Here is a 55401-nt window from a genome sequence, read left to right on the forward strand (position 1 = left end):
GCGGCTGCCGTAGCCGCTGACCCTAAAGACCTTGAAAGCTTCAAGACGGCCTTCAGTCAGGTAAGCCAGAACTGCGGCACTTGCCATCAGGCTTTCCGCGTCAAGAAGAACTGATCATCCGGTGGTGCGCCGGCTTCTCAAGCTTATCTTCAGCCTGCTGATTATCGGCGGTGCAGGGTTTTGGCTGATATCAGCACCGACCCGGCTTGATGAGGCAAAAATTGCGGCAACTACACCGGGCGATGTTACGCGCGGGCAGGCTGTATTCTGGCAGGGCGGCTGTGCCTCCTGCCATGCCGCTCCGGGCGCAACGGGCGATGCACGACTGGTGCTGAGCGGCGGCGAGGAATTGGTAACGCCGTTCGGCACATTCGTCACGCCGAATATCTCTCCGTCAAAACAGGGGATTGCCGACTGGTCGCTCTCTGATTTTGCCAATGCGATGACTCACGGGGTTTCGCCTGATGGCAGGCATTATTACCCTGCGTTTCCCTATACGTCCTATGCGCGCATGCAAATGCAGGACATTGCCGATCTTCATGCCTTCATGAACACGCTGCCGCCTTCGGATAACGTCGCCGGGCCGCACAAGTTGAGCTTTCCTTTCACGGTTCGTCGCGGTATCGGCCTGTGGAAGAGGCTTTACCTTTCGGATCAACCTGTTCTCGAAATTGCCAATGCCAGTGAGGCGGTCAAGCGCGGCCAATATCTGGTTGAGGGGCCGGGACATTGCGGGGAATGCCACACCCCACGCAATGCGATTGGCGGGCTCGATAAAACGCTATGGCTGGCAGGTGCGAAGGCGCCGGAAGGCAAGGGCGTTGTGCCGAATATTACCGGCGGTGAAGGCGGCATCGACTCCTGGTCCGCGCAGGATATTGCCTACGCGCTGGAAAGCGGTTTCACACCGGATTTCGACTCTCTTGGCGGTTCCATGGCCGATGTGGTGCAGAATATGTCTCATCTGCAAGCGTCAGACCGCGATGCCATCGCCGCCTATCTGAAGGCAATCCCGGCACATCCGAACGGATATCCTGCCGCGCAGTGATCTGCCATAGATTTTCTTATGAGAAACCTTGGAATTAGTTGCTTGCGGTACGGGCTGCTTATGTCGTCCACTGGCGGTACTCGATCACGACACAGGTATCCGCCGCTGCAATGGTTTCCGCAAAACTCCAGATTTTCTGTACTATATTCTTATCGCTCAGTGGCTTGAAGTATCCGGCACTGGCGCAGGGCAACGCTCTTTCCGACCGGCCGGGATTGGCTGGGCCGGAGGAAATGCCCAAACAAAATGTATCCTGTGAAGGACTTGCTGCAACAATTGCCGGGCTTGAAGTTCCTTCAGGTGACCGGATTGACCTATGGGCTACCGGGCCGCTTACTTACATTCACAGTGATGAAGCGCTTTGGTATCTTGCCATATGTTCTGAACCCGGTGTGCAGGTCATGTGCATCACATATTCGGGCAACGGGATGAAGATAGGCGAACGTATTCTCATTCGCGGTGGTATGAGAATGCTGGATAAAACTCACATAGTCCTCGACCCTTGCCTCGCCTCACGTGCAGAGTAAGGGTACAAACAGGATTTCGTTCTACGTGCTAGTGAAGAATCGTTGATGCTGCCTGTGGACGATAGCTGATAATCTCACCCTGATGCTCAGGCTTCATGAGGTGCGTGATGGGAAAATGGATCATTGCCAGCGTTTTTTTACTGGCTGCCGTATCACCTGCATGGTCTTCGCCGCTGTTGCGTTGGGATTCCAACGACAAGGGATTCTGGATTATTGCGGACAATCCGGAAGATCGCTCCTACAACTGTTCCACACGATACACGCTGACCATTGCCGGACAAAGCGAGACACGCAATGACAGCTTCACTGTTGAGCCGAGGTTCATCGGGCGGATTGCATTTGTAAGATCGGTAATTTTGCCGCCGAATACGCCCTGGACCGTGGTGCAGGAAGACCCGCCTAGCTGTTATTAAGGCTCATCGTTACCGCGCTGGTCACGGCGTTATATTTCGCCGTTTGGCTGAAAATTGTGAATTTTTTCCCGCTATGGCGCGATATTCGCATGTTCTGAACTCGCCGGGTTACAACCTTTACGCGATGCTTTCCATGAAGCGCCCAAATTCTGCGGCGTCATTGCCACTGGAAAGGAATGCCGCAAATGTTCAATCGCAGACAAACGCTTGCCCTGTTGGGCGCTGCCGCCGGAAGTGCAATCCTGCCGTTTTCGGCCAACGCAGAATCCCAACCGCTGAAGACTTTGCGCATTGGCTGGCAGAAAAATGGTGTTCTGGCGCTGGCAAAGGGAAAAGGCGCGCTGGAAGCGCGGCTTAAATCCCGTGGCATCGACATAAAATGGGCTGAATTTTCCTCCGGGCCGCCACTGCTTGAAGCGCTTGGCGCTGGTGCAATCGATTTCGGACCAACCGGCGATGTGCCTCCACTTTTTGCGCAGGCTGCGGGCGGCAATCTCGTCTATGCCGGAACCTATCGCGGTTCGCCTTCGGGTTCTGGCATATTGGTAGCAAAGGATGCCCCATTCCGATCAATTGCGGACCTCAAGGGGAAACGCGTCGCCTTCAAGCGTGGATCTAGCGTGCATAACTTTACTGTAAAGGCGCTGCGCACGGCAGGACTGAAAGTGAGTGATGTCGAGGCGATTGATCTTTCGCCATCCGATGCAGCTGCCGCATTTGCCGCTGGCAAGATCGATGCCTGGGCAATCTGGGACCCTTATTTTGCCATCGCCGAGAAACGTCCTGATGCGCGGGTATTGACCACGGCAGACGGGATTGTGGAATCCTGGTCTTTCTTCCTGAGCAATGGTGAGTTCGCAACGCAACATGGTGACGTGTTGAACGAAATTATTGATGAGCTTGCCAGCGTTGGCCGCGCAGCGCAGGACAATCTTGATGAGACCGTGGCAACTCTATCCAAGATCACAGGTGTTCCAGAAGATATTCAGCGCATCATTTTGACGCGTAAGGACGCTGATCTTGGCGATGTGACGACGATATCGGAAGAGGCCATAAAATATCAGCAGGCGCTTGCCGATGAGTTCTATGACCTCAACATCGTTCCGAAAAAGCTCAATGTCAGCGAGATCGTCTGGAAAGGGTTACCCAAGGCGGGTTGATTAACGCCGCTTGCAGCCGATCAGTACCGAGTTTCCATCGGTATATTTGCTACGCATTGTATAGAGCCAGCCCTGACACTCATCCATCGATCCGAAGCAACGCTGGAATGAAACTGTCGTTTGATCATCGCCAAAGGAAATCATGGGATTGTCGGTGGTACCGCTATACCGGCCAAAGACAATTCCAGACCCGACGGGCGGCGCGTTGCATCGCTCGCCTGCATATTCGCTGACATTCTTGCGAACGGCAGCCTGCGCCTGCGAAATATCTGCAGATAGGAGTGAAGGTTGCAGTAAGACTGCCAGACCAAACACCAAAATCGGAGTAATGCGCTTCATTCTATTTCTCCTATGCGGGACCAATCAGCCTGTTATGGCTTCAAACGATCACGCGGCGGTCATGTTGCAAAAGTAATAACCATTCGCGGCAAGACTGGGGCCAATTCTCATGACCGTAGCCTCATTTATTATACGTGCAAAATGTCGGTTTAGTTTCGACTACCCAGAGCGAGGCGACAGGCAAGTCCTGCAAATACGGTGGCCAGCAAATATTGCGGCAGCTTTTTAAATCTACCAAGGCCGGTCATGCGGGTTCGTATATGGCTGCTTAACAGGATCACAGCACCATTGACGATAAACCCGACGCCATTGAGCACTGTCGCGAGAATCAGCATCTGCGCGATCAGCGAGCCTGCATTTGGCTGGATGAATTGCGGAAACAGGGCCAGGACGAATAATGCCATTTTTGGATTAAGCAGATTGGTCGCGAGCCCTTCGCCAAAAATGCGTCTGGATGAAAGCTTCCTGAGGCTTGTCGCAGTTGAAAAGCTCGTGCTTTCCGAACGAATTGTTTTCCATGCGAGATAAAGCAGATAGGCGCAACCGGCCCAGCGGATGATCTCGTAGGCGATGGGCACGGCAAGAAAAAGCTGGGAGAGGCCAAGCGCTGCAGCCAGCGCGTGGCAATAGGTTCCGGCTGCGATTCCCGCATAGGTAAGGAACCCCGCAGCGCGGCCCTGACTGACGCTACGGGACGCGATGAGCAACATATCTGGACCCGGTGTTGCCGTTAGCACGATGGCAGCAAAGGCGAAAATCATGATTGTTGAGAGATCCGGCATATCGTTTTCCTTCGATTGAACCGGAATTTCTGATTATCAGGATTCGCCCGAATGGCAAGATTGATATCAGAGTTCGTTATAATACTGACTTACCGGGGCTGCCGCGAGATGTGTCTGGATATGGTTCCAGTCGCCGGAGGCGACAATCGCTTCGAAATGGGAGTGGTGCAAAGCTCTGGACGCCCATTCCTCCACCAGCGTGATTGCGTGAGGATCGTCGGCGCCTTGCAGCACGCGCATTGCCTTGCAGCCGCCTTTTCCGGGAAGTTCATTCTTTACCGTGGCAAGGATAGCCGAAAATTCTGCGAGCTTTTCCGGTTTAACCTGAAACTGAATAATGAGGGTGATTGTCATGCTCTGCTCCATTTGAGGCATTGTGCCTGGAGGCAAGCAAATAGTCTGACTTAACCCGGACAGCCCATACCGGAAACTGCGGGAAACATGCCTGATCCTGCGATCTTGTGATCAGGCGTCAAGCGCGAGGCTGGAAGCGCCATCAAATGCCTTCGCATATCTGTTCGGGCTGATGCCGAACTGCTTGCGAAAGTCCCGGGAGAAGTGCGATGCACTGGCATAGCCGGAATGTTCTGCCGCAATGTTGACCGCCACATTGTCATCGATGAGAAGCAGGCGGGCCTTTTCCAGCCGGATAAGCTTGGCATATTGCATGGGCGTCACGCTCGCAAATTCGCTGAAGCGATGGGCAAAATGCGAGGGACTCATAGCCACGGACCGGGCTATTTCAGAGACGTTCAATGGCTGCGTGATGTTTTCCTCAATGAAGCGCATGGCCTTGAGTATCTGCAAATGCTCGCGGGTGATCGATGACCGTAGAACGCTGGCAGCGTCTGAACGCAGCAGGCGGAATGCGAGTTCACGCAGGCAGAGCGGAGCGATGAGACGGCGCTCCGCAGGATCATCCAGACTGGTCAGCAATCGCAGCAGGGGATCAGCCAGCGCGGTGTCGAGCTTTCCGACAAAGGCAGCGGGAGCGGGCAGGGCCTTGCTCTGCCTTGTAGTGTCAAACTCGGCCAATTCCATAAGCGTACGCCCGAGCAGATCAGGTGGCAGCTGGAATTTGAGGGCAATATAAGGTTTGATCGGGCTGGCTTCGACATCTGCCTCATAATGTCTGTTACCAAGCATGACCAGAAAATGCTCCCGATCATTGATTTGCGTGTAATTGCCGGTGCGCACTGTTTTGCGTCCCGAGATGGCCACCGCAACATTCAACATCGAAGAATAACCACGCGCATAGGCAAGCGGTGCATCGGCCCGAAACAGCCAGACATCAGGCAATGCCGTCGCGATCCGCCCGGGAGCGGTCGCGAGGGTCTTTATATGCTGTGCCAAATGGGTAATGGCGTCGGTCAAAGCGATTCCTGAGGCAGGTTTCAGTGCGACTTATGTTGCCTGAAGTCTGTCCTCATACAAGCCTGAATTACGGTCAGGCGTACCGGTCCCGAAACCATCATCGTCGATCGGGCCAATCGTTTCGAACAACCCGGCATCTTCGCCTATGCCCGCATTGGGTGTCGTCAACAATGTATCGCCGTAGAAAAGCGAGTTAGCGCCCGCCACAAGGCACAATATTTGCGCTTCCCGATTTAGATTGGAGCGGCCAGCCGAAAGCCGCACAGTCGAGGCAGGCATGACAAGGCGGGCAGTTGCCACCATGCGCACCAGTTCAAACGGGTCAATCAATGGCCGATTTGCCAGAGGGGTTCCTGCGACGGGGACAAGCGCGTTGATCGGCACGCTTTCAGGATGTGGATCAATTGCCGCCAGAACCTGCAGCATTGAGGCCCGGTCACGAATGGTTTCTCCCATACCGATGATGCCCCCGCTGCAAACATCAATGCCGAAAGACCGCACCGTTGCCAGCGTGTCCAATCTTTCCTCATAGGTACGGGTGGTGATGATGTGGTTATAGAATTCCGGGCTGGTATCGAGATTGTGATTATAGGCCGTGAGACCAGCGACTGCCAGGCGCTCGGCCTGATGTGGCTTCAGCATTCCAAGTGTTACGCAGGCCTCCATGCCCAGTGCTCGGACGCCTTTGACCATTTCGATAACCGCATCAAATTCCTTTCCATCCCGGACCTGCCGCCACGCCGCACCCATGCAAAAGCGTTCGGCACCTGCTGCCCTTGCAGTTGCAGCCATTGCAACCACGCTATCAGGCTGCATGAGTCTGTCACGCGTCAGATCAACTTCGCGATGATGCGCCGACTGCGGGCAATAGGCACAGTTTTCCGGACAGCCGCCGGTCTTGATGGAGAGAAGGCTGGCCTTCTGGACCTTGTTCGGATCGTGATACTGCCGATGCACTGCGTTGGCTCGTCCCACCAATTCCAGAAGTGGCAGATTATGCAGGTCAACGATTTCGGCGATGGTCCAGTCGGAGCGAATAATTCCATCTGCGAACGTCATTGGCGTTTATCCCGAAACCGCTTGAGCGATGCGCCAGCCAAGGAGCTTCCAACTGCAACGATACCGATTTTCGCCAGATCGCCGGGCACGAACGGCAATACGCCCATGGCAAGCAGTTTTCCGGCAGGCACGTAAACAGCCAGCCAGGCAATGCCAAGTGCGTAGATCAGGGTCAGACCTGTAAGCATCGCGCCTATGCGTCCGGGAGCACCTTTGCCATATGCCATTACACCGACCAGCCATGAGGCGATAAGATAGCCCAGCAGATAGCCGCCTGTTGGACCAACCATATAGGCAAGTCCAACGCCGCGCTCTGGTGATCCGGAAAACACCGGAAGACCTGTTGCCCCTGCCGCGAGGTAAGCCGCAAATATCGAAACGGCGATGCGCGGTCCGAAAGCAATCGCAAATGCCATGACGGCAAGTGTGTGAAGCGTCATCGGCACGGGCCAGAACGGTATTTGCGTCTTCGCTGCCAGTGTCATGACTGCTGCACCCGCGATGACGAGAAGAACTGTTCGCCTTGACGGAATAATGCTGCTTTCGAGAATTGAACCTTCGGGGATGTGCGCCATCATCTTCCTCATGTAAATTATAGATAATTTATAGAATCTATCGCTAAAACTTTCACATAAATGCGAGCAAGGCAAGAACTTGTGAATTTGAAATCAAATCACCGTGGGATTTTTTGTGATAGTGGAGAGGGGGTACCTGAATAATATCAACAAAAACAAATGTATGGGTAGGCGCTCAGTGCCAGCTCCAACCAGCTGCACGCCAAACTTAAAAATATCTATTATTTTGTTTTCTGTGATTTATGGCCGCTAAACCGGACGTGCCGAGCAAGTACAGAGGATGCCAATTCTATTTGTCCGTCACGCAAAGCCGCCAATATTGCCCGGTGATCCCGATCAGTCGGGGCTTCCCACTCCGCTCTCCAGCCGAGAAACAAAAAGCGTGCGCTTGTCGTGTGCAAATCGTCAATGGCTTTCAATAGCCGGGGCATCCCGCACGGGGTGAGGATGATGCGATGAAAAGCTCTATTTGCATCCTCCCAGGCCTGCACGTCGCCAGCCTTGTCACCTGCTCGGGTGGCGTTTTCAGCTTGCTCCAATATGGCTTTGGTCAAATGGGGCGCGGCATGTTGTAAAGCCAGCACTTCGAGACTCGCCCGCATTTCCGCAACTTCCTTGACCTCATCAAGGCTGATACCTGCCACTCTGACGCCGCGGCGTGGTTCGCTTACCACAAGGCCCTGTGTTTCCAGACGCCGGAAGGCTTCGCGTACTGGGACGTGGCTGGCGCCAAACTCCTCGGCAATATGATCCTGCCCCAATCTGGCACCAGGTTGGAGCGTTCCAGCGATAATGCGATCGGCAAGTGCCCTGCTGATACGCACGGAGAGTGTGTCGTCTTTAGCGGTCGTCATATTTTATAGATAATTCGCAGGAGACCTGCCGTCCATCGGCAATCAGGCGAACGTCACAATAAGTTTGTTCCAGTGGAAAGAACTCCACTGGAAACATAAGTCTTGACCCTAAACTTCGGCCTTGCCCACCAGTTTCAGCGCATAGGCCTGTGTATAGGCAACTTCTTCCAGCCGCGAAAAACGCCCTGAAGCACCCGCATGCCCCGCATCCATGTTGATGCGGAAAAGTATCGGATTATCATCCGTCTTCACTTCGCGAAGCTTGGCAACCCATTTGGCGGGCTCCCAATAGGTCACGCGCGGGTCCGTAAGACCCGCTACGGCGAGGATTGGTGGATAGGCCTGCGCAGTCACATTATCGTAGGGTGAATAGGACGCCATGTAGGAATAATCGGTGGCTGACGTAATCGGATTGCCCCATTCCGTCCATTCTGGCGGTGTGAGCGGCAGTGTATCATCAAGCATGGTATTGATGACATCGACGAAAGGTACTTCCGCAATGATACCGCCGAAATTTTCCGGCGCCATGTTCACAATTGCGCCCATCAGCATTCCACCCGCAGAGCCGCCTTGAGCAATGATCCGGTCGTGACTGGTAAAGCCTTCGGCAACCAGATGTTCGGAAGCCGAAATGAAGTCCTTGAAAGTGTTCAGCTTGTTGAGTCGCTTGCCGTTTTCGTACCAGTCATAGCCCTTGTCCTTGCCGCCGCGAATGTGGGCGATAGCATAGATGAAGCCACGATCTGCCAGTGACAGGCAGTTTGTATTGAAGCTTGCCGGGATACTATGACCGTATGAGCCGTAGCCATAAAGCAGGGCAGGCGCAGACCCATCCAGTTTGGTATCCTTGTGATAGACAATCGACACCGGAACAGTTTCGCCATCATGCGCCGGCGCAAGCAGGCGGCGGGTAACATAGTCATCCGGATTGTGGCCGGACGGCACTTCCTGAGTTTTGAGCAATGTGCGTTCTCGCGTCCGCATATTGTAATCATAAAGCTGCGTTGGCGTGGTCATCGATGAATAGGAAAAGCGGATAATATCCGTGTCATATTCGGGGCTGCCTGAAAGGCCGAGAGAAAAGGCTTCTTCATCGAAGGCTATGGCATGTTCTTCGCCGGTCTGGCGATCACGAATAACAATGCGGGGCAGGCTGTTTTCACGCTCAAGCCAGACCAGATGGCCCTTATAGGCTGAATGGCCAAGCAAAAGACGCCCTGCCTTATGGGCGACGACTTCTTTCCAATTGGCTTTCTCCGGCGTTGCCACCGGCACACTCATGATCTTGAAGTCCTTGGCACCATCGGCATTGGTGAGAATGAAAAAAACATCGCCGCCCTCAGTGAGGCTATACTCAACCCCTGGTTGCCGCGCCGCCACAAGCTTGGGTTCAACGGAGTCATCATTTGCCGGAACCAGCCAGACCTCGGAGGTCTCATGATCGTGAATATCGATGAAAACGAAGTCATCCAGCGAACTGCCGCCGACGCCGAGAAAGAAACCGGGGTCCTTTTCTTCGTGGATCAGGCGGTCTTCGCTCTCCGGTGTTCCAAGCTTGTGATAGAACAGGCGGGAAGGGCGGTGGTTGGCATCGACGCGCGTATAATAAAAGCCATCGGACCGGGCATTCCAGACGCCGCCGCCGGATGTGTCGCTGACAGTTTCTGCGTTGTCCTTTAACGTCGCGAGGTCACGCACCTTTAGCGTGTAATATTCGGAACCCTTATCATCAAAACCCCAGATCATCTTGGCATGATCCGGGGAGTGATCCGCCGAACCCAGGCTGAAATAGGCTTTGCCATCTCCTTCAAGGTCACCATCGAGCAGCATTGTCTGTTCGCCGCCTTCACGTGGCGTACGAAAAAAACGTGGATGCTGGCCGCCTGTCTTGAATGAAGTGCCATAGGCATAAGGGCCATCCTTGGACGGTACGGATGAATCGTCCTCCTTGATGCGCCCCTTCATTTCCTCGAATAGCTTGGCCTGCAGCTCTTTAGTGTCAGCCATGAGTGCTGACTGGTAGGCATTTTCCGCATCCAGTTGGCCGCGGATGGCCGGGTCAAGGGTTGACGGGTCGCGGAAGACATCCTGCCAGTTTTCTGCGCGCATCCAGGCGTAATTATCGACGCGTGTTATGCCGTGGCGGGTATCGGAAACAGGCTTTTTTTCAGATTTTGGAGCAGGTTGGGCGACGAAACGTGGCAAATTAGTCATGGAAGACTTTCAAATTTGATGGCGGGCCGGAATGGAGAAGGGAAATCCCTTTTGCGCCCGGCAGATTCGTTGCCGGGCTGCAGCAGAGATTTCATACAAGATTCTATCGCGTCAATGCAGCTTTCGTTGTAGCGGAATGAAGGTCAAGCCGCGTCGAAGACCAGAGCGTTTCCATTCATACAGTAACGCAGGCCGGTTGGAGGTGGGCCGTCGGGAAATACATGACCAAGATGGGCGTCGCAATCAGAGCATTTGATCTCAGTGCGGACCATTCCATAGGACCGGTCTTCAACAGCAGTCACTGCATCAGGTTCGATGGGATTTGTAAAACTTGGCCAACCTGTACCGGACTCATACTTTGCTTCTGATTTGTAAAGCGGACGATCACAGCAAACGCACTTGTAAACACCTTTGAGTTTACTGTCGAAGTTGGGGCTTGAGAAAGCACGCTCCGTTCCATGGTTTCGCGTGATTTGATACTGTTCCGGTGTTAATTGCTCCCGCCACTCTGCATCGGTTTTTACCACTTTGAATGTTTTTGTATTCATTTTTTGTTCCTTTCAGTGCAAATGTAGGCATGAACACTGCTCTCGACAACATCCGTTATTATAGAATGCTTTGGGTGAAACGTTATATTCCTCATTTTTGCCATTTTTTGTCTTAGTGGTATGGATCGAATTCTCGGATGCTCGTCTTGGTTGACGAATGCATTCGCTGAGTGGCGTTATTGTGGCTTCTTAGTGCGATTGGCGGTTAATCTCTGAATTTGGCTTCATTTGAAATATTTCTTTTGTAAATGAAGTATTGATTTGACAAATTCAGCAAAATCCGAAAAAGAGAGTCGCCAAAGGCGTCGCGGAACCAAGCGCCTTAAGAGCTTTATATTGGTGTTTTTTAACTCCCTCCCGATATTTCAAATTAGACGAAGGAATTGGACTTTAATGACCACATTCGACAATTCAAACTCCACAGCCAGCGACGTTCTGCTTGAGCTCACGGCTGAATTGGTTGCTGCCTATGTCAGCAACAATTCTGTACCGGCCGGCGATCTGCCGACGCTCATCGCTGACGTACACTCAGCTCTCGGCCGCGTTAATGGCGGTACTGAGACAGTTGTTGCTGTTCAGGAGAAACCGAAACCAGCAATCAACCCGAAGAAGTCTGTCGCGGACGACTATATTGTCTGCCTTGAAGACGGTAAGAAGTTTAAGTCACTCAAGCGTCATCTTATGACGCATTATAGCCTGACGCCGGAACAGTATCGCGAGAAGTGGGATCTGGATCCTTCCTATCCGATGGTTGCACCAAACTATGCAGCAGCCCGTTCGCGCCTTGCCAAGAACATGGGCCTTGGCCGCAAGCGCAAAAAGGCAGCTTAAGGCTGCTATCGGTCGATAGCCGTTTGAATTCAATTCCTGCGGGAGCCAGAGCTGACTGTATGTCTGTATGGTTTGGCAATGAATGAATGCGGGAAGGCCGATCTGCTCTTTCCCTACTGTAACATGACGGCGCCACTGGCGCCGTTTTGTTTATATCACCCGCCTCGGCTTTGCGCGGGCCAGAAGTGCGTCCAATGCCTGTTTCAGGCCGATATGGCGATTAAGGTCATAGCTCCAATGACCATTGGTGCCCTTTAGCCGTTCGCGCTCCATAAGACGCGTCAAGCGACGGCACATATGTATCCGGCTTGCTTCGTCCTGAACAAGCAGTTCATCCAGATCAACATTACAAAATATCTGTAAGGCCAAACGCTGTCTTGCCTCTCCCTCTCGCACGCTCTTTGCTGCCAGAAACGCGCCACGCTCCTTTTTCCATTCATTCATCGACATCCGGCTACTCCCTTTATGGTTGCCGGTATTATCGGTGATAGGCAGATGTGTAGGATAAAAGACCTAGTGTCATGCGGTAGAAAAATTTATTATATAATATATGCAACGGTTTATATTTAATGCGGGCAAAAACTTATCCACGTTCTTGATAGGAGGTTTATAAGAAGATATTCCTACTAGAGAGTGGAGTGGAGTATGGTTCCGAATTTCAACCGCACGATAAAATCAGCAGCAGATGCGCGTGCAATGATCGCCGCGTTGCGTCCGCGCCGGGACAAGGCAAAGCCAGTGCTCGTGGTTGCTCCGGGAACCGAAACTCTCGATGAGCGGCCTTTCCGTACATGCGACCACGTTCTGGATATATTGTCAGCTTTCTTCAATATTTCCGGCAGGGAACTGCGATCGGATTCGCGCTGCGAGCGGTCTATCGCGCGGGTTCGTCAGATTGGCATGTATGTGGTGCACGTGACGCTCGGCATGTCGATGACAGAAGTCGGGCGCGCCTTCGGACGGGATCGAAGCACAGTCGCCCATGCATGTCATCTTATTGAAGACATGCGGGAAGATCAGGATTTTGATCGCATAGTCCAAACGGTTGAAACGATTGTCAGGGCAGCATTCGCGAACAGCGGGAGGGTACGCCGATGAGTATTGCCATGCCCCCGATAGACAATGCCATGCTTGCGCGCCTTTTGCGGTTTCTGGCCAAGGGGCCGGCGCAGCTCGTTGAAACAGCAACGCCCGGCAAAATGGCTCTGGAAAGCGCGGCCCATGGAGTTACATCTGCAAAAGGCATTGTCATTATTCATGCCAAAAGGGTGGGGTTATTGGCCTGCAGCAAAGCGGAATTGAGCATCACGGATGCTGGCAGGGCATGGCTCCGGCGGCAGGAAGCTGGTGTTGACGCTTTCGCTGGCCAGCATCGGCGTGACGGCTTCGTGCTGGTGCATGACGAAAACGGACCAAGTAAAGTGCGCGCAAATGAAGCGGAGTCCCCACTCTCAAACTTGCGCAAGCGCAAGGATGCGGCGGGCCGCCCTTTAATAAGCGAGGTGGCGTTCATGGCGGGCGAGCAGTTGCGCCAAGACTTCACGCTTGGCAATCTGATGCCTTCGACTGGTGTGAACTGGAATGCGACAGGCAGCGGCTCACATGCCAATGGTGTGCTGGAAATTACAGACGCTGCCTTGGCGGCGCGGCAGCGCGTGGAGCGTGCGCTCAATGCGGTTGGGCCGGAGCTTTCGGGAGTTCTTATTGATATTTGCTGCTTCCTTAAAGGTCTGGAGATGGTCGAGCGCGAGCGGCAATGGCCTGTACGCTCGGCGAAACTGATCTTGAAGACTGCGCTGGCAATGCTCGACAGGCATTATAACCCGCCAGCACCGGCGCGCCGTGGATCAAGCATTATCCATTGGGGTACGGCAGATTACAGGCCTACGATGTGACCTCCAACTAATGTCGTATTGGACGAGATATACAAATGAAGCATACAGATATTCAAAAGAGATATCTGTATGCCTCTCTATGTACGGGACGACGAAATCGCGGCCCTCAACAACGAAATACAACAAATCACCAAGGCTAAAGCCAAGACAGAGGTTTTACGCAAGGCATTGCAGCACGAACTGATGCTGGTGCGAAAGTCCATGCCCGCGAGCAACAGGTTTGTTCAAGTCCATGCTTTCGCCGATAAGATTGGCGAAGCCAGTTCCGATTTCGATATGAAAACCTATACTGACGAGATATGGGAGCGTTGATGTTCATTGACGCTGCAGTACTCGTCGCCATTCTTTGCAGAGAGCCGGGATTTGAAGAGCTCGAAAAGTTGATTGGATCGTCGCAAGGCCCGTTCTTCATCTCGCCGCTGGTAAAATTTGAAGCTGTGCTATCCTTTGCTCGCGCCAGATCAGGAGCCAACTCAAAACCGACACCGGATTTGTTACGCCAGGCCAAAGCTGCCGTTGAACTATTGTTGGAAGTTATCGGCGCCGAAGAAATCGCGATATCTTCGGAAATAGGTGACAGTGCTTTGGAAGCCAGCGCACTCTACGGAAAAGCCGTTGGCCACCCCGCAGATCTCAATTTCGGGGATTGCTTCGCCTATGCCTGCGCGAAAGAAAAGCGGTTGGCGCTTTGTTACAAAGGCAGCGATTTCGCGCTTACGGATTTGGCTTAATGCTGCGTTGCATCTGTCTTGCCGAGCGCTTCTTCGGCTTCACGGCGGATACGGCCCACCATGGCGCGAAGGCCATTCGAGCGTTGCGGGGTCAGGTTTTCATTGAGGCCAAGTTTTTTCAGGACAGCTTCCGGATCGACGGCGAGAATTTCAGAAGCTTTCTTGCCCGAATAGAGCGCCATCATGAGGGCGACCAGTCCGCGAACAATATGCGCGTCGCTGTCACCGACAAATTCAATGACGGGGTCCGGCCCTGCTGAAAGCGTGCTTTTCAACCAAACCTGACTGACACAGCCATTGACCTTGTGCGCCGCATCGCGGGCCGACTCCGGGTAGGGTTTCAGGTCACGCCCAAGATCAATGACGTAGCGATAGCGCTCTTCCCAATCATCGATAAAGTCGAAATCGCCAATGATGTCGTCAATAGTCTGTGCCATGCATACCGTCCTGTTCGGGGCACATATAATGCTCCGAGCTGCAAACGTCACCGTTTTTATGGATCACATCTCAGTTCTTTGTAACTGAGCCCGTGTGGGCCTTGGTATCGACCCTGCCTGTTTCCTCACGCTCGCGCGCCACAGCATTTATGATCTCGCGCAAAGCCATTTCACGCAGCTTGGCTTTTATTGCTTCGGTCTCGCCTGTATCTGAGGCATCTGCATGCGCTCTGGCAATTATTGAATCGGGGTCATCAGATTTTTTGCTGAGCTGGGAATCAATATATTCATACCCGACCTTTGCCGCTTCACCAGCGCGTGCCCCGGCATTGGCAAAGGCGGCCTTGCCGGTTTCACAAGCTTGGGGCTTGCGCGTGCAAAAATCCGAGAGGTCGCTGATTGTATCCTGCGCAGCGATCAATGCTTCAATCGGGCTGGGGCCGCCTTTTTCATCGGACAGCGAAGGCATGAAAATGGATACGACTGTCATCCAGAAGCAGAACTTGATCGCAAATCTGATCAAAAAGAACATGGCCCAACCCTTTGGCGCAAAATCAACCGTAGAAACGGTCCACGCGTAGACTGTGACACAGGCCCGGCAAAATAGCGTTGAAGCCCGCATCTCAATTTGAGCCACTATAGAAACCAAGCATTAACAACTGTTGAGGCGCCAATCGCCGATTTGGCGATTCTGCACAGTGAACAGGGTTTGGCCGAAACCCTTCATTTACCATGACTGCCACAATCGCTGGAAACAGTGTTTGAGCAGCAATCAGGCAGGCCGTTTTATCCTTTCCTTAAAGCCTCGTCTGCAAAAGTTAATGCCGACGAGGGTGCTTGAAAGAGCATTCGTGAAATGACCGCTTCATTCGGGCTAAAGCCGGGATTTTGCGGAAAGCAGGAAAAAATTGGTGCCGATTCATTCCGCCACACATTCTGACACTGCCAATACCGGCTCGCGCTGGTGGCCTGAGATTGCCAGCCGCTTCGGCGATCTGTGCAAACGCTGGGTCAATACGTCAGTCGCATGCCCGGTTGCGCGCGATCGTGATGCCCGGATGGCAGGAGCATTTCTTGCAATGCCGTTGCTGCTCGCAATTGCTGCTTTGACCAATCATGTACTGGCCGGCGAGATGGGCGGCATCGTCAGTATGGTCATCGGCGTTCTGGCGCTTCCGATGATTTTCTGCGGTGCGCTTGTCATGTCAAAAGATAGCCGGAAGATTGGGCTTGGCGCTCTCATTGCCTATGGCGCGTCCATCTGCGCTATCGGCATGGCTTCACCAATGCCAAACCTTTTGCTGTGGTTATTGGCCGTCGCCATCCCGCTTGAAGCATGGTTTATCTATCGCACACAGCGCCCACTGCGCTTGGCCGGTGGACTGTCCGTGGCTGTTTTGATTGTTCTGCTTGCTGCAACATTGCAGAAGAATGCCGATGTCGGACTTTCTCCGCTTACGCTGCTTGCCTCGCTTGCCTATTGCGCAACCCTTCTCATCCGTATTGCCATCGGTCTGATCCAGCGGGTTGCTGTTGCGCGCCGCGATGATCGTGTGGCAGACCTTGAAACAGCCATTGATGGCGTGGTTGTAAGTCTTGGTGCCGATGGTTTAGTGAAGTCGCTCTCGTCCAAGGCGCAGGAACAATTCGGCATTGCCCGCAATCTCCTGATCGGCACACCGTTGTTCGAGCGCGTGCATGTGGCAGACCGGGTGCAGTTTCTCGGCTTCCTCAGCGACATGAAGCGCGGCGCTGCCAAAGCCAATGTAGATGTAAAGCTGCGCTGCGTTGCTCCGGCAAAAACATCCGGACAGCCGCATCATGTAAGGTTCGCTACCTATCATTTGAGTGCCGTACCGCACAGCCAGGGTGAGGGGTTCCTCGTTGTTGCAACCGATATCTCGCAGGCTGTTGCAGATCGCAGTGCGCTCGTTGCAGCACGCCGCGAAGTCGAGACGGTGGAAATAACCAAGGGCCGCTTCCTGTCTACAGTCAGCCATGAGTTGCGCACGCCGCTCAATTCGATCATCGGCTTTTCCGACATTCTCTTGCAGGAAATATGCGGAAAGCTTCCTGACGGCCGCCAACGCGAATATGTCGAGCTGGTGCATCGCTCGGGCAATCATCTGCTTTCCGTGGTCAATGCGATCCTTGATGTGTCGAAGATTGAGGCCGGTGCCTATCCGATCCATGCGGAAAGCTTTGCCTTCAAGGACACTGTTGCCATGGTGCACGACATGATGACGCATCAGGCAGCACAGAAGAACGTGACCCTGTGCGATCGCGTCAGTCCGCGCATTGGCAATGTCATTGCGGATAATCGCGCCATCCATCAGGTGCTGATCAATCTTGTATCCAACGCGGTGAAGTTTACCGAGACCGGCGGCGTCGTCACCATCGATGCGCAGATTGAAGACGACATGCTGGTCTTCTCGGTCAGCGATACGGGCATAGGTATTGCTGAGGCAGATCTGAAGACCTTGGGCCAGCCTTTCCGTCAGGTGCAGAATGATTATACGCGTGCGCAGGAAGGTACCGGTCTTGGCCTTGCAACGGTAAAGGGGCTGGTTGGTCTGCATGGCGGCGAACTGACAATCAAGAGCGTCTTGGGGCAGGGTACGATTGTAGATGTGCGTATCCCCCGTTCAGGGCGCATTGCCGCCAATGACGAGCTGGGTGACGAATTCGCAGCCAATATTGTCGATTTCAAAGAGATCAGCGATGTAAAGGGAGGTTCCCATGGGGAAGCCCGCAAGTCGGCCTAGCAGCCGGACAGTTAAGCGCCGCGCACCTAAAAGAAGCCCCGCATTACGGGCTCTTATTGCCACTGGCGGCTTGATTGCCAGCAATCCCGGTATTGCCGGCGGCACAACCGCTTTTCTGGTTACGCTCGGTTTCATCTCCGCCAATGCATTGTGGTATCAGCCGCATGTCCATGAGGGCGTGTTTTTTTCAACGCGTCCGGAACTGGTTTTCAAGCCGATAAAGCAGGAAAAGCCTGCCCTGTCAGGTCAGAAGCAGTCATCGGTTGACGCTCCGATCCGCAAGGTCAATTCTGTTCCTGTCCCCAAAAACGAGGACGCAATTGCCGCCGCCATCAATGGCGATCCTGTTTTGGGACCGGGCGGCGATCCGGAAGTGGCACAGCTTCAGCAGAAATTGCTGGCGCTCGGCTTCTACAATGGAACGGTAGACGGAATTTCGGGCAAGGGCACGCGCGCGGCAATTGAAGCCTATCGCAAGGCCAGTGCTGATCTCGGTGTGGAGGCCGAACCAGCCGTTGGCAGCGAAGACGACACGACGGCAAGCATCGCCGTGCCAGCCAAAAAGCCTGATGCCGCCCCTGAAAAAGCTGCAACTCCCGAAAAAGCTACCGTGCAGAAAATTTCTGCATCTTCGAACGACACCGAAACCAGTGAGACCGCCGCAGGTAGTCTTTCAGCACCCGAGATCGTTCGCGTGCAGGCGGGTCTGCGGGCATTCGGCAATGACAGGGTAGAGATCGACGGCAAGGTCGGGGAATCCACCAAAATTGCCGTGAGCGAATTCCAGAAGCTGTTCCGTCTGCCGGTAACCGGCGAGCCTGACGCGAAGCTTCTCGCCAAGATGCAGGAAATCGGCCTCATCAATTAAATCTCTATCTCCCCCCTTGTGGGGGAGAAAGCAATTTCAGCATCTTAGCTCTTGCTAAGTGCTAGAAATTGCAAGAGAGGGGATTTGTATACATTGGCTTCCCCCTCTCTTGGATTTTTCAAGGATTTGGCAAGAAGCCAAACCCAAAAAAATCCTTTCTCTCCCACAAGGGGAGAGATAATCGGCATCATACGCTTCGCCAGTTTTGCTCCGTCGAAAGTGATAATCAATGCGGCTGACATCTGATTTCTGGGTTTCAGCACTGGTGCGGCGGGTCAATGGCACTGGTGCGTTTGCTGCCTTGAGCAATAGAGGGGCAATGGAAGCAGGGGCGATTTTCATCAAACTGCGTAATCCAGACGGAACCTACAATCTCTTCGGGCCAGCGCCGCAGATGATTTATGACGAAACTAAACCGGACGAGCGGCTGTTTATGCAGCTGAAATCCAATGCTGCCGAAATGGACATCAATGACGATCTGGAAAAGCAGAAGCGCTGGGACAGCGACCTATGGATCGTGGAGATAGAGGATTATCGCGGCGATCGCTCAGAGCTGTTTTCGGTGGTTGAGGTATAGAGAGAGTTCTAAAACCCTTTTTTGCTGCGCGAACTAATAGCCAATTTCTCGACCAGTTCACCAGTGATCGGCTTACTCGCCGAGAAGGTGACGCCGGTTTTGGTTGCCTTGAGTTTCAGTGCAGCGATCTCTTCAGCATGGGCAGCGATTGCACCCGGGTCAACATACAGACCACATTGTTTGCTAAAGGCAGCATAGCCCGCAATGATCGTTTCTTCGATCTGAAATCCCGGCATATCGTACTTAATGACTTCTTCGGCGTCCGGTAATGCCCGCGACAGCTGTGCACGCAGTTGACCCAACATGGCACGAAACTGCTCAGGTGCGGCGGCAATGTAGGCGCTATGGCTATCCTTCTTTGTCATGCTGTCAGTATGCCTTCTCATACGCGCTAAAGGAAGTGCTATGAGCAGGTCGAAAGATGGGTAAGAGGATTTCAGCGTTCAGGAAACCTTGCGCGCGGTATTTTCCACATCCTTGGCCATCTCGCGCAATTTCTCACGCAGTGCCTGCGAGTTTTCCTGAAGCTTCCAGCGCGAAACCGTAATCCGCGCTTTTTCCTGATCGATCTGGCGATAGGATTGCACGAACAGTCGCAGGGAATGCAGGTCTTTGTGCACCAGCCCGAAAAGCCCGGTTAATATGAGATGCGTGGCTTCTGCGGAAAGGCCAAGTGAGGCAAAGGCGATAGTCAGTTCAGCATTGAGGCCATGGCCAATGATGCGCGAGGTATTGTCCGGACCGAGATTGAGCGCCTCGGCAAATTCCTTGTGGAAAGTTGTCGTCTGATCCAACAGCGCGGCGTCGATCAATCGATCGGCAAGCACCTGATCTTCCGATTGTCCGATGTCACTGCTCAGCATCAATTCCCTCAGTGCTTGCCGCGTCTCGCGAAGGTGCTCGGATTCGGGGGCGGCCACGGTTTCAACTTCCAACGGTGGTTGGAATGCCAAGGTGCGTTCAAGCGCCGGATCATTGAAACTGTGTAGCGCGTCAAGCATCAGTGGGTCGGTGGTGGCACGCCGGGCGATGGCTCGGGCATGGCCAAGACCTTTGCGCCGGATGATATCAACCAGATCAGCAGTCTTGAGCACAGGCGAGCGCAGGAGGATGGGCGCTGAAATATCCACATCATCCTCGGCAAGTGCCATCACCAGACGGCGCGGTGCATGGGGCAGTTCGGAAAGGACGGCCGCCGCGTGACGGCGCACGCGTGGAGAAGTGAGCGGGAGGAGGGGAACGGCGAGGTCTTCGAGCTGCTGGGCATCGCTTTTTGCAGGCCGCGCGACACAGCAAAATGCTGTGATAGACGCAGTCAGGAGATCGTCAGCCTTGCTGCCGCCATTGCGGTCTTCAAGCGCCCGAAACTCAGGATACTTCACGAACACACTCCAACACTGCACGCAACGCAATAACAGTTTCTAAAATTAGCCACTAAGCGTTAGCAAGTCGTTAACCATCGACGTGTCTTATTAAATAATAGCGCAAATCACGCGCATACGGCATAAGTACCAATAGGCATCTGCGTAGCATTCGAGTTCAGGAGAGCAACGAACTTTACGGATGGACCAAATGGGATTTGTTATCGCATTTCCGGGCAGCGCCAGAGCCCGCAACAGTCAAAATGCCGGAAAGCGGCAGACGACAGCCGAGATCACAATTTTCCCCGGCGTACGCTATGAGCGTTATGCTGCTGAGCCCCAGAAGCGCGACAAGGCAAAACACCAGCGCCGGTTTTTCGACAAAATGCCTCAGCCGGGCTGATCTACCTGTTCTTGCGAGTTTAGCTATGTGACTATCAGCACTCGCATATCAGGAGTTCCGCATGTTCATCGTTTCCCTTACCTATGTCGCGCCGCTGGCTGATCTTGATGCCGCAATGGCAGATCATATTGCTTTTCTCGAAAAACATTACGCCACAGGAACATTCGTTGCCTCAGGCCGCAAGGTGCCACGCACAGGCGGTATCATTCTCGCCAGAGCGGAAAGTGAAGCCGTGCTCCGCAAAGTGCTGGAGGAAGATCCTTTCCACACGCGCAAGCTCGCCAACTTTGACGTGCAGGAGTTCATCCCGACAAAGGTGCAGCCGGGGCTAGAGGGATTGCTTTGAATCTATCTGACTATGAGGAAAACTTGGCGTTGAGAGACGATGCCGATTATCTCTCCCCTTGTGGGAGAGAAAGGATTTTCTTGGATTTAGCTTGCTAAATCGATAAAAAATCCAAGAGAGGGGATTATTCTACACCAGATTCACACCTTCCCCTCTCTGGTGATTTCTAGCACTTAGCAAGGGCTAAGATGCTGAAATCACATTCTCCCCCACAAAGGGGGAGATAAGGGCCGCTATAATCCGTCACTACTGCTGCACGCCCGGATAGGCCCAGAGGCCAGACACGCGCATCAGATCGCGGTAGATCACCAGGCGTTCATCGGCCGAAACTTTGGCTGCCTCTTCCAGTGAAGGGGCATCCAGAGCCACAACAGGCACGACATTGGCGTCAAGCTCATATTGCTTCAGAGCGTCTTCCAGCAGGGTGCGGGCACGGCGCATATGGCTGGAGCTGGTCACCAGAATAACGCTGTCTGCCGTATGGCGCTTGATGAGATTGGCGACATTCAAAACATTGCCGACAGTGTCCTTGGATTTGTCTTCGATGAGAATGCGGTCGCGATCTACACCGCGTTCGACCAGCCATTTCATCATGACATCGCCTTCGGTAACCCCTGCCTGCGGCTGGCCGCCCGTTACCATGATGCGAGCTGTCGGATTTGCCTGCGCTGCTTTCAACGCCACGTCCAATCGATCAAGCAATGGCTTTTCCGCTGTACCATCCTTTGCCAGTGCATAGCCAAGCGTCACGATCATGACCTTGCCGGACAGGGCAGGCACATCCGCGTTGGGCTTTTCAGCTATGATCTGCTCGGCCCGGACGAAGCGTTGGCGATAGGCTTCCGCGCGCGTACGATCAAGACCTGCAAGCGCCTGATGCGCCAGGCTGGCTTCGGTTTCATCACTGCGGATGCGGCCAAGCGCTTCCAGCCATGCCTGCGCATCGAAGGATGTAGGGTCCTTGGTGAGAATTTCCTCATAGGTTGCGCGCGCGCCATCGAGGTTCTTCTGAAGAATTTGGGATGAGGCTACCGCAAAGCGGAAATCCAGCCGCTCCGGCGCAAGCTTTGAAGCTTCCGCAAAGGATTGCTCAACCACATCATAACGGCCATGCAGGGTTATGCCTTTGAAAATCTCGGCTTCGGCCTTTTTCACATCGCCGCCAGACCAGTAATATTGCATGCCGGTATCGATCAACGTCTTGATGCGTTCGGCATTCTGCTGGTCATAGGCAAAAGCCAATGAAGTGCTCAGTGTCAGCAAGGCAATGGTTGCGGCAGCGATCTTTTTCATGGGTCACTCTCTCTATCGGGTCCGGTTGGCGTACACTTGTTTTGTAACGGCGAAACTACAAGAGGGGTGAGCAGTTGGCGTTTTTCAGGAACGCAGCAACCTGTTCGCTCCATGATTCATCCGGCACAAAACTGCGGATGACGACGAATCCCTCATCCATATCGGCTTCGATCAGCACGGAATTTTCAGCCGAAAGCGGCTTGGATTTGTTCAGCTCGATCATTTGCAGCGGGGTTGCAACAACAAGATCAAGCTGGTCAGCAATCGCGGTGCGGTCATTGATCGAATAGATATTTTCGCCCTGACGATTATAAACAGAGATCGACCAATAAGGCAGTGTGCCAATACCAGTGATGTGAGCGGGCAGATCAGTAATATCGAAACGGCATGCGGCGGCCTGAAACAGGGGATCAAATGCAAGGCGGGCCGTGCCCGGTTTAATTTCGCCAGTAACCGTATGGAATTGCCAATCACCGCCATAGGCGGAAATGCGCGACCAGGCATTGCGATCCGAGTAATAGGGCACAAGCAGCACAACGGCGATATGGATGATACCCGCACCAATCAGCCCGAAAAGAAGAGTGCGCAATAGCTTACCCATCACAGCTGATCCTCGTTATCGCCGGGAAGGTCATGTCAACAAGCCCAGAATTGCTGCCGACTGGCGTATCGTACAGTGTCATCACAAGCGTCATACGCCCGCTACCGCTCGTTGCAAGCCAGTTTTCAGGTTGAGCCTGGGGGGAAACCGTGACGACAAAGGTGCCATTCTTTCCGCGTAGGATTTGCCGTGAATGCAGCGCGGGCAGGCGTCCAGCGCCGGGATTGAGCGGCAGTAAAGCGCGATCAGCCGCATAGAGTGTCCAGAAACGGGAATTCGGGCTATTTCCGCTCAGGCTATAGGTACAACGACGATCTAGAGCTGCACCCTTGTCGTCATCATAAGCGTAGAAAGCCAATCCTTCAGCTGATCCCAGTGGAAATGCACCTTCACGTGCGGCGCGCGCTTTGGCATAGGGGTCGGAAAGCGGCGTACCTGCATCCGGGTGCCCGGTCCATTGGCCGATAGCAAGTGCGCCGAAACCATCGAAACGGTTCACTGCATACCATGCGCTCATGGTGCCGCCGCCGACGGCAATCACAAGCGCAATAAGGGCAAGGAAGACATTACGAAGCATGAACGATGACTACACGCGAACCATGCAGCGAGGCAAGGCCGCTGCACAATTTCCGCACAACGATCTGCCCAGCCGCAAGCTCACTGTAATTAGAAGGTCAGGGTCATGATCACCGTATCATTGTAAATGCCGGTTGCCGGAGCCACAGTTGCAGGTGCCAGTTTGCCTTCGATAGGATGAGAGTTGAATGAATTGACCGGCGCGCCTTTGCCGGAAACTTTGGTCCAAGGGACGGACGTACCGCTTCCCGAATAGAGCTGGTATGGAATGAAGTTTTTGCCGCTTTTCATGCGCCTGAAACCGTCTTTGAAGTTTCGACCGTTATCCAGCGTGAGTTGGTAATCGGTTTCATAAGTACACCGCACGTCGATATTTGCATTTGCGCGTGCACCTCTTGTGGCGCTGACTGCGCCAACTTTGCCGAAATCCAGAAGAACGTCTGTATTTTCCAATTGGCAGCCTTTGAGAACATCAGCGGTGAGAGTGAATTTCGAAACGACCGGTTTCACTTTGCCTATTGTTGTTGATGGATTGTCGCAAAAGTGATTGGTGCTATCGAACTCATAATGAGCTGCGAGCCGGTATGTAGTGTTGTAACGGCCTGACCGTACACTCTTTTGCCGATAATGGGGTAGATATGCCAAGTACAAAGCCATATCCACGTTTAATTCATTGAACGCGCCAGAGTCCAACCCCACGGTTATTCCGCCAGTAGCTACGGATGTTTTTCCGGTGCCATATGGCTTATCGTTTGCATCTGTAATCTCCCAGGCGAGCAAGGAAGGATCAGCGGCTGAGCTGTTTTGCTGCAATTGATGAAAACTGTAGTCGTCGCTTCCAATCTGATTGCGGTCAGTAGTCTGCATATAAGCACACACAGTTACCCAATCGAATTTTTTCGGCGATGTGCATTTGTACCTGATTGTTGCGCTTGTTGTCGCTGGCGTACCAAGCATAAAGTCGATGGTGGTATCAGGGAAAACTGCGGGGCTCGTAACGACGCAAGTTTGCGCAGAAGCAGGCGTAAGGGTCATCATGAACAAAGTCGCGAAAGCTATGAACATGTATGACGATATACGCACACCGGAAAATGGCGACCGCAACGGCAATAATCCAAAATGTTTTTGATGGTGCATAATTTTCCTCATCATCGGCAGGTCACCGGCCCGATTTCGGATTGGCTGCCCGCCTGCGCCTGATAATCGAAGGAGGCGCTGCAGGTGCCGCCCGCCTCCGGCAATGTCACGGAGATGTTGTTTCTGACCGAGAGGCCGGTCAGCCATACGCGGCCATCATAGCCGACGACGGTAGACTCCGCGGACCCATCCAGCTCTACGACGGAGCCAAGGGGGAGGGCCTTGCCTTCCGGTCCGGTCAGGCTGACAATTGCCGCATCGACCTTCCTGACACCGAAATCCACCACAGCACCTGAGCGATCAGCTGGAACCACGTTGACCTCCGTGGACTCCGGCTGCAACTCAAACGGTATATTGCTCGGATCAATGGAAATTCTGTTGTTGCGATAGGATTGTAGGGACGGAACGAAGGCGCGGCCACGCGAGTTGGTTTTGGTAACGCGGCTGCTATTAAGCGAAACATCGACATTTGGCCCACCGGCTTTGATGACGGCGAATGCATCATCGACCCGGTTTGCCAGAAACACATCGCCGCCGGCCACGACGACGGAACCATCAATGGACGCACTCACGCGCCCTTGGCTGCCGGACTGGTTTACAGAGCCGGACAATTCGGCGAATTGTGAGCGGTAATGCGCATTTACGGACCGGGAGCCCTCGCCGCCGATGACTTCGTGGTCCTGCAACGACCAGCCCACAGCACCATCCGCGAGGCGAACCGCCTTGCTTACAGATGTATCGAAACTGGTGCGATCGCCATTGCGGGACACGCTGGTGCTGGCCGTCATATCATTGCCAAGCGGCACACTCAGACCGGCATATACGCCATATTCCTTGTCCTGACCCAGATCGACATAAGCACTGGCATAGATTGATACTTTGTCAAAAACGGTGCGGGACCAGGACGTGGTGATGATACTGGAATCGTCGTCATCGTCCGCGCCGCGTATCCGCGAATAACCGATACTGAGAGATGACGGGTCGAAGCCGAGCGGGAAGGACACGCCAATGCGGTCCACCTGGCGGCTTCGCGAAGAAATTGGGGCGTCAAAATGATTGGCCCTGTCGATCACCAGGCCGACATCGTTGTAGTCGCCTATCATTCGGTCGCCGCCAACATAGAAGGAATAGCCATAGCGTGCAAACTGATAGAAAACCGAAGCCTTGCCACCGGTTTCGCCGTCATATTCGCTGCCAGCAAACGAAGCACTGACAGATCCATATGGGCCAAGACTGGTAGTGATACCTGCACCACCGTTGATAAGGCCTCTCACGGTTTCCGCGTGCCCTTCAAGGGTCATCCAGTTGTTCAGCCCATAGCGTACGCTGCCGGATGCGGCGAGATCATGGGAATAGTTGAAGGAATCCGAGCCATAGCCCAAACGCGGGAACCCGATTTCGGCGGAAAAATCGACAAAACCCTTACGGAGCATATCGGGTGCAAAAAAGTACGAACGCTGGATGACGGATTCGCGCCCTAAAGCGTCTTTCATGACAATACGCGCATCGCCGCCGCCACCAAGGAAAGGCAATCCGCTAAAATCAAACGGGCCAGCCGGGACATCCCCCGAAAACACTTTCATATTGTTGAGATAAAGATCCAGCGTAGATGGGACTGATGCGGAGCCGCTCAGATTTGGTAGCGGTGATGTGACAAGATCCGGCCTGATGCTGAAGTTACGCCGGATTTGCAGACCGCCGAGACGATATGAGCCACTCCACGACAGGGCACCGGAAGTGGTGTCGCCGACAAGATAATTGAGCATATTCTTTGGGTCGGTATAGCGCCATGAAGTATCCAGCCGTGCAAAATCGTATGAATCGCCGCGAGGGTTCATTCGGCCAAGCACGTTGCCTGAAATAGTACCAAAGGGCGTCAACAGCCTCGATTCGACAGTTCCGTTCAGCGTACTGCTGTTGGAACCCTCATCCCAATCACTTTGGGTCGTGGCGTATAAAGTGTAATTTGTCAGTAGGCCAAAGTCTGAACGCACCGCAGAAAGATCGATTGGCCGCCCGCCAGCATCCAGATCTATGGTCGCTGGAAGGCGTGCTGCATCCGGCGCAGTGAACGCGACCCTTTGCTGCGCTTCAATATATTGCCACGACACGTCCGGGAGGCTGTCCAGGGGGATCAAACCGTCACGATCAACCTTCCCGCGATCCGGGCGGAAACCTGCTTTGCGCAGATCATCGGGAGTCGCTGCCAGCTTGCCATTGGGAAGCCGCTGAAAATGCGCCAGTGCGCCTGTCGCGCTCTCATTCACGTGGACACTCAGCAGCAATGCGTGAGGTGCTTCGGATTGCGGCGCCGCGGGAAGAATAGGCGGCAACTCTTGGGCAAACACCGGGATAGTTAAACTGCTTGCGATAAAACCAGCGAACGCCGCGCCAAGCTTAAGGTTTGACGATAACAGTTTGATCAACCGCATAGTCATCTCCCTTGGCAGTGACCTTGACGTTGGCTCCGGCGCGGATGGCGTTTGCGCCCTTGGTGGTAACCCAACGCCTGGTAGAGCCAGGCAGGATGTAGCCATTCAAACCTTCACCGAACGAAGCTTTGGTACCTCCTGCAGTGACTGCCAACCCGGCGATTTTTGCGTGGCGATTACCCGTATTTGTTGCTTCGGCGATAAGATTTTTTCCTTCTTTGCGAATGTTCCAGCTAAGCTCGGCACCGGCATTTTGCTCTGCAAAGAAAACCGGAATGGAATAACGGATGGCCATGTTCACACTGCCAGCGGGGCGTCGGACATTGACTTCTGGAATCTGATCAACCAGCAGCCGGTAACTCTTTTCTCCGGACTTGACTGGGAGCGCTGTCCGAGCAATGCGGATCGTGTAACTTACGCCAGGCTGCAGTGTTGCAGCTGGCGGACTGGCAACAACATCCTTTGCCGGTACAAACTGATCTTCACCGTTGGCCTGAGACCATTCGAACACCCGGGCCTGAACATTGACGGGACGATCGCCATTGTTGCGCAGATTGACGGATGCGGTCTGAGACGGAGCCGTCAGGTCTATCGAGACAGGCGAAACCTGTAATGGCGCTGCGGAGCCAGCGCACGAGAACAGTAGCGTTGAGGCAAAAAGCAAAACAAAAATCTGCTTTCGGAAAAGTGAGCATAACATCATTGAAACCCGGCCCCTCTGGGCGGCAAAATTGTTTGGTTCTGAAAATTTGAATACTCATGCATTATGTCGCTCGCCAGATTTCAGGCGACATAATGCGCGAGCCGATAAGCCCGAAGCAGCGGTTTTTCACACAGACTATCTGTTCATCGAGCCATTGGAGCAGCGTGGCCAGACCCGTTGCGTGTTACGTCAGTATGTAACGGTAACGGTCACTGTATCGGTATAGCTGCCGGCAGCGGGTGTGCGTTGGGCTTCCACACGACCATAAATGTGATGTTTCTGTTCCGTGCCGTCTGCAGTTTCGGAAATTGCTGCGCCTGCCTTTCCCCAGATCAGCGACCGGTTAGCATCTTGATACAGTTGATAGGCAACAAACTCGGTACCATTTGTCATCCGCCGGGTGGCGGTATCGCCTGCCTTTTCGGGATTTAAACCTTCATTCAGTTCAATTTTGTAGGGCGTATCTTTGCTGCACTGAATCAGAATTTCGCGGGTGCCACGGGTAGTAGTATCTTCATCGATGTCTGTATTGAGTACGCCGTGAGCACCGAAATGAAGTTCTGCATCACTAATTGCAGATGTTTTTCCCGAAGTGTTTACTTCACAGGCTTTCGTTATTTCGATCTTGACTTGCAGGTTACCCGTTTTTGTATCGGCCCAAGCGGCGTTGCTTGCCAAAAACATTGTGGAGGCTGCTAAAATTGATAGTGAAATCTTCAAAATTTTTCTCCTTTATAAAAAGCCAAATGCAATATCTATAATAAAATATTCAGATTCATCTCCGGTGCATAAATATATAATATATTCTTGGATTGTGTCTATTAATAAAATATGAATGATAAAATTTACTACTTTAAAATGCATGCAATATATTCGCACAACTCAAAATAGTATAAATTATATACAAAGAATATATTGTCTATTTGTGACTACATTTATATTTGCATTTAAAGGAAGAATTATTAGCGTGCGGAAACTTTTGTCGGGAGTAGGGGCAATTTCAGTTTAGGCGCTGTTTTCAATGCCTGATCTATCTCCCGCAACACCTGTGCGGTAGCATTGGAGAGAACGCGGGGGCGCTCATCGGCCTTGATGATTTCGCTGTCCGCATCGGTTGCCGTATTTTCAGCCACTGCCTTTTCCTGCTTCGGCATGGTTGGATCAATGCCGGGGATAGCTTTCAGATCGATATTCTGGTGCGCATAATTCATGAAGCGCTGCCATGTCATCGCGGGCAATACGCCGCCTGTCAGTTCTTTGGTCGGCGTGAAATTATCATTGCCGAACCACACGGCTGCTGTGAAATTGCCGGTGAAACCGACAAACCACGCATCGCGATAGCTTTGAGTGGTGCCAGTCTTGCCCGCAACACGGGTCATGGGCAGAGCAGCGCGGCGTCCAGTGCCCCATTCAGGCACCTGAGACAGCATGATGTTCATGTTGTTCGCAGCGGTTTCGGTCAGAACACGATGCGGCTTGGCACCGTCCTTGCGCCAATCCCAAAGCACATCGCCATTCTGACTGGATATTTGCGTAAAGGCGTGGCGCATGCCGACAATGCCGCCGGTGGCAAAGACATTATAGCCTGTGGCCTGATCCATCACTGTCATGCCGGATGTGCCCAGCACCATGGTCTTATGTGAGCTGATGGGCGATTCAACGCCCATTGCCTTGGCCAATGCCACGATGGGGGTGGTGGTGAGATAATCCTTGGCAAGGCGAACCGGCACGGTATTGATGGATTTTACCAGGGCTGTGGTCAGGTCGATCTTACCCAGATACTTGCGGGAATAGTTCTGCGGTGACCAATTGCCCCATGAAACAGCGCCGCCCGAAACCAGCGTTTTCGGCGTCATGCCCTTTTCCATGGCCGCAGCGTAGACGTAAGGCTTGAACGATGAGCCCGCCTGCCGCAAGGCTGCCGTGGCACGATTGAACTGGCTGAGGCCATAATCACGCCCGCCAACGATTGCCCGCACGGCTCCGTTGTTTTCAAGGACGACAATTGCCGCCTGTCCCACGTGATATTCCTTGCCGTACTGACGCAGGTGATATTCAGCAGACTCTTCTGCGGCCTTTTGAATGCCGGTGTCGAGGGTAGTGCGTACAACAAGCGTATGGGTGCTAAGATTTTGAGCAACCTTGCGCACTTCATCAAAAGCCCAGTCGAGGAAATAGTCGGGGCTTTCAAGCCGGCCGCGATCAACCACGGTGGCAGGATTACGCCGCGCACCGACGACCTGGCCTTCAGTCATCAGCCCGCCTTGCACAAGATTGCTCAGCACCACATTGGCACGGGCACGGGCAGCCGGAAGATTGACATGCGGCGCATATTTCGCCGGTGCCTTGAACAAGCCCGCCAGCATGGCAGCTTCAGCAAGGTTCACATCCTTGACGCTTTTGTTGAAATAGAATTGCGATGCAGCCGCTATGCCGAATGTGCCGCCGCCCATATAGGCGCGGTCGAGGTAGGTCTGGAGAATTTCCTTCTTGCTCAAATTGGCTTCGAGCCAGAGCGCAAGAAACGCTTCCTTGATCTTGCGATCCAGACTGCGCTCATTGGTGAGAAACAGGTTTTTGGCGAGCTGCTGGGTGATGGTCGATCCACCCTGAACCACTGAGTTGGCACGCAGATTTTCCGTCATTGCTCGCGAAAGGCCAAGGAAATCGATGCCGAAATGGTCGAAGAAGCGCCGGTCTTCCGTTGCGAGAACCGCTTTGATGACATGATCGGGCAGCTCATCGATTGGAACGGCGCTGCGATGAAGAATACCACGCTGGCCGATTTCATTGCCGTAACGATCAAGGAAGGTAACTGCAAAGTCGTCGCGCGTGCGCCAGTTCTTGTCAGTCTCGTGGAAGGCCGGTATGGCCAGCGTCAGCATGACCACCGATCCTGCCGTGCCCCAAGTGAAACCTTCACCCAAAACTTCGATAATCGCGCGCCGCCAGCCGGAAACGTGGAAGCGGCGGAAGAATATGGTCAGATCTTCCCAAGTCTCCGCAGCGCGGAAGCGCAGCTCGTAAAGCGTTGAATCGATCCATGCATCAAGCCCAAGGAGCGGCGAGACTCTGAAACGCTTACGCTTATCTGGCTTGGTCTCTTCCATCGAAACTCTGTGCCTGCCCTGTAACCATATTCCATACAAAGAATATGATGTAACTGATTACGCTTAACAGCTTCTGAAGCTTGTTATTTTTAAGCGTTTTCTTGTCATTTCACCCCAACAGTCAGATTAGCCCTTTTTTATGTCCTGCGACAAGTAGAGTTGGAAAATCCGGCTTCTGCATAACGGCGACATGCATGAATTTTTCGCTTGCAAATGGCCGTTTCCGATGGATTGCTGAGCTTCGGTTATAAACGGAGCAGAGATATGGCTATTGAGCACTGGTTGGCATTCGTCGCGGCATCGGCAATTCTTCTGGCTATCCCCGGGCCGACCATTCTGCTGGTCATCTCTTATGCGCTTGGGCACGGCAGACGCTTTGCGATGGCGACCGTTGCAGGCGTTGCGCTTGGCGATTTTACTGCCATGACTGCCTCCATGCTCGGGCTTGGCGCATTGCTGGCAGCATCAGCCACGATCTTTACGGCATTGAAGTGGATCGGCGCAGCTTATCTGATTTATCTTGGAATAAAGCTCTGGCGTGCGCCTGTTGCTGACCCGCAGAGCGGAGAAGCACCTGTCAGCGATGAAAAGGCGCTCAAGATATTCCTGCACACCTATGTGGTGACCGCGCTTAACCCGAAAAGCATCATCTTTTTCGTGGCGTTCTTGCCGCAGTTTCTCGACACCTCGAAGCCAATACTGATGCAGATGATTATTTTCGAAACGACTTTCCTTGTGCTTGCAACGCTGAATGCCGGGGCCTATGCGCTGATGGCATCCATGGCACGCCAGACAATCCGCAAGCCACGTGTCCAGCGTATCGTCAACAGAACCGGCGGTTCGCTGATGATCGGCGCAGGACTTCTGGCTGCGGGATGGAAAAAGGCATCATAAGAAAATTTACCTTTATAGGAAAATAGTCCTTGACTGCGTAACGGTGTTGCTGTAGATATTGGTCATCGTCGGAATTGTGACCACGGGTCGTTCGCCAGCCAGCTGACACGCTTTAAGGATTATTGATGAAAACGACCCTGTTTGCGATGGCCATGCGCCGTCGCGGCGCATTTTCGCTGTGCCGGGAATACGGCATTTCGCCCGGCGAGATCGCGCCGCTGTTGGGTCTCACCGAACAATCTTTTCTTGCCGGACTCCATCGGGACGGGCTTTCGCTCAAGGACATGCAGGGCAATGGTCAGTTGCGTGCAGCCCGCAAAATAATGGAGCTTTTGCGCAAAGAACTGGAAACGCTCTCGGCAATTGAAAGCGAAACGTCGAGCAAAGCACGGCTTGATGCACTGGCGCTTCTTGCCCGAACAATCGACAAGGTGAGCGACCTGCAGGACAGGTTTGATACGGCACGGGCGCGCAGTTCCAGCGGACTTTCGCCCGAAGAGCTTCGCGTCGTTCTGAAACGCATTGATGAGAGGATCGAAGAACTTGCTCACATCCGCGCAAGAGAGTTGGGCATTACGCAATCTGAGCAAGCGGGAGACGGAAGCAGTCGATCCGGAGTGGGTGTTCACGGGGCGGACGACACAACAGCCACCGCGAAATGATTGGCATACCTGGCTGATCCTCGGCGGTCGCGGCTCGGGCAAGACGCGTATGGGTGCCGAGTGGGTCAATGGCATGGCTCACGCACTCGCGCCGTTCTCCGACATCAGATCGATGCACATTGCACTTGTAGGCGAAACACTTGCCGATGTGCGCGAGGTAATGATCGACGGGCCATCCGGCATCATGTCAGTGTCGAGAGTAGAGCGTCCGCGCTTTGAGATGACAAGGCGCCGCTTGCTCTGGAACAGCGGGGCGACAGCTTCGATGTTCTCATCGGAAGACCCGGAAAGCCTGCGCGGTCCGCAGTTTGACGCTGCTTGGTGCGATGAGCTAGCCAAGTGGAAAAATGTGCAGGCAACATGGGACATGCTGCAATTTGGTTTGCGGCTTGGTCAAAACCCGAAACAGGTGATCACAACGACGCCGAAACCCTTGCCACTTCTGAAGAAAATGCTGGCCGATCCAAGCATACCCGTGCGCCGCATGAAAATGCGCGAAAATGCGAAATTTCTGGCGCCGGGCTTCGTCAAGCATATTGACGGACTTTACGGCGACACGCGCCTTGGGCGTCAAGAGCTTGATGGCGAGTTGATCGAGGAAAGTGAAGGCGCTTTATGGTCCCGCCTGATGATGGAAGAGGTTTTCTCCCCGGAGGTACCGGAGCTGAAACGTATTGTCATTGCTGTTGATCCGCCCGCAAGCGCCACGAAAAAATCAGATGCTTGCGGCATCGTTGCTGCAGGACTTGATGACAAGGGGATAGGCTGGGTGCTGGCCGATGAAAGCTTTGCCCCCGCCAAGCCGCACGAATGGGCGCGGCGCGCCATTGCCCTTTATTATCGGCTCGAGGCGGACCTGCTGATTGCCGAAGTCAATCAGGGCGGCGACATGGTGCCAGCGGTGATCGCCGCAGAAGACGTGAATGTGCCGGTAAAACCGGTGCGAGCCAATCGTGGCAAGGCGGTGCGGGCCGAGCCGGTCGCAGCACTTTATGAACAGGGCAGGGTGCGACATGCGGCACGGTTTCCCCTGCTGGAAGATGAGATGTGCGACTTCTCCCATAGCGGGCTTTCCACCGGCCGCTCGCCGGACCGGGTAGACGCGCTTGTCTGGGCGCTGAGTGAACTCTTCGGCAGGCGCGATATCCGGCCAAGGGTGCGCGTGGTTGGCTGATCCCTTCAAAACATAGCAGAAAGAATTTCATCAATGGCAATCAACTGGCCGTGGCGCAAAAGCGCCGCGAATGAGAACCCGCATCTGCAGCAAAAATCGGCGCAGGGCTTTGTTGCCCTGCAGTTTGACCGGGAGGCGCGCTGGTCACAAAGCGGCTATGTAGGCTTGTCGCGGCAGGGTTTCATGCGCAACCCGATCGCCTATCGCTGCGTACGGCATCTGGCCGAGGCTGCGGGGGCAACGCCCTGGCTGCTTTATGATGGGAAGGTGGAGCAGAGCGAACACCCCTTGCTGGCGCTTCTGGCGAACCCGCATCGTGGAATGGATGGAGCTAGCTTTTTCGAGGCTCTTTACGGGCACATTCTCCTGTCCGGCAATGCCTATGTCGAGCGTGTGCAAGGCGGAAGGGGAGCAAGTGAGCTGCACCTGCTGCGCCCGGACCGTGTGCGGGTGCTTGCCGATGACAATGGCTGGCCAATTGCGCTGGCTTATGGCGCGGGCGCGCAAAAACGTACAATTCCACTCGATGACGGGCGCGGCCTGCATCTGAAACTGTTTCACCCTCTTGATGACCATTACGGCTTTGCCCCGCTCGAAGCCGCCCTGATGGCTCTGGATATTCACAATGCATCCGGCAGCTGGAACAAGGCGCTGCTCGACAATTCAGCCCGCCCTTCCGGAGCGCTGGTCTATGCGCCGGGCGAAACAAGCCACCTGACAGAAGACCAGTTTGAACGGCTGAAGGGAGAACTGGAAGAAGGCTATACCGGCGCGGCGAAGGCAGGGCGTCCGCTGCTGCTGGAAGGCGGCCTTGACTGGAAGAGCATGGGTCTTTCGCCGCTCGACATGGATTTTATTGCCGCAAAGAACACGGCAAGCCGCGATATTGCACTGGCTTTCGGCATTCCGCCCATGCTGCTGGGCATTCCCGGCGACAATACCTACGCCAATTATGCCGAGGCCAACCGGGCCTTCTATCGCCTGACTGTGCTGCCTCTTGTGACACGCACGGCAAAGGCAATCAGCAATTGGCTTGGCCCGGTTTTCGGCAAGGATCTACGTCTTGAGCCTGATCTCGACCGTATCGACGGTCTGGTTCAGGAACGCGACGCATTATGGGCGCGCATCTCCGCCGCACCATTCCTCAGCGATGAGGAAAAGCGTGAAGCTGTCGGTTACACGCCGCAATAGCACCCGCAATTGCGAACGGAAAACCACCTCGCACTTTTCCCGGAATTACAACTTCTTGACCGGCAGTTGCGAGCGAAAACCGCTTCGCACTTTTCCTGAAATTCAAATTTCTTGTTTCGCAATTCCGGACGGAAAACCGCTTTGCACTTTTCCTGGAATTGCTCTGAAAGGAAGAAAAATCATGCCTAACTGGTCCGATGCCGCCTGGATATTGGCGGCAAAGGCGGCTGGTGCCATTGCAGGTTCCGCCGTCTCTCTTGCCTATATGCTGCCGCGTGACAAAAGCGAGGCGGCTATTCGCTTCATTGTCGGCATTGTCTGCGGTCTTGCTTTCGGCGGTGTCGCGGGCATCAAGATTGCCGCAGAACTCGATATTCGCGGTCAGCTTGGTGATGTCGAACTGATGCTGATGGGGGCAGCCGCAGCAAGCCTTGCAGCATGGACAGCACTCGGCGTTTTCGCCCGTATTGCCGCGCGCATGGGCGAGTCAAAAACATTGCCCATCCAGCCAGGCGCCTCTCACAAGGAGGACGAATCCGATGTCGGTTAGTCTGGAGCCAACACGAAGGACCATTGCCGGCATCGAGAAAAAGTTTGCCGGTCTGACGATTGAGAATGTCACTGCCGATGGCAGCTTTACCGGCTATGCCAGCCTCTTCGATGAAGTGGATCTTGGCAAGGATGCCATTAAAGCGGGTGCTTTCCTGAAATCTGTACGGGAACGGGGCCCGGGCGGTATCCGCATGCTTTGGCAGCATGACCCGAACCAGCCTATCGGCGTCTGGACGGAGGTGCGCGAAGACAAGCGCGGACTTTATGTCGAGGGGAAGCTGGCTAAAGGCGTTGCCAAGGCACAGGAAGTGCTGGAATTGATGCGCTCCGGGGCAATTGATGGTCTTTCCATCGGGTTCAAAACAGTGCGTGCCAAGGCGGACGGCGCGGGCGTGCGGCACATTCACGAGGCCGATCTTTGGGAAATCTCGGTCGTAACCTTTCCCATGCTGCCTTCGGCAAGAGTGGGGCAGGTAAAAAGCCAGCCGCGCGCCCTGAAGATACAAACCTTGGAGCACCCGCCGCAGCTGCTCTGGAACATCAAGGCCAATGAACTTCTGCTCGGCGCACTGAAGCGTGCCAGCCCGACTGATTACAACCGCCGCTGGATAAACAGTCTGGAAGCGGAAAATGCGGAGTTGAAACGCCGCTCGAATAACTTTGAGCTGTTTCAACTCTGGCTCTCACACAAATTCGACCCGAACCAGCCGCGTGTTTCTGCCGGAAATACCAATGGAGGCCAATGGACGGATGGCGGGGGAAATAGCGGACAAAGCACTGCACGTACTCGCCCGATTACCTCGCGGGGAGGCCGTTTCGCCGGAGCAGTGCCTGCGCCGAAGCCGCAAGGTGCGGCACCCAAAGCACCGGATGGAACGCCGGTGCAATTGGCGCAGACTGGCGGTGGGCGTCGCGGTGGCGTGCCAAATGTTCGGCGATATAGTGGTGGACAATTTCAGGAACTCAGGCCTGATCAGGTTTTGCGGCTTGATCTTGCCATACAACGAGCAAAAGAAGCTGTAAGGCAAGTGCAATTGCGGGATACAAACTGGCGTCCGCAAGCGCGTGTTTACAACAGTGTCGAAAGCGAAATTTCGGCTAATGAAAGTATCAGAAGCGATGCTGCAGCACGAATGCGTGAGCTATCGCAAGGTGCTGTCGTTCGCGGGCAATTCATACCTTATGGCTTTGTCGATGCAGCACAGTGCACACAGTTCGGATCTACCATTCGAAATGGATTGACAAGTATTGGGGTGCGGGATGCGCAGATTGTCCTGCGCGGCAGCGCGGTGACCGGGCGGAATTCGCTGCGTGATTCATTGTTTGATCAGGGTTTTAAACCAAGTGATTTCGATATAGCAATTATCAGCAGAACACTAATGCAACGTGCCCAAAGACAAGGTAATATTGGTTTGCGGGGACGCCGAACGCGTACCGCACCTATTGAAGAACCACCAGAGCTGAGATCGATGGATCTTTTAAAACTAAGAAACGATTTGAATGACCAGACAGGTCGAAAGTTGGGATTTGTTATTTTTGAGTCACGTCAAGCAATGGTGAATCGGCAGAGTCCATTTGCTGTTCTTGATGGAAATGGAAATTTTATCAGGTATGAGTCAGGTGAGTGATGATCAGAATATTATTTGGAATACAAAACGAAGAAAAAGATGCTATCTGGGATGAAGTGGAAATGTATAATCTATCCGAGACAATTAACAAAATATTGAATATTAATCTCGAGTGTAATGATAGTATAACATATGGAGATTATTTTGCAGACTCTCCTGACAAAGAGATTATATATTTGCATATAAATGAATTAATTAATGACGAGGAGCTGCTTGAACAGGATTTTCCAGAATATGCATATCTTCTTTATATCAATGAGGTAGAAGAGTACCCCGAATATGTCGCTGCGATTGAAGCAAGGTCAGACATATTCGTGAAGCTGCGAACTACAGAAGTCTAACTGTGTTCTGTATCTGAGCGTCTATTTGTGCATCTGCACCTAATGAGTTTATGGGTACCGGAACACCACCGGAGGATAGTGGATTGCCGTTTGGAACCATAGTATCCAAAGTTGGATTGACACGGCTTGGGCCCGAAAACATTCCTCACGGGCCGTTGGTTTATAGAAGGTGGATTGGTTTAGGTGGACAAAAATCGGTCGGTGTTACTCACTCTTCTTTACACAATTAACTTGAGCATTTCCTGTTACAAGATAGTACTGCTGGATGGTACTGAATTTGGACTATCCAGTATAGGAGGAAGAATACTATTTTCCCATTTTATTGGCTTTGTTCTAATGGCCATAGCTCTTTCATTACTATCGAAAATGGAAAAACTCTCCGGCGTAATCGCTGTTATCTCCATCGCTGCCTGCTGCCCATTATACTTGCATAATATGTTGCCCAGATTTTCTGAATGGTTGTTTCAATATATCCCAATATATCCATCGGATAGATATATCTATTTTCATACTTGGCCCACCATGGGAATTTTATCTTACATTGTGACGATTTATTTGATTGTGCAGCAATGGTGGCAAAAGAGCCCACAGTGCAAAACTGTTTAAATTATTGATTTGCCACTCGAGGGCTGGTTTAATGCTAAAAAATCATATTATTGCGCTATTAATATGCCTTTCTATCAACTTGACGATATCTGCTTACTTCCTCTTGCTGATAGAGCCGAATGACTTTGCTTTGGGGCCAATTATCGGAGGAATGTTGTTTGTCCATAAGAGAGGATGCGTCGTAATGTTGATTGCATTCTTTTTATCGTTTTTTACCAGAATGTTTTCTTCTGTAATTTTGGTATCAGTAATTCTTTGCTTTCCTATACATGCGTATTTTTTATCAAATGGTGTGAGTATACTTAAATCGGTTTATCCAGAGGATAAGTATGCTTACATTCAAGCTTTATCGGTAATCGGAATTTTGGTTTATCTCGTGACGATTTATCTGGCTGCGCATTGTCGAGTAGCCTTAAGCCTGAAGCCAGACGCTGACTAGAGAGGGGGCCGGTAATATCAGAACATCGCGTATTGTTTGGTATAGTGAAGCGGAAAATGCGAGTAGTGGAAACATGAATACGTTATCACATTACGCCGCAATGTTTTCTGAATTTGACTTTGGAGAGCAAAATCTTGCCGACTTGGAGATTGCGCCCTTTAATGTCTCTATATTTAACCGTTGGTTATCTGAACAGGAGGCCGAGGATAGTGAAATCATGTTTTATGACCTCGCCGTTTCTTGCGGGAAACTGGCTGACTATCATATAGGTGAAGAGAAATTTATTAACTTTTATCGAAAACTATCTGTAGACGGAGTGGTGTGCAATTACCCAAGACCGCTTAGAATATTCGATAAATACAATCGGATATTAGAGAAAGTAATATTTGATAGCCTACGTGAAAAACGTAAGTTTGATATGTATTTTATTGCCCATGACGTCAGGGTTTTAGGTGGGTATGATCGAACTGATCTGTTCTTGCCAAGAAACAAAGAAAAAATCCGAGATATCCATCGTGCTGTTGGCGAGGCCGGGCTTTACGTTTTAAGCTGAGCAAAACACGACCTCCTGAGCCCCACAATATTCAAAACCAGATTGGAGGGTACTAGAAATAAAAAGGTATTTTGGATATAGGAATTAAAATAATGATTGTGGGTGATAAAAGCATATTTGCCATTGAAAGCCATATAGAAGAATCTTTCGAAAGTTCTAATTTGAGGGCGCTTGGTTTTTTTATAATTCATATTGATGGATATGAATTTGGTGTACGAGAAAAAGATGCAACGATGCTTCAAAACTCTTATGAAGAGGTGTTGGATAGATTAAAAAATAAAGGAAATCATTTATCTCCTGGTCTTAATGCTAAAGGTGGTGTGGACATTGCCATAGCATACCAAAATATATGGTACGGGGATGGTGATTTGGAGCAATTTCATGGGATAAGTCCGAAGGATTTTGATGAAATGTTTTTGTCGCCGAGGATAAATTGGGCGCCAGATGGAGATGCCGCCTTTGACGATGGTGGTAATATTTTGCAATTAGATGAAGATGATGAAATTGTAAGAATAATTGCTTTTAAAAATGAAGACAATATTGCGGATACGATATCGAGTATCAGAGAAATTCGCATAACATCCGAAGTATTTTATGGAATTCTGAAATTATGGTCAGATTCGTTCTTTTTAGAATGGAAAAATAGCAAATATAAACGATAGCACTGAGTGTTGGAATATCTTCAGGTGCAATTGATGGCCTTTCCATCGGCTTCAAAACAGTGCGTGCCAAGGCGGACGGCGCGGGCGTGCGGCACATTCACGAGGCTGATCTGTGGGAAATCTCGGTCGTAACCTTTCCCATGCTGCCTTCGGCAAGAGTGGGGCAGGTAAAAAGCCAGCCGCGCACCTTGAAAATACCGGCCTGTGAACACCCGCAAAGGCTGCTCTGGAACATCAAGGCTAATGAGCTAAGAGAAGATGGGTCATTAAAATGATTGCAGAAAACCATGTATTGTTTGGCATACATAATGAAGCGAAAAATGCTGAATATGATGACAATGAGATAGCGGATCTGTCGGAGTTTGTTGAAGATTTGTTGGGTATTCAGCTTGAAGGTCGTGAAACCGCTCATGGCGATCCGTACTATGCTTTCCCTTTGCCCAATAGAAGTTTATATCTGAAAACAAATTTTCTTGTCGATGAAGGTGAGGTTTCAGAAGGGAAATTTCCCGACTATGCCTATCTTCTCTATTTGAACAATCCACAGCAAAATCGTCAGTATTTAGCCGCTGTCGAAGCAAGACCAGACATTTTCGTAAAATTGCGAACCGAAGAAGCCTGATCCCGGCAGGTGAATGATGGAAATGCTGATGCCTTTGTTAGGGAGCGATTTTGAACAGAGAGTTTTTATTTGGAATTCGTTGTGCAGAAGTAGAGGAAATGGAAATTGAGAACTGGCCCATTGATACCGAGGAATTTGACGAACATCATAAGCAGTTAGACGATAGAAAACTGTCTATCATGCAGGGCATTGCGACAACCATTGAACAAGTAATTGGCAGCAATTTGCACGAGAGACATAGCGACCATAAGGGAATTTATTATCGTTTGAAAAGCGCGGATAGTTATTTAGAGCTAAGAGAGAATATATTTCCGGCAGAGGAATATGAGCCGATTGAACCCGGTTTTGCTCAATATCCATTTCTGCTTTATATTTCTGAGATCGAGAACTATCCAACCTATCCAGATTATTTGGCTGCAATTCAAAAGCGACAGGACATATTCGTGAAGCTGCGAACGACAGAAGTCTAACTATGCTCCGCACCTGAGCGTCTCATTTGTGCAGCGGCACCTTACGATTTTAGCGGCATAGCTGGCCGCTGCGCAACGAAACCGGACATATTCGTGAAGCTGCGAGCCGTACCGAACTGATCGCTGGCGGCTGACCACTAATCCCGTAAACACCCTATGCGCTTTCTGACTTTGCCCCAAACCCTTGGGGCGAAGCGATGGCGTTTGCGCATTTTTATGATTTCACTTTAACAACCAAGGAAAAATAATGAGCGAATACAATGAAATAATGGAAACCAAGACTTTGGAGGCCATTGAAAGCTTCGATGATTTTGCGCGCACATTTCATGAGTACAAACAAGTTAATGATTATCGGCTTGGCAAGCTCGAAAAAGGCTCAAGCATCGATGTATTGACGAATGAAAAACTGCAGCGACTTGACGATGCGCTCGATATGCAAAAGCGCGCAATGGAACAGCTTGAATTGAAACAGGTGCGACCCGCCCTGGATGGTGGTGTCAGTCCATTGCGCTCGCTCGAACACAAGAACGCTTTTGAGAGTTATGTCCGGCGCGGGGACGAGAGCGGTGTGCGTTCGCTTGAAGCCAAGGCGCATTCGATAGGCTCGGCTTCTGATGGCGGTTATCTGGTACCTCCCGAGCTTGAAAGTGAGATCGGGGCGCGGCTGGCGCAGATATCACCAATTCGCAATATTTCCACCGTGCGACAGGTTTCTGGTTCAATTTTGAAAAAGCCGTTCTCAATCAAGGGCCCATCGGTGGGCTGGGTGAGTGAAACGGAAATCCGTCCTCAAACGGAAAGTTCCAAGCTGGCTGAGCTGCAGTTTCCGACAATGGAGCTTTATGCCATGCCTGCTGCAACTTCCTCGCTGCTCGATGATGGCGTGGTGGATGTCGAGCAGTGGATTTCTACGGAAGTGGAAACCGCCTTTGCTGAACAGGAGGGTAAGGCTTTCATCAATGGCGATGGTACCAACAAACCCCGTGGCTTCCTCACTTACGAAACAGTGGCGGAGTCTGCCTGGAGCTGGGGCAAGCTGGGCTCGCTATCGACCGGGGTTGCCGGAGCTTTCGCAGCGGCAGATGCATCGGACATTCTGCTCGATACGATCTACGCATTGAGAGCCGGGTATCGCCAGAATGCAAACTGGGTGATGAACCGCAAGACGCAGGCGGCAATCCGCAAGCTCAAGGACAAGGACGGTAATTATCTCTGGACGCCGCCCTCCACTCCGGGCGCGCAGGCATCACTTCTCGGCTTTGGTCTGGTTGAGGCAGAAGACATGCCGGATATCGCCGACAAAGCTGCGGCAATTGCCTTTGGTGATTTTTCCAGAGGCTATCTGGTCGTTGACCGGACGGGCGTTCGCGTGTTGCGTGATCCTTATTCAGCCAAACCCTATGTATTGTTCTATACCACCAAGCGTGTTGGCGGTGGTGTGCAGGATTTCAATGCGATCAAGCTGTTGAAGTTCGGCGTGTAAAGCCGGGCATTCCGGGTGGCATCCGGAGCCACCCGGATATTCTACCAATGTCGAATTGCCCGCAGGTCGAGTTTAACTAGACTTGTGCGATGCGTTTTTATCGGATCGCCCTGTTCGTTTCCATAATGGCTACTTCCGGCGGTTTTTCAGTTTGCCATGCAACAGACAGGGCAGCGCCAACTGATTTGGCCATATTTATTGAACGGTATCGGTGCCCGGTGATCGCGCGTTTGGCCACGATCCATTCAAATGCTGGTCAGGAAACAGAACTTGATCGATATTTGATCCTTTCGACCGGCCATTCGCAACGCTACGTGCAATGCAGATTCATCGATAATGACAAACGCATGTTATGCGAGGCGTCGTCCGGGTTTTTTGGCCCGAAAGAGGGGGAAGCCGGTCACTATCGTATGAGGTCGGAAGGCATCGAGGCTTTGGCAAGGCTCGGATTTTCCACCGATGGTAGCCAAGGCAATTATCAAACAATCGTCGATGGTCTCCAACCTTCGACCTATGCCAAGGTCGCTGAACTTTTGCTAAGTGCACTCTTCGACGGCCATGGCTTGTCTGCAGAAAGCCAGATCATGATCAACATGGCTCGCGATCATGAGCGCAAGATAGAGGACTGCTCGAACTTGCCGAGTGGTTGAGAGCATTCCAGGCGCGGCGATCAACGCTACGCTTCCCGATCGAATTTCCATCCTTTCAGGATTTCAAACATGACCATGACATTGATCAAGCCGCCGGCTCTTGAGCCGGTGACACTGGTAGAGGTGCGCCAATTTTTGCGCCTCGCAGACAACAACGAAGATGAGCTACTGGAGGGGTTGGTCAAAGCGGCTCGGGAGACGCTCGAAACGCAAACGGGCCTTGCGCTTATCAACCAGACTTTCCGGCTTTATATCGATCAGTGGCCTTCGCGCGGATTGATCAGGATCGGCAAATATCCCCTTCAGTCGCTGGGTCCGGTGACGGCATTTGGTGACGATGGATCGCCTTCGGTGATAGCGGAGCATGATCTGCATCTGGAGACTGCTTCACGTCCGGCACGGCTTTATATTGCTTCACGGGCTGGAAATGCCGGGGCGCTGGAAGTGGACTTCGTTGCCGGGTTCGGGGAAACGGGCAAGGATGTTCCAGATGCGCTTCGTCATGCGATTTTGACGCTCGTTGCGCACTGGTACGAATTTCGCGGCGTTTACGGCGCGGTCCAGCAGCCTGTTTCCTATCCCCCAGCCTTCGAGCGCGTAATCGGCCTTTGGCGAAAGGTATCATTGTGATGCCGACGCTATTCATTGATCCGGGCAGTCTCAATCAAGAGCTGCTGCTGGAAGAGCCTCTGGTTTCCTTTGGGGGCGTCGGAGATTTGCATGAACTCTGGAGCGAGGTCAGCAGCCTTTGGGCGCAATTGGAGCACGCTGGTGCAGGGCCGCGCATCCTTGGTGAGCAGGAACTTCCCGAAGTCACTTACCGGATCACGTTTCGGTATCGCCCGGACATTTCGAGCACCATGCGCTTTCGCAAAGGCGAGCGCGTTTTCCGCATATTGACGCTGCACGATCCTGATGAAACGGGGCGCTATCTGGTCGCCCGCGTAAGCGAGGAGGTTCAATGAAGATCGCCATGAAGCTGACGCTCACTGACTTGATCCGCACATTGCGCTGGCAGGCAATGGAGGTCGCAGAACAGGCGGTAGAGAGGACAAACAAAGCTCCTGTGCCCACTGCACAAAAAGATGACAAACCATGACAAGTGCCGCGCTGGAATTGCAAAAGGCGCTGCTGGCACGTTTAAAGGCGGACAATTCGCTCGAAAAGCTTGTCAGCGGGCGCATTTATGACCGGGTGCCGCCCAAGGCGGAATTTCCCTATGTCACGCTTGGATCATCGAACATTTACGATTGGAGCACCGCAACGGAGCGTGGCAGCGAGCACCTGTTTACACTTAATATCTGGAACAGGGCGAGCGGTCGAAAATCTGTTTTCGAGATCATGAATGTGATCGAACAGCTTCTGATGCCGCGCCAACTGGCGTTGAACGGCCACCGGCTCATCAATCTGGATTTACAATACTCACAGGCGCGGGCGGAGGATAACCGGGACGGTTATCTCGGCATGCTGCGCTACCGGGCGGTGACGGAAGAAATTCCCGCCTGACACTTAATCACCATGAAAGGAAATGCTGATGACCGCTCAAAGGGGCAGGGACATCCTGTTGAAGATCGCCAACGCTAACGGCAATTATGTGACTTGCGGTGGCATGCGTTCAAAACGATTGGCGTTCAATACGGAAACAGTGGATGTGACAGACGCCGAAGCCGTAGGCCGCTGGCGTGAACTGCTTGGCGGCAGTGCCGTTCAGCGCGCATCTATAGGTGGTTCCGGAATATTCAAGGATGCCCAGTCAGACAGTTTGTTTCGCCAGGCTTTTTTTGAAGGGGCTATTCCTGAATGGCAGATCGCTCTGCCTGCATTTGGAGTGCTGCAAGGGCCGTTTCAGATCGTAGCGCTCGAATATGGCGGCGCGCATAATGGCGAGGTCACCTTCGAAATCGCTCTGGAGTCGGCTGGCCCGATCAAATTCATGGAGATTGCGTGATGGTGAATCGGCATCGCGGTGAGATATGCGCCATGCTTGACGGGCGCGAGTGGACGTTATGTCTGACACTCGGTGCACTTGCGGAACTTGAGGCTTCATTCGGCGCGGAAGATCTGGCTGTGCTGCTCAGGCGATTTTCAGCAAGTCCTCTTTCGGCTGGCGATATCATCAAAATTGTTGCGGCAGGTCTGCGCGGCGGCGGCAATGAAATTGCTGCAAGTGAGGTTGCGCAAATGCGGACAGAAGGCGGAGTAACTGGTTTTGCCCGCATTGTCAGTGAACTCCTGAGCGCGACGTTCGGTGAATCAAAATCACAACTGCCTGCGGTAAATAATTGAAGGCTATGGATGATTGTGCCGAGCTATTTCCTTGGGCAGCGATGATGGCGGCGGGATTTGGCGTTTTGAAGCTCTCATCGCGAGAGTTCTGGGCGATGACGCCGCGTGAACTGAACGCTGCATTTTACCGACCGGAAGCGCGAACCGCACTGACACAGTTCGATCTTGAGCAAATGATGCGAGCTTTTCCAGATGAATGACAGGAAACCGATGCCTGAAGACCTGACTGTAAAAATGGATATTGATACGGGTGGACTGGACCGTGTGCTGGACGACCTGCAGAAGAAATCCGATCTGTTCGGGCGCACGCTGACAAGTTCGCTCAAAAGCGCCGCAATAAGCGGAAAAGGGCTTGATGATATTCTCAAGCAAGTTGCAATGAATATTGCGGGCATGGCTCTGAATGCAGGATTGAAGCCGCTGCAGGATATGGCATCGGGCCTTTTCTCCAGTCTGGTCGGAAGTTTCATGCCCAAGCCCGGGACATTGCAAGGACCAGTGACCATACCGGCTGACAGGCCAACTGCTTTTGCCAAGGGCGGTATTGTGAACAGCCCGACGTACTTCAACGCTGGCGGTTCACCCGGCCTTATGGGCGAGGCGGGTAGTGAGGCGATCATGCCATTGGCGCGAGGCGCGGATGGCAGGCTGGGTGTCGCGGCGCAGGGTGGCGGATCACCTATCCATGTCACTTTCAATGTGACGGCAACAGATGCGGCATCGTTCCGCAAATCCGAAGCGCAGGTGACGGGCATGCTGGCGCGGGCTGCACGCCGGGGCGCCCGGACCCTTTAAAGGATACCATATGACAGGTTTTCATGATGTCCGCTTTCCGGCGGCGGTTTCCTTTGGTGCAACCGGAGGGCCGGAATGGCGTAACGAAATTGTGCCGCTCACTTCCGGATTCGAACAACGAAACGCGCGCTGGTCACAGTCACGGCGGCACTATGATGCCGGGACAGGTCTCCGATCCCTGGCTGATCTCGAAGAGGTGATGGCATTTTTCGAGGCTTGCAGGGGTTCACTGCACGCCTTCCGGTTTCGCGATCCTTTCGATCACCTCTCGTGCAAAACAGGCCAGAAAGTGGCTGCAACAGATCAACTGCTTGGACATGGCGATGGACGCGGCGCTGTATTCCAACTGGTCAAGCACTATGGTGACCATGCAAGGCCGATCACCAAGGTCGAGAGCGCGCGCATTGCTGTAGCAGGGGTGGAGCAGCGCGAGGGCGTAGACTTCATTATCGAAATGATTACGGGGAAAGTGGTTTTTCAGCCCGGAAAAATCCCCCGTCAGGACGCAAAAGTGACGGCAGGCTTCCGCTTCGATGTACCGGCAAGATTCGATACGGACCGCCTGATGATCAATCTCAAATCGTTCAATGCGGGCGATATTCCATCCATTCCCATCATTGAGGTAAAAGCATGAGCTTCATACCGGCAGCACTTGAATCACATCTTTCAGGAGAAGTAACAACGCATTGTTTTTGCTGGATCATTCGTCGCAAGGATAAAATGGTGCATGGCTTCACTGATCATGACAAGGCAATAGTCATCGACGGCATACCGTGTGAACCGCAGACGGGATTAAGCGCCAGTGAAGCAACGAGCGCTTTGGGTTTGAGCGTTGATACGGCGGAAATCGAAGGGGCGCTGTCATCGCTTTCCATCTCTGACAGCGATATTGAGCGTGGGGCATTTGATGGCGCGTCGGTAGAAACGTTTCTGGTAAACTGGGCAGCACCGGAGCAGCGGGCCTTACTACGATCATCCCGGATTGGCACGATCAGCCGTTCGGGTGGGCGTTTTGTAGCTGAACTCAAAAGCAGTTCCGTCGATCTCGACAAGATCAGTGGCCGTCGAATAACCCGGCAATGCGATGCGCAGCTTGGTGACAATCGGTGCGGCTATAAAAACGCCGCGCGACAGGGTACGGTAATCACAGTCATCTCGGATCGCGAGATCGTGGTCACGGGCTTGCAAGCACCTGACGGAAAGTGGTTCCGCAATGGAGCGATGGTTTGGGCGAACGGCAGCACGAATGTTGTGCTGACACATCAACCCTATGGTGAAGGCACTCGCCTGAGCCTGCGGGACTCGTCAATTCCAGACATCAAACCAGGCGATACATTTGTGCTTGATGCAGGCTGCGACAAGAGTTTCACCCAGTGCAAGACGAAGTTTGGCAATGCTGCAAATTTTCGCGGATTTCCGCATCTGCCCGGCAATGATGCGATTTACAATTTTGCCGATGGCAAGGGCAACTTTGACGGCGGGCCGTTGGTACCATGACTATTGCACAGGAAGTTTTAACCGAAGCCCGGCTGTGGGTCGGTACACCATACCGTCACCAAGGTACCAAATGTCAGGTAGGGTGTGACTGTCTCGGGCTTGTGCGCGGGATATGGCGTGCCTTGTATGGACGCGAGCCACAGGAAATCTCCACCTATTCCCCAGATTGGGCTGAAGCGGGAAACGGCGATCCGCTGCTGGAGGCAGCGCGCCAGCATATGATTTCCAAAACTCGGGAAGAAGCCGTACCGGGAGACATGCTTGTGTTCCGCTGGAGAGATGGAACTGCCGCAAAGCATGTGGGGATATTGGCCGGTCCCGATCACTTCATCCATGCTTATGAGGGGCACAGTGTCATGGATTCTGCCCTTATCCCGCAATGGCGAAGACGCATCGCTGGTGTATTTGCGTTTCCTCCCAAAGTTTGAAGCATTTGGCGTAAAGGGTTGATGTTATGGCGACGCTTGTTCTGACCACCGCTGCAACCGCTATTTTCGGCTCCGGAACTTTTACAGCGGCCGTTGCTACAGCTGCTGCATCAGTGGGCGGCTATCTGATCGATCAGGCACTGTTCGGCCAAAAGCTCGAAGGTCCGCGCATGGCCGCGATGCGGCCAATGACAGCGGAGGAGGGCGCAGCGCTTCCAAGAGTGTACGGAGCAGCACGGGTATCAGGCACCTTGATCTGGGGAACCCGGTTCGAGGAGAAAAAAACCAAAAAACGCCAAGGCGGAAAGGGTGGGCAGAAGGTTACCGAATATTCCTATTTCGGCAACTTTGCGATTGCAGTTGCGGCAGGACAAATAAGCCTCATCCGCCGCATATGGGCTGATGGCAAGGAATATGATCAGACGCGGGCTACGATCCGCATCTATTGCGGCACTGAAAACCAACTACCGGACCCTTTGATTGAAGCCAAGCAAGGCAAAGGCAATGCACCGGCATTTCGTGGCACCGCCTATGTTGTATTCGAGCGATTCCCGCTCGACGATTTTGGCAATCGCATACCGCAGTTCCAGTTTGAGGTGGTCAGGGCGATCGGCGCAGTTGCGAACGGCCTGAAAGCCGTCGCTTTGATACCCGGGTCTACCGAGTTCGGCCTCTCACCCAAGCTGGTGACCAATGAACGTGGAAAAGGGCAGACGGATGGTCTGAACCGTAATTGCCTGAGAGGCCACACAGACTGGCAAGCATCCATGGATGAGTTGCAGGGGCTCTGCCCTTCGGTTGAGCATGTGGCCATTGTGGTGCCTTGGTTTGCAGCAGATTTGCGTGCCGGTCATTGCAAAGTGCGGCCCGGCGTCATGGATCGCAAACAGAATAATGAAAGTGAGGTATGGCGGGCAGGTGGGATAGGCCGCTCAGAAGCGCATCTTATATCGCGCAATGAAAAAGGCGTGGTCTATGGCGGCACGCCATCCGATGAAAGCATTATTGCTGCTATCCAGAATGCCAAGGCGCGAGGGCTTGGCGTCACGGTTTACCCTTTCATCATGCTTGACATTCCGAGCGATAATCAGCTTCCAGACCCTTATCGGGCAGAAAATCAGGCGACGCATCCTTGGCGGGGACGCATTACCTGCCACCCGGCACCTTACCATGCAGGCAGCGTCAACAAGACTGCGGTGGCATCCAGCCAGATTGCCGAGTTTCTGGGAAAAGCCAAGTCTGCTGATTATCAGATCAGGAACGGAAGCATACTTTATCAGGGCAAGGGCAATGACTGGGGTTATCGCCGTTTCATACTCCATCTCGCTTATCTGAGCCTTTGCGCGGGTGGTGTGGATGCATTTATTCTTGGCTCTGAACTGCGAGGCCTCACCATGGTGCGAGGGGCAGGCAATGTGTTTCCTTTTGTTGACGGGCTTTGCAGCCTCACCGCAGACGTGCGCAACATTGTGGGACCGGGATGCAAGCTCACCTATGGCGCTGACTGGTCCGAATATTTTGGGCACCACGCGCAGGATGGATCAGGCGATGTCTATTTTCATCTTGATGCGCTTTGGGCACATCCCGCAATCGACGCAATCGGAATTGACAATTACATGCCGCTCAGTGATTGGCGCGACGAGGATTATGGCGTGCCCAATCCTGATGGCTTTCCCACGCCTTATGACTTGCCAGCCTTGAAAAAGCATATTGCTGCCGGAGAGGGCTTCGACTGGTATTATGGCTCTCCAAATGATCGAACCATGCGGATACGCACCCCTATTACGGATGGTTCAGGCAAGCCATGGGTGTATCGCTACAAGGATCTGGCATCATGGTGGGCGAATGCACACTATCATCGCATCGGGGGCGTCGAGCAGAAATTGCCAACTGCTTGGAAGCCCGGTGCCAAGAAAATCTGGCTGACAGAACTTGGTTGTCCCGCTGTCGACAAGGGGCCGAACCAGCCCAATGTCTTCCCCGACATGAAATCGTCAGAAGGCGCATTCCCATATTTTTCGGATCAGGGCAGAAATGATCTGGCGCAAAATCGCTACCTGCGTGCTCATTTCGCTCATTGGGCGGAACATGCCGGAACAATGCTTGATAAAGGCCGGCTCTATGTCTGGGCATGGGATACGCGGCCTTATCCGGAATTTCCGCTGAACCGGAAATTGTGGTCCGATGGCGATAATTGGTCATGTGGTCACTGGCTGAATGGCCGACTGTCGGGTGTGGAACTCGATGAATTGATAGCTGCCATTCTGCATGATCATGGAATTTCTGATTTTGACACGTCAGGTGTCGATGGATTTGCCGATGGCTATATTCTGGATGAACCGACCAGTGCTCGGGCGGCCATTGAACCATTGCTTGCGGTTTACGGAACAGATGCATTTGAAAGCGGCAAAACGCTGGTCTTTCAAAGTAGAAACCGGACAGACCTTCAAACCCCGATAATTGAAGAGTTCGTCGAGCTGCAGGATGGAGGGCCGCTGACATGGCAGTTGACGGAAGCTATGGAGCAGCCGGAACGTATCGAGCTGGCCTATCGCGACCCGATGCTGGATTATCAGGCAGCAATGGCCTTCGCCGGGCGAACGGATGGCAAGGGAACTGAAAGCATTGGTGTAATGGCCATGCTTCACAGTAGTCAGGCCAAAATGCTGGCGGAAGAATGGATGCAGGCACGCAGGGCCTCAAGGCGATCAGTCACATTCGAGCAACCGTGGAGGCAGGCAGGTTTGAAGGTCGGAGACAGGATCAGGGTTACCGATCCGCGTGACCCCAGTCTAGCCGGTCGCTATGTCATAACTTCGATTGAAGACGGGGCGACAAGGCGTCTGGAAGCTCGGGCCGTGCCGCAACATGTACGTTATCCCAGTCAGGCAGAGCTGCCTGCGCCAGCCGATAGCGACAACCTGATCCGGGGCAGGCCATATTTCCATCTGGTGGACTTGCCCATGTGGCCGGGAATAGAGCGTGCCAACGATCAATTCCGGATCGCTGCATTTTCCAGGCCTTGGGCAGGTGTGAGCGCATTTGCATCGCCGGAGGAGTCTGGGTTCGAACAGCGCGTTACATTGGGTGATAGCGCCATCATGGGAGAATTGACGGAACCGTTGGCTGGTGGACCAAGCGGTCGCTGGCTTTACGATCAAGCGCTTACTGTCAAACTTTACGATGGTGAATTGAGCTCTGTAACGCAGGCCCAGGTTTTCAATGGCGCGAATACCGCACTTATTGGAACCGCCGACGGGGAATGGGAATTGCTGCAATTCCTTAATGCGGAAGAAGCCAGCAGTGATGTTTGGCGGTTAACCGGACTTTTGCGCGGTCAATGCGGTACGGAACGTGAGGCGCTGCATCTGAAAAATGGCGGAGCGCCTTTCATTCTGCTGAATGAGGCCATCGCTCCAGCGGGCTTGAAGCCCCAGGAAGCCGGGCTTGAGTTAAGCTGGCGCATCGGTGCATCCGGTGAAGAGTTTTCCGATCAGTTCTATCGCACGGAAAGGCATGACGGTGGACTAAGAGCCCTGCAACCATTGGCTCCGGTCCATATCCGCACGTCAATGCATGGCAATGGAGACATGGCAATCAGCTGGGTCAGGCGCGGACGCATAGATGCCGATAGCTGGCTTTCTGCGGAAATTCCGCTGGGCGAAGATCGCGAGGCCTATCAGGTAGATATCATTTTCGAAGAAAGGGTTGTGCGTTCTGTTGAGGTTACCGCGAGCGAATGGATGTACGGCATTTCAGAGCGGCAGAAGGACCTTGGCAATCCTGCAGCCGCATTTAACATCAACATAGCCATGATTTCTGCCGCTATTGGGCGGGGCCACGAAACCAGCTGCAAATTATTTCCAGCATCTTTTTGATCAGACAATTTATCAGAAAAGGAATTTACAATGACCAATGAAAAATCCTGGTTCGCTTCCAAGACCATCTGGGCATCAATTGCAACCATTGGCCTTTCTTGCTCCGGCTTCCTCAGCGGCACGCTGGAAAGCGTCGATCAGGCATCGATTTCGGAAACAATGATAGAGTTTTTGACTGCAATAAGTGGCGTCGTGGCGCTTTTTGGGCGGATTAGTGCGACAACGCTCATTTCACGTAAAGAAATATGATGTTAAAAGGCGTGAACCTGTGGCAATTGTAGCTGCGGGACACCAACTGTTCATTCATCGTTCAGACAGCAATCGATAATAATGACAACATGATGAAACACTTACTCTTCTCCTTGCCCCTAGCGGGTTTGATCTCGGGCGCCGGCGTCGTCTTCGCCGGTCCTGCTTTGGCTGCGGATTGCTCGGCGGTGGGGCAGCAGGTAGCGGACTCGCAGGGTGGCACCCTGGCGCGTGCAACATCTGTTGTTCAGAACGGCAAAGAGGTCTGCGTGGTTGTCGTTCTTGTTCCCGGCAAGGATGGGGAGCGCCCGCGGCGTGTAGAGGTTGCCGTACCGGCAAACTGAACTTAGAAGCCCGCAAGGAAAGTCCTGCATGAGAATACTTGTCGTCGAGGATGATCGCGACCTTAACCGTCAGCTCGTTGATGCGCTGACGGAGGCTGGTTATGTCGTCGACAAGGCATTCGACGGCGAAGAGGGTCATTTCCTTGGCGATACGGAGCCATATGATGCCGTTATTCTGGATATAGGCCTGCCGCAAATGGATGGGTTGACCGTACTGGAAAAATGGCGCCGTGACGCGCGTATCATGCCTGTGCTGCTGTTGACTGCCCGCGATCGCTGGAGCGACAAGGTTGCCGGCATTGATGCAGGCGCAGATGACTATGTTGCCAAGCCATTCCACATCGAGGAAGTTCTTGCGCGTCTGCGGGCACTTATCCGCCGCGCCGCCGGACATGCTTCATCTGAAATTTCCTGCGGTCCGCTGCGTCTGGATACCAAGACCTCCAAGGCGACAGTCAACGGAACCACACTGAAACTCACATCCCACGAATTCCGGCTTTTGTCCTATCTGATGCACCACATGGATGAAGTCGTATCGCGCACTGAACTGGTGGAACATCTTTACGATCAGGATTTCGATCGCGACTCAAACACGATTGAAGTGTTTGTCGGGCGGTTGCGCAAGAAAATGGGTATGGATCTGATCGAAACCATTCGCGGCATGGGTTATCGTATCAAGTCGCAAGACAGCAAGGCTTAGGCCTTTAAATAAGGGCAATGCGTGGCAATCCGGTTGAGAAATTATCTCCCAAGCTTGCGATCCCTTTCGTTACGGGTCATCACGCTCTCGACTCTTTGGACGATTATCTCTTTCATCGCCATTGCCACGATCATATCAACGCTCTACGGCGAAGCGCGCCTGAAGAGCTTCGAACAATTGCTTTCAGCCCACCTTTTCAGCGTTATTGCTTCTGTCAGTGTTAATGACGGGACATTGGCGGGGAGGCCTGATCCCGGCGAAGTGCGATATTCGAGCCCGCTTTCAGGTTGGTACTGGTCGGTAGAGCCTGCGGCTGACAATCTGAAAGGATCGTTACGTTCTGTTTCTCTCGGAGAACGCAATATCGATTCGCCTTCCACTTTGAATGTTCCCTTCGATACATCGTTCCAGCGTCGCTATTCGGAGGATGGACCTAACGGTCAGCAGTTGTCGGTCGTCGAAACTGAAGTGGTCCTTGATGCGGAAAATCGCGTAGCCCGCTTCAGGGTAATGGGAAATTTGAGCGAGGTTGAAGGTGAGATCGCCGATTTCCGTTACACGCTTTACTTTTATCTCGGTATTTTTGGACTTGGCGGAACGCTGATCAACGCCGCTGTCATTCTGTTCGGTCTGCGCCCGCTTGATCGCGTACGCCGCTCTCTTGGCGATATCCGGGAAGGCAAAGTTACGCGGCTTGACGAAGACCTGCCCAATGAGATCGCCCCGCTGGCCCGTGAGATGAATGCGCTCATCGATAATAACCGTCGCATCATGGACCGCTCCCGCACGCAGGTTGGCAATCTCGCGCATTCGCTCAAGACGCCGCTATCCGTTCTTGTCAATGAGAGTCGGGCAATTGGTGGGACGGAGGGCCGTATTATTGCCGAACAGAGCGCGGCGATGCAGGTTCAGGTTCAGCACTATTTGCAGCGCGCACGGGTAGCAGCCCAGCGTGACAGCGTTGTATTTCGTGCACCTGTCACCCCCATACTGGAAAGGCTGGTGCGTGTGACCGCAAAGCTCAATCCTGGTATGGATGTCCAGTTCAATAATTACATGGATGACGCGATCTTCGCCGGTGAACAGGAAGATCTTGAGGAAATCGTCGGTAATCTGCTGGAAAACGCTGGAAAATGGGGCCGCGCGATCATCAGGCTGACCCTTGCCCGCGTGGATAGCGGGTTTGAGATTAGCGTTGACGATGACGGACCGGGCCTTGCCGCCGATCAGATTCAGGATGCGCTGGCTCGTGGTAAAAGGCTGGACGAGACCAAACCGGGTACCGGGTTGGGCCTGTCGATTGTCAATGATACCGTTCGGGAATATGGCGGAACCTTACGGCTCGAACGCAGTTCTGCACTTGGCGGATTGAGCGCCAGACTGATTTTGCCTGTCGCTGCCAGCTGAATCCAGCTTGCAAGCGACCGTCCAATCGGGCCATAAAGGCCTGTAACATTTATATTTGAAAACGAGCCTGTGATGAAGTTCCAAATTGCCATTCCTCTTCTCGCCGTCATTGCGCTGGCTGGTTGTACAACGACATCCGGCGGTAAAACCGATGGCGGGACATTGAGCAGATGGACCGGCGGATCGAAGCAGCCTGCAAAGACAAGCGTGCTTGCAGCCCTTGGCAATGGTCTTGTCGGGAATGCTTCGCTTGAGCCTGATGACCGCAAGCGAGCACTCCAGGCCGAGTATCAGGCACTTGAATATTCTCCTGCCGGTAAAGTCGTTGAGTGGAAGAACAATGGTAGCCGCTCCGGCGAGGTTGTTGCAGCGCAACCTTATCAGGTCGGTTCGCAGAATTGCCGCCAATACACGCACACCATTCGGATTGATGGCACGCCCCAATCCGCACGTGGCACCGCATGCCGAAATGACGATGGCAGCTGGACTCCTTTATGAGTGCCAGCAGCGATATTTGCGGCGAATTGCCCTATCAATAAATTGCGTTTGGATTTTGGATAAGCGAGAGTCTATGTCTCACGCATGATTTTCTGGATTTCCGCCGCATTCCTGACCGTTGTCGCAACGCTGCTGGTGCTTTTGCCGCTGACGCGGCGTACGAAAGCATCGTTGTCAGACAACCAGCATGACGTTGAGGTCTATCGCGACCAGTTGCGAGAGCTGGAGGCTGACGAACAGCGTGGTCTCATCGATCCTGTTGCAGGTGAACAGGCGCGGGCCGAAATCGGACGTCGACTGTTGAAATCGGCAAAGGCCGCCGCCGTGGACGAGCAGATTGTTCGCCCGGTAAAAAGCGCGACGCGCGAATGGATGACGCTCATCACGGTCATCGCAATTCCCCTCATTTCATGGGCTCTGTATGCGAGTATTG

The 55401-nt window shown here is 53.0% G+C and carries 68 protein-coding genes and 2 pseudogenes (1 of these 70 only partly in view); 48 read left to right on the forward strand and 22 right to left on the reverse strand.

Going from position 1 to position 55401, the window contains the following annotated elements; genetic code table 11:
* The 5 genes from PMI41_RS24800 to PMI41_RS16780 all read left to right on the forward strand — a co-directional run.
* Window positions 1–114, forward strand: a 114-nt coding sequence (locus tag PMI41_RS24800; RefSeq protein ID WP_162130128.1) for a cytochrome c, incomplete at its 5' end; no start/stop codon positions are given.
* Window positions 115–121: 7 nt separating this feature from the next.
* Window positions 122–1048: a cytochrome c gene (locus PMI41_RS16765; protein ID WP_008126788.1), complete on the forward strand. Its 927-nt coding sequence runs from the start codon at window positions 122–124 to the stop codon at window positions 1046–1048.
* Between the two features lie 38 nt (window positions 1049–1086).
* Complete coding sequence (locus PMI41_RS24340; protein ID WP_008126789.1) at window positions 1087–1575, forward strand: hypothetical protein; 489 nt, start codon at window positions 1087–1089, stop codon at window positions 1573–1575.
* A 107-nt stretch (window positions 1576–1682) separates the two neighbouring features.
* Window positions 1683–1988, forward strand: a complete 306-nt coding sequence (locus tag PMI41_RS16775) for a hypothetical protein (protein WP_008126790.1) — start codon at window positions 1683–1685, stop codon at window positions 1986–1988.
* Window positions 1989–2173: 185 nt separating this feature from the next.
* Entirely contained in the window at window positions 2174–3148 is a 975-nt protein-coding gene (locus tag PMI41_RS16780) for an aliphatic sulfonate ABC transporter substrate-binding protein (RefSeq protein WP_008126794.1), read from the forward strand.
* Here PMI41_RS16780 and PMI41_RS16785 read toward each other — a convergent pair whose 3' ends face one another.
* The 9 genes from PMI41_RS16785 to msrB all read right to left on the reverse strand — a co-directional run bounded on the left by PMI41_RS16785 (window position 3149) and on the right by msrB (window position 10893).
* A complete protein-coding gene (locus PMI41_RS16785; RefSeq protein WP_008126796.1) occupies window positions 3149–3487 on the reverse strand; it encodes a hypothetical protein in 339 nt (112 codons plus the stop codon).
* 149 nt (window positions 3488–3636) lie between these two features.
* A complete protein-coding gene (locus PMI41_RS16790; protein WP_008126798.1) occupies window positions 3637–4269 on the reverse strand; it encodes a LysE family translocator in 633 nt (210 codons plus the stop codon).
* A gap of 66 nt (window positions 4270–4335) precedes the next feature.
* Window positions 4336–4623 carry an antibiotic biosynthesis monooxygenase family protein gene (locus PMI41_RS16795; RefSeq protein WP_008126800.1) on the reverse strand — a complete coding sequence of 96 codons (288 nt, stop codon included), beginning with the start codon at window positions 4621–4623 and terminating at the stop codon, window positions 4336–4338.
* A gap of 111 nt (window positions 4624–4734) precedes the next feature.
* The gene (locus PMI41_RS16800) at window positions 4735–5643 is read right to left on the reverse strand and encodes an AraC family transcriptional regulator (RefSeq protein ID WP_008126802.1); all 909 of its coding nucleotides are present in this window, start codon (window positions 5641–5643) and stop codon (window positions 4735–4737) included.
* A 30-nt stretch (window positions 5644–5673) separates the two neighbouring features.
* Window positions 5674–6702, reverse strand: coding sequence for a biotin synthase BioB (gene bioB / locus PMI41_RS16805; protein ID WP_008126804.1), 1029 nt, complete (start codon window positions 6700–6702; stop codon window positions 5674–5676).
* Entirely contained in the window at window positions 6699–7277 is a 579-nt protein-coding gene (locus PMI41_RS16810; protein ID WP_008126807.1) for a biotin transporter BioY, read from the reverse strand. The genes bioB and PMI41_RS16810 overlap by 4 nt, the downstream gene beginning before the upstream one ends.
* Before the next feature lie 221 nt (window positions 7278–7498).
* On the reverse strand, window positions 7499–8131 hold the full coding sequence (locus PMI41_RS16815; RefSeq protein WP_008126808.1) for a GntR family transcriptional regulator: 633 nt from the start codon (window positions 8129–8131) through the stop codon (window positions 7499–7501).
* Window positions 8132–8239: 108 nt separating this feature from the next.
* Window positions 8240–10336, reverse strand: a complete 2097-nt coding sequence (locus PMI41_RS16820) for a S9 family peptidase (protein ID WP_040855600.1) — start codon at window positions 10334–10336, stop codon at window positions 8240–8242.
* Window positions 10337–10488: 152 nt separating this feature from the next.
* Window positions 10489–10893: a peptide-methionine (R)-S-oxide reductase MsrB gene (msrB, locus tag PMI41_RS16825; RefSeq protein WP_008126812.1), complete on the reverse strand. Its 405-nt coding sequence runs from the start codon at window positions 10891–10893 to the stop codon at window positions 10489–10491.
* Between the two features lie 393 nt (window positions 10894–11286).
* On the opposite strand from msrB, the gene PMI41_RS16830 reads away from it, so the two are divergent.
* Window positions 11287–11724: a MucR family transcriptional regulator gene (locus PMI41_RS16830; protein ID WP_008126815.1), complete on the forward strand. Its 438-nt coding sequence runs from the start codon at window positions 11287–11289 to the stop codon at window positions 11722–11724.
* A gap of 150 nt (window positions 11725–11874) precedes the next feature.
* Here the strand turns inward: PMI41_RS16830 and PMI41_RS16835 are convergent, their stop codons facing one another.
* Window positions 11875–12174, reverse strand: coding sequence for a hypothetical protein (locus PMI41_RS16835; RefSeq protein WP_008126816.1), 300 nt, complete (start codon window positions 12172–12174; stop codon window positions 11875–11877).
* Between the two features lie 195 nt (window positions 12175–12369).
* On the opposite strand from PMI41_RS16835, the gene PMI41_RS16840 reads away from it, so the two are divergent.
* From PMI41_RS16840 to PMI41_RS16855, 4 genes are all read left to right on the forward strand, one after another.
* Complete coding sequence (locus PMI41_RS16840) at window positions 12370–12822, forward strand: helix-turn-helix domain-containing protein (protein WP_008126817.1); 453 nt, start codon at window positions 12370–12372, stop codon at window positions 12820–12822.
* Complete coding sequence (locus PMI41_RS16845; RefSeq protein ID WP_008126818.1) at window positions 12819–13619, forward strand: DUF6456 domain-containing protein; 801 nt, start codon at window positions 12819–12821, stop codon at window positions 13617–13619. Before PMI41_RS16840 ends, PMI41_RS16845 begins: the two co-directional genes overlap by 4 nt.
* A 69-nt stretch (window positions 13620–13688) precedes the next feature.
* A complete protein-coding gene (locus PMI41_RS16850) occupies window positions 13689–13931 on the forward strand; it encodes a type II toxin-antitoxin system VapB family antitoxin (RefSeq protein WP_008126820.1) in 243 nt (80 codons plus the stop codon).
* On the forward strand, window positions 13931–14350 hold the full coding sequence (locus PMI41_RS16855) for a type II toxin-antitoxin system VapC family toxin (RefSeq protein ID WP_008126821.1): 420 nt from the start codon (window positions 13931–13933) through the stop codon (window positions 14348–14350). The genes PMI41_RS16850 and PMI41_RS16855 overlap by 1 nt, the downstream gene beginning before the upstream one ends.
* Here PMI41_RS16855 and PMI41_RS16860 read toward each other — a convergent pair.
* On the reverse strand, window positions 14347–14787 hold the full coding sequence (locus PMI41_RS16860; protein WP_008126823.1) for a SufE family protein: 441 nt from the start codon (window positions 14785–14787) through the stop codon (window positions 14347–14349). The two genes, PMI41_RS16855 and PMI41_RS16860, sit on opposite strands and share 4 nt — an antisense overlap.
* 70 nt (window positions 14788–14857) lie before the next feature.
* Window positions 14858–15319, reverse strand: coding sequence for a DUF5330 domain-containing protein (locus tag PMI41_RS24345; RefSeq protein WP_008126826.1), 462 nt, complete (start codon window positions 15317–15319; stop codon window positions 14858–14860).
* A 379-nt stretch (window positions 15320–15698) separates the two neighbouring features.
* Between PMI41_RS24345 and PMI41_RS16870 the strand changes: the two genes are divergently transcribed.
* From PMI41_RS16870 to PMI41_RS16885, 3 genes are all read left to right on the forward strand, one after another.
* Window positions 15699–17552 (forward strand): PAS domain-containing sensor histidine kinase, encoded by a 1854-nt coding sequence (locus PMI41_RS16870; RefSeq protein ID WP_008126828.1) that lies wholly within the window; start codon window positions 15699–15701, stop codon window positions 17550–17552.
* Window positions 17527–18420 (forward strand): peptidoglycan-binding domain-containing protein, encoded by an 894-nt coding sequence (locus PMI41_RS16875; RefSeq protein WP_008126829.1) that lies wholly within the window; start codon window positions 17527–17529, stop codon window positions 18418–18420. Before PMI41_RS16870 ends, PMI41_RS16875 begins: the two co-directional genes overlap by 26 nt.
* 229 nt (window positions 18421–18649) lie before the next feature.
* Complete coding sequence (locus tag PMI41_RS16885) at window positions 18650–18997, forward strand: DUF1491 family protein (protein ID WP_040855571.1); 348 nt, start codon at window positions 18650–18652, stop codon at window positions 18995–18997.
* An 8-nt stretch (window positions 18998–19005) separates the two neighbouring features.
* Here PMI41_RS16885 and PMI41_RS16890 read toward each other — a convergent pair whose 3' ends face one another.
* Both PMI41_RS16890 and PMI41_RS16895 read right to left on the reverse strand, forming a co-directional pair.
* Complete coding sequence (locus tag PMI41_RS16890) at window positions 19006–19362, reverse strand: DUF1801 domain-containing protein (protein ID WP_008126833.1); 357 nt, start codon at window positions 19360–19362, stop codon at window positions 19006–19008.
* A gap of 78 nt (window positions 19363–19440) precedes the next feature.
* Window positions 19441–20379, reverse strand: coding sequence for a DUF2336 domain-containing protein (locus PMI41_RS16895; protein WP_008126835.1), 939 nt, complete (start codon window positions 20377–20379; stop codon window positions 19441–19443).
* Window positions 20380–20569: 190 nt separating this feature from the next.
* Here PMI41_RS16895 and PMI41_RS16900 point away from each other — a divergent pair, with 190 nt between their 5' ends.
* The gene (locus tag PMI41_RS16900; protein ID WP_008126837.1) at window positions 20570–20761 is read left to right on the forward strand and encodes a hypothetical protein; all 192 of its coding nucleotides are present in this window, start codon (window positions 20570–20572) and stop codon (window positions 20759–20761) included.
* Window positions 20762–20822: 61 nt separating this feature from the next.
* The gene (locus tag PMI41_RS16905; protein ID WP_008126840.1) at window positions 20823–21107 is read left to right on the forward strand and encodes a YciI family protein; all 285 of its coding nucleotides are present in this window, start codon (window positions 20823–20825) and stop codon (window positions 21105–21107) included.
* A 246-nt stretch (window positions 21108–21353) separates the two neighbouring features.
* Here the strand turns inward: PMI41_RS16905 and PMI41_RS16910 are convergent, their stop codons facing one another.
* The 4 genes from PMI41_RS16910 to PMI41_RS16925 form a co-directional block, all read right to left on the reverse strand.
* Window positions 21354–22400 carry a YdcF family protein gene (locus PMI41_RS16910; protein ID WP_008126843.1) on the reverse strand — a complete coding sequence of 349 codons (1047 nt, stop codon included), beginning with the start codon at window positions 22398–22400 and terminating at the stop codon, window positions 21354–21356.
* Window positions 22401–22455: 55 nt separating this feature from the next.
* Window positions 22456–23001, reverse strand: coding sequence for a hypothetical protein (locus tag PMI41_RS16915; protein ID WP_008126845.1), 546 nt, complete (start codon window positions 22999–23001; stop codon window positions 22456–22458).
* Entirely contained in the window at window positions 22994–23578 is a 585-nt protein-coding gene (locus PMI41_RS16920) for a DUF1214 domain-containing protein (protein WP_008126847.1), read from the reverse strand. The genes PMI41_RS16915 and PMI41_RS16920 overlap by 8 nt, the downstream gene beginning before the upstream one ends.
* An 89-nt stretch (window positions 23579–23667) precedes the next feature.
* Window positions 23668–24444 (reverse strand): spore coat U domain-containing protein, encoded by a 777-nt coding sequence (locus PMI41_RS16925; RefSeq protein ID WP_157179428.1) that lies wholly within the window; start codon window positions 24442–24444, stop codon window positions 23668–23670.
* 46 nt (window positions 24445–24490) lie between these two features.
* On the opposite strand from PMI41_RS16925, the gene PMI41_RS25095 reads away from it, so the two are divergent.
* Window positions 24491–24706 (forward strand): hypothetical protein, encoded by a 216-nt coding sequence (locus PMI41_RS25095; protein ID WP_157179429.1) that lies wholly within the window; start codon window positions 24491–24493, stop codon window positions 24704–24706.
* Between the two features lie 19 nt (window positions 24707–24725).
* Here the strand turns inward: PMI41_RS25095 and PMI41_RS16930 are convergent, their stop codons facing one another.
* The 4 genes from PMI41_RS16930 to PMI41_RS16945 all read right to left on the reverse strand — a co-directional run bounded on the left by PMI41_RS16930 (window position 24726) and on the right by PMI41_RS16945 (window position 30959).
* Entirely contained in the window at window positions 24726–27146 is a 2421-nt protein-coding gene (locus tag PMI41_RS16930; RefSeq protein WP_008126852.1) for a fimbria/pilus outer membrane usher protein, read from the reverse strand.
* Entirely contained in the window at window positions 27112–27849 is a 738-nt protein-coding gene (locus PMI41_RS16935; protein ID WP_008126853.1) for a molecular chaperone, read from the reverse strand. Before PMI41_RS16935 ends, PMI41_RS16930 begins: the two co-directional genes overlap by 35 nt.
* Window positions 27850–28038: 189 nt before the next feature.
* The gene (locus PMI41_RS16940) at window positions 28039–28569 is read right to left on the reverse strand and encodes a spore coat U domain-containing protein (RefSeq protein ID WP_008126854.1); all 531 of its coding nucleotides are present in this window, start codon (window positions 28567–28569) and stop codon (window positions 28039–28041) included.
* A gap of 242 nt (window positions 28570–28811) precedes the next feature.
* Window positions 28812–30959 carry a penicillin-binding protein 1A gene (locus PMI41_RS16945; RefSeq protein WP_008126855.1) on the reverse strand — a complete coding sequence of 716 codons (2148 nt, stop codon included), beginning with the start codon at window positions 30957–30959 and terminating at the stop codon, window positions 28812–28814.
* A gap of 264 nt (window positions 30960–31223) precedes the next feature.
* On the opposite strand from PMI41_RS16945, the gene PMI41_RS16950 reads away from it, so the two are divergent.
* The 32 genes and pseudogenes from PMI41_RS16950 to ccmI all read left to right on the forward strand — a co-directional run.
* On the forward strand, window positions 31224–31853 hold the full coding sequence (locus PMI41_RS16950) for a LysE family translocator (protein WP_008126856.1): 630 nt from the start codon (window positions 31224–31226) through the stop codon (window positions 31851–31853).
* A gap of 125 nt (window positions 31854–31978) precedes the next feature.
* Window positions 31979–32515 (forward strand): hypothetical protein, encoded by a 537-nt coding sequence (locus tag PMI41_RS25470; RefSeq protein ID WP_008126857.1) that lies wholly within the window; start codon window positions 31979–31981, stop codon window positions 32513–32515.
* Window positions 32397–33689 (forward strand): terminase family protein, encoded by a 1293-nt coding sequence (locus PMI41_RS16960; protein WP_244423966.1) that lies wholly within the window; start codon window positions 32397–32399, stop codon window positions 33687–33689. The genes PMI41_RS25470 and PMI41_RS16960 overlap by 119 nt, the downstream gene beginning before the upstream one ends.
* A gap of 33 nt (window positions 33690–33722) precedes the next feature.
* Window positions 33723–34880: a phage portal protein gene (locus PMI41_RS16965; protein ID WP_008126859.1), complete on the forward strand. Its 1158-nt coding sequence runs from the start codon at window positions 33723–33725 to the stop codon at window positions 34878–34880.
* 181 nt (window positions 34881–35061) lie between these two features.
* A complete protein-coding gene (locus PMI41_RS16970; protein WP_008126860.1) occupies window positions 35062–35430 on the forward strand; it encodes a DUF6107 family protein in 369 nt (122 codons plus the stop codon).
* Window positions 35420–35914, forward strand: a pseudogene (locus PMI41_RS25475) (HK97 family phage prohead protease); the annotation flags it as partial. The gene PMI41_RS16970 and the pseudogene PMI41_RS25475, both read left to right, overlap by 11 nt.
* Before the next feature lie 1142 nt (window positions 35915–37056).
* On the forward strand, window positions 37057–37401 hold the full coding sequence (locus tag PMI41_RS16980) for a hypothetical protein (protein ID WP_157179430.1): 345 nt from the start codon (window positions 37057–37059) through the stop codon (window positions 37399–37401).
* 1118 nt (window positions 37402–38519) lie between these two features.
* Window positions 38520–38999 carry a hypothetical protein gene (locus tag PMI41_RS16990; protein WP_008126866.1) on the forward strand — a complete coding sequence of 160 codons (480 nt, stop codon included), beginning with the start codon at window positions 38520–38522 and terminating at the stop codon, window positions 38997–38999.
* Between the two features lie 92 nt (window positions 39000–39091).
* A complete protein-coding gene (locus tag PMI41_RS16995) occupies window positions 39092–39661 on the forward strand; it encodes an Imm42 family immunity protein (RefSeq protein ID WP_008126868.1) in 570 nt (189 codons plus the stop codon).
* 20 nt (window positions 39662–39681) lie between these two features.
* Window positions 39682–39834: pseudogene (locus PMI41_RS25480) on the forward strand (HK97 family phage prohead protease); the annotation flags it as partial.
* Window positions 39835–39932: 98 nt separating this feature from the next.
* Complete coding sequence (locus PMI41_RS17005) at window positions 39933–40283, forward strand: hypothetical protein (RefSeq protein ID WP_008126870.1); 351 nt, start codon at window positions 39933–39935, stop codon at window positions 40281–40283.
* Between the two features lie 50 nt (window positions 40284–40333).
* On the forward strand, window positions 40334–40753 hold the full coding sequence (locus tag PMI41_RS17010; RefSeq protein WP_008126873.1) for a hypothetical protein: 420 nt from the start codon (window positions 40334–40336) through the stop codon (window positions 40751–40753).
* A gap of 247 nt (window positions 40754–41000) precedes the next feature.
* Window positions 41001–42236 (forward strand): phage major capsid protein, encoded by a 1236-nt coding sequence (locus PMI41_RS17015; protein ID WP_008126875.1) that lies wholly within the window; start codon window positions 41001–41003, stop codon window positions 42234–42236.
* 89 nt (window positions 42237–42325) lie between these two features.
* The gene (locus tag PMI41_RS24355; RefSeq protein ID WP_008126876.1) at window positions 42326–42886 is read left to right on the forward strand and encodes a hypothetical protein; all 561 of its coding nucleotides are present in this window, start codon (window positions 42326–42328) and stop codon (window positions 42884–42886) included.
* Window positions 42887–42955: 69 nt separating this feature from the next.
* The gene (locus tag PMI41_RS17025; RefSeq protein ID WP_008126878.1) at window positions 42956–43516 is read left to right on the forward strand and encodes a phage head-tail connector protein; all 561 of its coding nucleotides are present in this window, start codon (window positions 42956–42958) and stop codon (window positions 43514–43516) included.
* Window positions 43516–43851 (forward strand): phage head closure protein, encoded by a 336-nt coding sequence (locus tag PMI41_RS17030; RefSeq protein ID WP_008126880.1) that lies wholly within the window; start codon window positions 43516–43518, stop codon window positions 43849–43851. Before PMI41_RS17025 ends, PMI41_RS17030 begins: the two co-directional genes overlap by 1 nt.
* Window positions 43848–43985: a hypothetical protein gene (locus PMI41_RS25100; RefSeq protein WP_008126882.1), complete on the forward strand. Its 138-nt coding sequence runs from the start codon at window positions 43848–43850 to the stop codon at window positions 43983–43985. Before PMI41_RS17030 ends, PMI41_RS25100 begins: the two co-directional genes overlap by 4 nt.
* A complete protein-coding gene (locus tag PMI41_RS17035) occupies window positions 43982–44392 on the forward strand; it encodes a DUF3168 domain-containing protein (RefSeq protein WP_008126884.1) in 411 nt (136 codons plus the stop codon). Before PMI41_RS25100 ends, PMI41_RS17035 begins: the two co-directional genes overlap by 4 nt.
* A gap of 28 nt (window positions 44393–44420) precedes the next feature.
* Window positions 44421–44834: a phage major tail protein, TP901-1 family gene (locus PMI41_RS17040; RefSeq protein ID WP_008126886.1), complete on the forward strand. Its 414-nt coding sequence runs from the start codon at window positions 44421–44423 to the stop codon at window positions 44832–44834.
* Window positions 44834–45172, forward strand: coding sequence for a gene transfer agent family protein (locus PMI41_RS17045; protein ID WP_008126888.1), 339 nt, complete (start codon window positions 44834–44836; stop codon window positions 45170–45172). The genes PMI41_RS17040 and PMI41_RS17045 overlap by 1 nt, the downstream gene beginning before the upstream one ends.
* A 5-nt stretch (window positions 45173–45177) precedes the next feature.
* Window positions 45178–45372 carry a rcc01693 family protein gene (locus PMI41_RS17050; RefSeq protein WP_040855588.1) on the forward strand — a complete coding sequence of 65 codons (195 nt, stop codon included), beginning with the start codon at window positions 45178–45180 and terminating at the stop codon, window positions 45370–45372.
* The gene (locus PMI41_RS17055; RefSeq protein ID WP_244423967.1) at window positions 45365–45967 is read left to right on the forward strand and encodes a phage tail tape measure protein; all 603 of its coding nucleotides are present in this window, start codon (window positions 45365–45367) and stop codon (window positions 45965–45967) included. Before PMI41_RS17050 ends, PMI41_RS17055 begins: the two co-directional genes overlap by 8 nt.
* A gap of 10 nt (window positions 45968–45977) precedes the next feature.
* Window positions 45978–46601, forward strand: a complete 624-nt coding sequence (locus tag PMI41_RS17060; protein WP_008126891.1) for a DUF2460 domain-containing protein — start codon at window positions 45978–45980, stop codon at window positions 46599–46601.
* Window positions 46598–47464 (forward strand): DUF2163 domain-containing protein, encoded by an 867-nt coding sequence (locus PMI41_RS17065; protein WP_008126894.1) that lies wholly within the window; start codon window positions 46598–46600, stop codon window positions 47462–47464. Before PMI41_RS17060 ends, PMI41_RS17065 begins: the two co-directional genes overlap by 4 nt.
* Complete coding sequence (locus PMI41_RS17070) at window positions 47461–47892, forward strand: NlpC/P60 family protein (RefSeq protein WP_008126896.1); 432 nt, start codon at window positions 47461–47463, stop codon at window positions 47890–47892. Before PMI41_RS17065 ends, PMI41_RS17070 begins: the two co-directional genes overlap by 4 nt.
* A gap of 26 nt (window positions 47893–47918) precedes the next feature.
* A complete protein-coding gene (locus PMI41_RS17075) occupies window positions 47919–51770 on the forward strand; it encodes a glycoside hydrolase/phage tail family protein (protein ID WP_008126897.1) in 3852 nt (1283 codons plus the stop codon).
* A 30-nt stretch (window positions 51771–51800) separates the two neighbouring features.
* Window positions 51801–52019: a hypothetical protein gene (locus PMI41_RS17080; protein WP_008126898.1), complete on the forward strand. Its 219-nt coding sequence runs from the start codon at window positions 51801–51803 to the stop codon at window positions 52017–52019.
* 89 nt (window positions 52020–52108) lie between these two features.
* A complete protein-coding gene (locus PMI41_RS17085) occupies window positions 52109–52363 on the forward strand; it encodes a hypothetical protein (RefSeq protein WP_008126899.1) in 255 nt (84 codons plus the stop codon).
* A 28-nt stretch (window positions 52364–52391) separates the two neighbouring features.
* Complete coding sequence (locus tag PMI41_RS17090; protein ID WP_008126900.1) at window positions 52392–53063, forward strand: response regulator transcription factor; 672 nt, start codon at window positions 52392–52394, stop codon at window positions 53061–53063.
* A 105-nt stretch (window positions 53064–53168) separates the two neighbouring features.
* The gene (locus PMI41_RS17095; protein WP_040855633.1) at window positions 53169–54470 is read left to right on the forward strand and encodes an ATP-binding protein; all 1302 of its coding nucleotides are present in this window, start codon (window positions 53169–53171) and stop codon (window positions 54468–54470) included.
* A 72-nt stretch (window positions 54471–54542) separates the two neighbouring features.
* Window positions 54543–54968: a hypothetical protein gene (locus tag PMI41_RS17100; RefSeq protein ID WP_008126902.1), complete on the forward strand. Its 426-nt coding sequence runs from the start codon at window positions 54543–54545 to the stop codon at window positions 54966–54968.
* An 84-nt stretch (window positions 54969–55052) separates the two neighbouring features.
* Window positions 55053–55401: the 5' end (the start) of a c-type cytochrome biogenesis protein CcmI gene (gene ccmI / locus PMI41_RS17105; RefSeq protein WP_008126904.1), read on the forward strand. The gene runs 812 nt beyond the window's last position; only the first 349 of its 1161 coding nucleotides appear in the window; the start codon lies at window positions 55053–55055; its stop codon lies off the right edge, out of view.

It is taken from the genome of Phyllobacterium sp. YR531, assembly GCF_000282595.1.
Taxonomy (GTDB): domain Bacteria; phylum Pseudomonadota; class Alphaproteobacteria; order Rhizobiales; family Rhizobiaceae; genus Phyllobacterium.

Excerpts from the sequence above, each read along its gene's own strand:
- PMI41_RS16990 (WP_008126866.1), top strand. The coding sequence starts at position 38,520 with ATGAATACGTTATCACATTACGCCGCAATGTTTTCTGAATTTGACTTT.
- PMI41_RS17090 (WP_008126900.1), top strand. The coding sequence starts at position 52,392 with ATGAGAATACTTGTCGTCGAGGATGATCGCGACCTTAACCGTCAGCTC.
- PMI41_RS16850 (WP_008126820.1), top strand. The coding sequence starts at position 13,689 with ATGCCTCTCTATGTACGGGACGACGAAATCGCGGCCCTCAACAACGAA.
- PMI41_RS16795 (WP_008126800.1), bottom strand. The coding sequence starts at position 4,623 with ATGACAATCACCCTCATTATTCAGTTTCAGGTTAAACCGGAAAAGCTC.
- PMI41_RS16995 (WP_008126868.1), top strand. The coding sequence starts at position 39,092 with ATGATTGTGGGTGATAAAAGCATATTTGCCATTGAAAGCCATATAGAA.
- PMI41_RS17100 (WP_008126902.1), top strand. The coding sequence starts at position 54,543 with ATGAAGTTCCAAATTGCCATTCCTCTTCTCGCCGTCATTGCGCTGGCT.
- PMI41_RS16905 (WP_008126840.1), top strand. The coding sequence starts at position 20,823 with ATGTTCATCGTTTCCCTTACCTATGTCGCGCCGCTGGCTGATCTTGAT.
- PMI41_RS17085 (WP_008126899.1), top strand. The coding sequence starts at position 52,109 with ATGATGAAACACTTACTCTTCTCCTTGCCCCTAGCGGGTTTGATCTCG.
- PMI41_RS17070 (WP_008126896.1), top strand. The coding sequence starts at position 47,461 with ATGACTATTGCACAGGAAGTTTTAACCGAAGCCCGGCTGTGGGTCGGT.
- PMI41_RS16920 (WP_008126847.1), bottom strand. The coding sequence starts at position 23,578 with ATGCTTCGTAATGTCTTCCTTGCCCTTATTGCGCTTGTGATTGCCGTC.
- PMI41_RS17005 (WP_008126870.1), top strand. The coding sequence starts at position 39,933 with ATGATTGCAGAAAACCATGTATTGTTTGGCATACATAATGAAGCGAAA.
- PMI41_RS17075 (WP_008126897.1), top strand. The coding sequence starts at position 47,919 with ATGGCGACGCTTGTTCTGACCACCGCTGCAACCGCTATTTTCGGCTCC.
- PMI41_RS17045 (WP_008126888.1), top strand. The coding sequence starts at position 44,834 with ATGGTGAATCGGCATCGCGGTGAGATATGCGCCATGCTTGACGGGCGC.
- PMI41_RS16965 (WP_008126859.1), top strand. The coding sequence starts at position 33,723 with ATGGCAATCAACTGGCCGTGGCGCAAAAGCGCCGCGAATGAGAACCCG.
- PMI41_RS16780 (WP_008126794.1), top strand. The coding sequence starts at position 2,174 with ATGTTCAATCGCAGACAAACGCTTGCCCTGTTGGGCGCTGCCGCCGGA.
- PMI41_RS17055 (WP_244423967.1), top strand. The coding sequence starts at position 45,365 with ATGAATGACAGGAAACCGATGCCTGAAGACCTGACTGTAAAAATGGAT.
- PMI41_RS16910 (WP_008126843.1), bottom strand. The coding sequence starts at position 22,400 with ATGAAAAAGATCGCTGCCGCAACCATTGCCTTGCTGACACTGAGCACT.
- bioB (WP_008126804.1), bottom strand. The coding sequence starts at position 6,702 with ATGACGTTCGCAGATGGAATTATTCGCTCCGACTGGACCATCGCCGAA.
- PMI41_RS24355 (WP_008126876.1), top strand. The coding sequence starts at position 42,326 with ATGCGTTTTTATCGGATCGCCCTGTTCGTTTCCATAATGGCTACTTCC.
- PMI41_RS16915 (WP_008126845.1), bottom strand. The coding sequence starts at position 23,001 with ATGGGTAAGCTATTGCGCACTCTTCTTTTCGGGCTGATTGGTGCGGGT.
- PMI41_RS16855 (WP_008126821.1), top strand. The coding sequence starts at position 13,931 with ATGTTCATTGACGCTGCAGTACTCGTCGCCATTCTTTGCAGAGAGCCG.
- PMI41_RS17080 (WP_008126898.1), top strand. The coding sequence starts at position 51,801 with ATGACCAATGAAAAATCCTGGTTCGCTTCCAAGACCATCTGGGCATCA.
- PMI41_RS25470 (WP_008126857.1), top strand. The coding sequence starts at position 31,979 with ATGAAAACGACCCTGTTTGCGATGGCCATGCGCCGTCGCGGCGCATTT.
- PMI41_RS16815 (WP_008126808.1), bottom strand. The coding sequence starts at position 8,131 with ATGACGACCGCTAAAGACGACACACTCTCCGTGCGTATCAGCAGGGCA.
- PMI41_RS16810 (WP_008126807.1), bottom strand. The coding sequence starts at position 7,277 with ATGGCGCACATCCCCGAAGGTTCAATTCTCGAAAGCAGCATTATTCCG.
- PMI41_RS17035 (WP_008126884.1), top strand. The coding sequence starts at position 43,982 with ATGACAAGTGCCGCGCTGGAATTGCAAAAGGCGCTGCTGGCACGTTTA.
- PMI41_RS16930 (WP_008126852.1), bottom strand. The coding sequence starts at position 27,146 with ATGCGGTTGATCAAACTGTTATCGTCAAACCTTAAGCTTGGCGCGGCG.
- PMI41_RS16785 (WP_008126796.1), bottom strand. The coding sequence starts at position 3,487 with ATGAAGCGCATTACTCCGATTTTGGTGTTTGGTCTGGCAGTCTTACTG.
- PMI41_RS24345 (WP_008126826.1), bottom strand. The coding sequence starts at position 15,319 with ATGTTCTTTTTGATCAGATTTGCGATCAAGTTCTGCTTCTGGATGACA.
- PMI41_RS25100 (WP_008126882.1), top strand. The coding sequence starts at position 43,848 with ATGAAGATCGCCATGAAGCTGACGCTCACTGACTTGATCCGCACATTG.
- PMI41_RS16775 (WP_008126790.1), top strand. The coding sequence starts at position 1,683 with ATGGGAAAATGGATCATTGCCAGCGTTTTTTTACTGGCTGCCGTATCA.
- PMI41_RS16835 (WP_008126816.1), bottom strand. The coding sequence starts at position 12,174 with ATGTCGATGAATGAATGGAAAAAGGAGCGTGGCGCGTTTCTGGCAGCA.
- PMI41_RS16945 (WP_008126855.1), bottom strand. The coding sequence starts at position 30,959 with ATGGAAGAGACCAAGCCAGATAAGCGTAAGCGTTTCAGAGTCTCGCCG.
- PMI41_RS16845 (WP_008126818.1), top strand. The coding sequence starts at position 12,819 with ATGAGTATTGCCATGCCCCCGATAGACAATGCCATGCTTGCGCGCCTT.
- PMI41_RS16950 (WP_008126856.1), top strand. The coding sequence starts at position 31,224 with ATGGCTATTGAGCACTGGTTGGCATTCGTCGCGGCATCGGCAATTCTT.
- PMI41_RS16890 (WP_008126833.1), bottom strand. The coding sequence starts at position 19,362 with ATGACAAAGAAGGATAGCCATAGCGCCTACATTGCCGCCGCACCTGAG.
- PMI41_RS17050 (WP_040855588.1), top strand. The coding sequence starts at position 45,178 with ATGGATGATTGTGCCGAGCTATTTCCTTGGGCAGCGATGATGGCGGCG.
- PMI41_RS17025 (WP_008126878.1), top strand. The coding sequence starts at position 42,956 with ATGACCATGACATTGATCAAGCCGCCGGCTCTTGAGCCGGTGACACTG.
- PMI41_RS16900 (WP_008126837.1), top strand. The coding sequence starts at position 20,570 with ATGGGATTTGTTATCGCATTTCCGGGCAGCGCCAGAGCCCGCAACAGT.
- PMI41_RS16790 (WP_008126798.1), bottom strand. The coding sequence starts at position 4,269 with ATGCCGGATCTCTCAACAATCATGATTTTCGCCTTTGCTGCCATCGTG.
- PMI41_RS16830 (WP_008126815.1), top strand. The coding sequence starts at position 11,287 with ATGACCACATTCGACAATTCAAACTCCACAGCCAGCGACGTTCTGCTT.
- msrB (WP_008126812.1), bottom strand. The coding sequence starts at position 10,893 with ATGAATACAAAAACATTCAAAGTGGTAAAAACCGATGCAGAGTGGCGG.
- PMI41_RS16935 (WP_008126853.1), bottom strand. The coding sequence starts at position 27,849 with ATGATGTTATGCTCACTTTTCCGAAAGCAGATTTTTGTTTTGCTTTTT.
- PMI41_RS17040 (WP_008126886.1), top strand. The coding sequence starts at position 44,421 with ATGACCGCTCAAAGGGGCAGGGACATCCTGTTGAAGATCGCCAACGCT.
- PMI41_RS16970 (WP_008126860.1), top strand. The coding sequence starts at position 35,062 with ATGCCTAACTGGTCCGATGCCGCCTGGATATTGGCGGCAAAGGCGGCT.
- PMI41_RS17060 (WP_008126891.1), top strand. The coding sequence starts at position 45,978 with ATGACAGGTTTTCATGATGTCCGCTTTCCGGCGGCGGTTTCCTTTGGT.
- PMI41_RS16875 (WP_008126829.1), top strand. The coding sequence starts at position 17,527 with ATGGGGAAGCCCGCAAGTCGGCCTAGCAGCCGGACAGTTAAGCGCCGC.
- PMI41_RS17015 (WP_008126875.1), top strand. The coding sequence starts at position 41,001 with ATGAGCGAATACAATGAAATAATGGAAACCAAGACTTTGGAGGCCATT.
- PMI41_RS16860 (WP_008126823.1), bottom strand. The coding sequence starts at position 14,787 with ATGGCACAGACTATTGACGACATCATTGGCGATTTCGACTTTATCGAT.
- PMI41_RS16925 (WP_157179428.1), bottom strand. The coding sequence starts at position 24,444 with ATGCAGACTACTGACCGCAATCAGATTGGAAGCGACGACTACAGTTTT.
- PMI41_RS17065 (WP_008126894.1), top strand. The coding sequence starts at position 46,598 with ATGAGCTTCATACCGGCAGCACTTGAATCACATCTTTCAGGAGAAGTA.
- PMI41_RS17030 (WP_008126880.1), top strand. The coding sequence starts at position 43,516 with ATGCCGACGCTATTCATTGATCCGGGCAGTCTCAATCAAGAGCTGCTG.
- PMI41_RS16885 (WP_040855571.1), top strand. The coding sequence starts at position 18,650 with ATGCGGCTGACATCTGATTTCTGGGTTTCAGCACTGGTGCGGCGGGTC.
- PMI41_RS16840 (WP_008126817.1), top strand. The coding sequence starts at position 12,370 with ATGGTTCCGAATTTCAACCGCACGATAAAATCAGCAGCAGATGCGCGT.